This window comes from Paraglaciecola sp. MB-3u-78, from assembly GCF_002835935.1.
Taxonomy (GTDB): domain Bacteria; phylum Pseudomonadota; class Gammaproteobacteria; order Enterobacterales; family Alteromonadaceae; genus Paraglaciecola.
This window is the reverse complement of sequence record NZ_PJCF01000007.1, coordinates 115,344-173,014: the sequence shown is the minus strand read 5'-3', so window position 1 is coordinate 173,014 and position 57,671 is coordinate 115,344. Positions and strand designations below refer to the sequence as shown.

43 protein-coding genes, 1 tRNA gene and 4 pseudogenes (2 of these 48 cut by a window edge) are annotated in these 57,671 nt (G+C 41.9%); 27 read left to right on the top strand and 21 right to left on the bottom strand.

All coding sequences use genetic code 11. The annotated features are described in order from the left end of the window. Positions 1–213, bottom strand: the 5' end (the start) of a protein-coding gene (locus tag CXF95_RS19520; RefSeq protein ID WP_101200253.1) for a peptidylprolyl isomerase. The gene continues 282 nt to the left of window position 1, outside the view; only the first 213 of its 495 coding nucleotides appear in the window; its start codon is at positions 211–213; its stop codon lies beyond the left edge, outside the window. Between the two features lie 172 nt (positions 214–385). On the opposite strand from CXF95_RS19520, the gene cysS reads away from it, so the two are divergent. Then, the gene (gene cysS / locus CXF95_RS19515; protein ID WP_101200252.1) at positions 386–1,765 is read left to right on the top strand and encodes a cysteine--tRNA ligase; all 1,380 of its coding nucleotides are present in this window, start codon (positions 386–388) and stop codon (positions 1,763–1,765) included. 287 nt (positions 1,766–2,052) lie between these two features. Here the strand turns inward: cysS and CXF95_RS19510 are convergent, their stop codons facing one another. From CXF95_RS19510 to gloB, 4 genes are all read right to left on the bottom strand, one after another. Further along, positions 2,053–2,511 carry an isoprenylcysteine carboxylmethyltransferase family protein gene (locus CXF95_RS19510; protein WP_101200251.1) on the bottom strand — a complete coding sequence of 153 codons (459 nt, stop codon included), beginning with the start codon at positions 2,509–2,511 and terminating at the stop codon, positions 2,053–2,055. A gap of 13 nt (positions 2,512–2,524) precedes the next feature. Next, a complete protein-coding gene (locus tag CXF95_RS19505) occupies positions 2,525–3,532 on the bottom strand; it encodes a hypothetical protein (RefSeq protein ID WP_101200250.1) in 1,008 nt (335 codons plus the stop codon). Positions 3,533–3,555: 23 nt separating this feature from the next. Beyond that, positions 3,556–5,226 (bottom strand): LysM peptidoglycan-binding domain-containing protein, encoded by a 1,671-nt coding sequence (locus CXF95_RS19500; RefSeq protein ID WP_101200249.1) that lies wholly within the window; start codon positions 5,224–5,226, stop codon positions 3,556–3,558. 106 nt (positions 5,227–5,332) lie between these two features. Continuing rightward, entirely contained in the window at positions 5,333–6,103 is a 771-nt protein-coding gene (gloB, locus tag CXF95_RS19495; protein WP_101200248.1) for a hydroxyacylglutathione hydrolase, read from the bottom strand. 63 nt (positions 6,104–6,166) lie between these two features. Between gloB and CXF95_RS19490 the strand changes: the two genes are divergently transcribed. Then, positions 6,167–6,934 (top strand): methyltransferase domain-containing protein, encoded by a 768-nt coding sequence (locus tag CXF95_RS19490; protein WP_101200247.1) that lies wholly within the window; start codon positions 6,167–6,169, stop codon positions 6,932–6,934. Positions 6,935–7,150: 216 nt separating this feature from the next. Here CXF95_RS19490 and metG read toward each other — a convergent pair whose 3' ends face one another. Further along, a complete protein-coding gene (gene metG, locus CXF95_RS19485; RefSeq protein WP_101200246.1) occupies positions 7,151–9,193 on the bottom strand; it encodes a methionine--tRNA ligase in 2,043 nt (680 codons plus the stop codon). A 109-nt stretch (positions 9,194–9,302) separates the two neighbouring features. On the opposite strand from metG, the gene apbC reads away from it, so the two are divergent. The 4 genes from apbC to CXF95_RS19465 all read left to right on the top strand — a co-directional run bounded on the left by apbC (position 9,303) and on the right by CXF95_RS19465 (position 11,958). Next, complete coding sequence (gene apbC, locus CXF95_RS19480) at positions 9,303–10,343, top strand: iron-sulfur cluster carrier protein ApbC (RefSeq protein ID WP_101200245.1); 1,041 nt, start codon at positions 9,303–9,305, stop codon at positions 10,341–10,343. Positions 10,344–10,411: 68 nt separating this feature from the next. Beyond that, positions 10,412–11,002, top strand: a complete 591-nt coding sequence (gene dcd, locus CXF95_RS19475; protein WP_101200321.1) for a dCTP deaminase — start codon at positions 10,412–10,414, stop codon at positions 11,000–11,002. A 137-nt stretch (positions 11,003–11,139) separates the two neighbouring features. Continuing rightward, a complete protein-coding gene (locus CXF95_RS19470) occupies positions 11,140–11,760 on the top strand; it encodes a flavin reductase family protein (RefSeq protein ID WP_101200244.1) in 621 nt (206 codons plus the stop codon). Positions 11,761–11,881: 121 nt separating this feature from the next. After that, positions 11,882–11,958: transfer RNA gene (locus CXF95_RS19465), tRNA-Pro, on the top strand. A 1,419-nt stretch (positions 11,959–13,377) separates the two neighbouring features. On the opposite strand, the gene CXF95_RS19460 is transcribed toward CXF95_RS19465, so the two are convergent. The 7 genes and pseudogenes from CXF95_RS19460 to CXF95_RS19425 all read right to left on the bottom strand — a co-directional run bounded on the left by CXF95_RS19460 (position 13,378) and on the right by CXF95_RS19425 (position 21,768). Further along, the gene (locus tag CXF95_RS19460; RefSeq protein ID WP_101200243.1) at positions 13,378–15,252 is read right to left on the bottom strand and encodes a methyl-accepting chemotaxis protein; all 1,875 of its coding nucleotides are present in this window, start codon (positions 15,250–15,252) and stop codon (positions 13,378–13,380) included. 456 nt (positions 15,253–15,708) lie between these two features. Then, positions 15,709–16,290, bottom strand: coding sequence for a hypothetical protein (locus CXF95_RS19450; RefSeq protein ID WP_101200241.1), 582 nt, complete (start codon positions 16,288–16,290; stop codon positions 15,709–15,711). Between the two features lie 397 nt (positions 16,291–16,687). Continuing rightward, positions 16,688–17,812, bottom strand: a complete 1,125-nt coding sequence (locus CXF95_RS31175; RefSeq protein WP_255418942.1) for an efflux RND transporter permease subunit — start codon at positions 17,810–17,812, stop codon at positions 16,688–16,690. Then, positions 17,810–18,682 (bottom strand): annotated as a pseudogene (locus CXF95_RS31170) (efflux RND transporter permease subunit); the annotation flags it as partial. The gene CXF95_RS31175 and the pseudogene CXF95_RS31170, both read right to left, overlap by 3 nt. 167 nt (positions 18,683–18,849) lie before the next feature. Then, positions 18,850–19,569 carry an efflux RND transporter periplasmic adaptor subunit gene (locus CXF95_RS19440; protein WP_101200240.1) on the bottom strand — a complete coding sequence of 240 codons (720 nt, stop codon included), beginning with the start codon at positions 19,567–19,569 and terminating at the stop codon, positions 18,850–18,852. Positions 19,570–19,581: 12 nt separating this feature from the next. After that, on the bottom strand, positions 19,582–19,950 hold the full coding sequence (locus tag CXF95_RS19435) for a biotin/lipoyl-binding protein (RefSeq protein ID WP_101200239.1): 369 nt from the start codon (positions 19,948–19,950) through the stop codon (positions 19,582–19,584). A gap of 1,080 nt (positions 19,951–21,030) precedes the next feature. After that, positions 21,031–21,768 carry a c-type cytochrome gene (locus CXF95_RS19425; RefSeq protein ID WP_101200238.1) on the bottom strand — a complete coding sequence of 246 codons (738 nt, stop codon included), beginning with the start codon at positions 21,766–21,768 and terminating at the stop codon, positions 21,031–21,033. 277 nt (positions 21,769–22,045) lie between these two features. On the opposite strand from CXF95_RS19425, the pseudogene tnpA (CXF95_RS19420) reads away from it, so the two are divergent. Further along, positions 22,046–22,477, top strand: a pseudogene (gene tnpA, locus CXF95_RS19420) (IS200/IS605 family transposase). Between the two features lie 105 nt (positions 22,478–22,582). On the opposite strand, the gene CXF95_RS19415 reads toward tnpA (CXF95_RS19420), so the two are convergent. Then, entirely contained in the window at positions 22,583–26,422 is a 3,840-nt protein-coding gene (locus CXF95_RS19415; protein ID WP_101200237.1) for a putative Ig domain-containing protein, read from the bottom strand. A 426-nt stretch (positions 26,423–26,848) separates the two neighbouring features. Here CXF95_RS19415 and CXF95_RS19410 point away from each other — a divergent pair. Continuing rightward, positions 26,849–27,130: pseudogene (locus CXF95_RS19410) on the top strand (DNA topoisomerase); the annotation flags it as partial. A gap of 648 nt (positions 27,131–27,778) precedes the next feature. Here the strand turns inward: CXF95_RS19410 and CXF95_RS19405 are convergent. Beyond that, complete coding sequence (locus CXF95_RS19405) at positions 27,779–28,633, bottom strand: transcriptional regulator (RefSeq protein ID WP_101200236.1); 855 nt, start codon at positions 28,631–28,633, stop codon at positions 27,779–27,781. 5 nt (positions 28,634–28,638) lie between these two features. Further along, positions 28,639–29,790 (bottom strand): aromatic ring-hydroxylating dioxygenase subunit alpha, encoded by a 1,152-nt coding sequence (locus tag CXF95_RS19400; RefSeq protein ID WP_101200320.1) that lies wholly within the window; start codon positions 29,788–29,790, stop codon positions 28,639–28,641. A gap of 316 nt (positions 29,791–30,106) precedes the next feature. On the opposite strand from CXF95_RS19400, the gene CXF95_RS19395 reads away from it, so the two are divergent. From CXF95_RS19395 to CXF95_RS19355, 9 genes are all read left to right on the top strand, one after another. Then, positions 30,107–30,844, top strand: coding sequence for an isoprenylcysteine carboxylmethyltransferase family protein (locus CXF95_RS19395; protein WP_232787939.1), 738 nt, complete (start codon positions 30,107–30,109; stop codon positions 30,842–30,844). A gap of 144 nt (positions 30,845–30,988) precedes the next feature. Beyond that, the gene (locus tag CXF95_RS19390) at positions 30,989–32,380 is read left to right on the top strand and encodes an MFS transporter (RefSeq protein ID WP_101200235.1); all 1,392 of its coding nucleotides are present in this window, start codon (positions 30,989–30,991) and stop codon (positions 32,378–32,380) included. Between the two features lie 43 nt (positions 32,381–32,423). Continuing rightward, positions 32,424–32,819 carry a hypothetical protein gene (locus tag CXF95_RS19385; protein ID WP_101200234.1) on the top strand — a complete coding sequence of 132 codons (396 nt, stop codon included), beginning with the start codon at positions 32,424–32,426 and terminating at the stop codon, positions 32,817–32,819. 435 nt (positions 32,820–33,254) lie between these two features. Beyond that, on the top strand, positions 33,255–34,364 hold the full coding sequence (locus tag CXF95_RS19380; RefSeq protein WP_101200233.1) for a GGDEF domain-containing protein: 1,110 nt from the start codon (positions 33,255–33,257) through the stop codon (positions 34,362–34,364). A gap of 173 nt (positions 34,365–34,537) precedes the next feature. Further along, positions 34,538–35,245, top strand: coding sequence for an SOS response-associated peptidase family protein (locus CXF95_RS19375; RefSeq protein WP_101200232.1), 708 nt, complete (start codon positions 34,538–34,540; stop codon positions 35,243–35,245). A gap of 212 nt (positions 35,246–35,457) precedes the next feature. Further along, positions 35,458–35,709, top strand: a complete 252-nt coding sequence (locus tag CXF95_RS19370; RefSeq protein ID WP_101200231.1) for a YdcH family protein — start codon at positions 35,458–35,460, stop codon at positions 35,707–35,709. Between the two features lie 547 nt (positions 35,710–36,256). Further along, complete coding sequence (locus CXF95_RS19365; protein WP_101200230.1) at positions 36,257–37,123, top strand: MBL fold metallo-hydrolase; 867 nt, start codon at positions 36,257–36,259, stop codon at positions 37,121–37,123. Positions 37,124–37,133: 10 nt separating this feature from the next. Then, entirely contained in the window at positions 37,134–37,898 is a 765-nt protein-coding gene (locus CXF95_RS19360; protein WP_101200229.1) for a sulfite exporter TauE/SafE family protein, read from the top strand. A gap of 13 nt (positions 37,899–37,911) precedes the next feature. Continuing rightward, on the top strand, positions 37,912–38,355 hold the full coding sequence (locus tag CXF95_RS19355) for a beta-lactamase hydrolase domain-containing protein (RefSeq protein WP_101200228.1): 444 nt from the start codon (positions 37,912–37,914) through the stop codon (positions 38,353–38,355). Between the two features lie 167 nt (positions 38,356–38,522). Here the strand turns inward: CXF95_RS19355 and CXF95_RS19350 are convergent, their stop codons facing one another. Beyond that, positions 38,523–39,407 carry an IS1595 family transposase gene (locus CXF95_RS19350; RefSeq protein ID WP_101197018.1) on the bottom strand — a complete coding sequence of 295 codons (885 nt, stop codon included), beginning with the start codon at positions 39,405–39,407 and terminating at the stop codon, positions 38,523–38,525. 225 nt (positions 39,408–39,632) lie between these two features. Between CXF95_RS19350 and CXF95_RS19345 the strand changes: the two genes are divergently transcribed. From CXF95_RS19345 to CXF95_RS19315, 7 genes are all read left to right on the top strand, one after another. Continuing rightward, complete coding sequence (locus CXF95_RS19345; protein WP_101200227.1) at positions 39,633–40,853, top strand: alpha/beta hydrolase; 1,221 nt, start codon at positions 39,633–39,635, stop codon at positions 40,851–40,853. 69 nt (positions 40,854–40,922) lie between these two features. Further along, positions 40,923–41,462 carry a manganese efflux pump MntP family protein gene (locus tag CXF95_RS19340; protein ID WP_101200226.1) on the top strand — a complete coding sequence of 180 codons (540 nt, stop codon included), beginning with the start codon at positions 40,923–40,925 and terminating at the stop codon, positions 41,460–41,462. A 166-nt stretch (positions 41,463–41,628) separates the two neighbouring features. Beyond that, positions 41,629–43,173, top strand: a complete 1,545-nt coding sequence (locus tag CXF95_RS19335) for a M17 family metallopeptidase (RefSeq protein WP_101200225.1) — start codon at positions 41,629–41,631, stop codon at positions 43,171–43,173. A 149-nt stretch (positions 43,174–43,322) separates the two neighbouring features. After that, positions 43,323–44,243 carry a sulfate adenylyltransferase subunit CysD gene (gene cysD, locus CXF95_RS19330; RefSeq protein WP_101200224.1) on the top strand — a complete coding sequence of 307 codons (921 nt, stop codon included), beginning with the start codon at positions 43,323–43,325 and terminating at the stop codon, positions 44,241–44,243. A gap of 587 nt (positions 44,244–44,830) precedes the next feature. Further along, entirely contained in the window at positions 44,831–45,931 is a 1,101-nt protein-coding gene (locus CXF95_RS19325; RefSeq protein WP_101200223.1) for an efflux RND transporter periplasmic adaptor subunit, read from the top strand. Continuing rightward, a complete protein-coding gene (locus tag CXF95_RS19320; protein ID WP_101200222.1) occupies positions 45,924–49,061 on the top strand; it encodes an efflux RND transporter permease subunit in 3,138 nt (1,045 codons plus the stop codon). The genes CXF95_RS19325 and CXF95_RS19320 overlap by 8 nt, the downstream gene beginning before the upstream one ends. 429 nt (positions 49,062–49,490) lie before the next feature. Further along, positions 49,491–51,614 carry a CHAT domain-containing protein gene (locus CXF95_RS19315; RefSeq protein ID WP_101200221.1) on the top strand — a complete coding sequence of 708 codons (2,124 nt, stop codon included), beginning with the start codon at positions 49,491–49,493 and terminating at the stop codon, positions 51,612–51,614. Between the two features lie 168 nt (positions 51,615–51,782). Here the strand turns inward: CXF95_RS19315 and CXF95_RS19310 are convergent, their stop codons facing one another. The 3 genes from CXF95_RS19310 to CXF95_RS19300 form a co-directional block, all read right to left on the bottom strand. Beyond that, on the bottom strand, positions 51,783–53,381 hold the full coding sequence (locus CXF95_RS19310; RefSeq protein ID WP_101200220.1) for a tetratricopeptide repeat protein: 1,599 nt from the start codon (positions 53,379–53,381) through the stop codon (positions 51,783–51,785). Then, complete coding sequence (locus tag CXF95_RS19305; RefSeq protein ID WP_101197042.1) at positions 53,302–54,741, bottom strand: IS66 family transposase; 1,440 nt, start codon at positions 54,739–54,741, stop codon at positions 53,302–53,304. The genes CXF95_RS19310 and CXF95_RS19305 overlap by 80 nt, the downstream gene beginning before the upstream one ends. 103 nt (positions 54,742–54,844) lie before the next feature. Continuing rightward, entirely contained in the window at positions 54,845–55,306 is a 462-nt protein-coding gene (locus tag CXF95_RS19300) for a hypothetical protein (RefSeq protein ID WP_101200219.1), read from the bottom strand. Positions 55,307–55,513: 207 nt separating this feature from the next. Between CXF95_RS19300 and CXF95_RS29660 the strand changes: the two genes are divergently transcribed. The 3 genes and pseudogenes from CXF95_RS29660 to tnpA (CXF95_RS19290) all read left to right on the top strand — a co-directional run bounded on the left by CXF95_RS29660 (position 55,514) and on the right by tnpA (CXF95_RS19290) (position 56,855). Then, a complete protein-coding gene (locus CXF95_RS29660; protein WP_157828188.1) occupies positions 55,514–55,678 on the top strand; it encodes a hypothetical protein in 165 nt (54 codons plus the stop codon). A 349-nt stretch (positions 55,679–56,027) separates the two neighbouring features. After that, positions 56,028–56,309 carry a hypothetical protein gene (locus tag CXF95_RS19295; RefSeq protein ID WP_101200218.1) on the top strand — a complete coding sequence of 94 codons (282 nt, stop codon included), beginning with the start codon at positions 56,028–56,030 and terminating at the stop codon, positions 56,307–56,309. Between the two features lie 126 nt (positions 56,310–56,435). After that, positions 56,436–56,855, top strand: a pseudogene (tnpA, locus tag CXF95_RS19290) (IS200/IS605 family transposase). Positions 56,856–56,974: 119 nt separating this feature from the next. On the opposite strand, the gene CXF95_RS19285 reads toward tnpA (CXF95_RS19290), so the two are convergent. Beyond that, positions 56,975–57,671: the 3' end of a M1 family metallopeptidase gene (locus tag CXF95_RS19285; RefSeq protein ID WP_232787938.1), read on the bottom strand. The gene runs 1,100 nt beyond the window's last position; only the last 697 of its 1,797 coding nucleotides appear in the window; its start codon lies off the right edge, out of view — the gene reads right to left on this strand; its stop codon occupies positions 56,975–56,977.

The following is a 57,671-nucleotide window of genomic DNA, read 5'->3' as shown; positions in this document are numbered from 1 at the left end:
TTCGTTTTGGATCGTCGCTTTACTCTCTTTTTGAACCATACCCGGTTCAAACCCGCCGCCTTGGACCATAAAACCGTCAATCACTCGGTGAAAGATGGTGTTGTCATAAAAACCTTCTTTTACATAATCCAAAAAGTTGGCAACTGTAATAGGGGCTTTGTCAGCAAACAAAGTTAGGGTGATAACGCCATAATTCGTATGGATTTTAACCATGAAATAGATCCTTAATTTAACAATATAAAAATAATCAGTGCATTCTAGCTTAAATCTTAAGATTTTTTAAGGCTTTAAGAGCGATTGGCTGATGCAGCGTAGGTTTCTCGGTGATAGAATCCCGTTTTTAAATACTCTCCCTTACTATTACCCATCAGAGGATTTTGATTCGATGTTACATATATACAACACTTTAACCCGTCAGAAAGAGCAATTTCAACCATTGCAAGCAGGTAAGGTGGGTTTGTATGTATGTGGTATTACAGTGTATGACGTTTGTCATGTTGGACATGCCCGTACCTATTTGAGTTTTGATTTGATGGTGCGTTACATGCGATCTCGTGGACTTGAAGTGAACTATGTACGTAACATCACAGATGTAGACGATAAAATCATCTCAAGAGCAAATGATCAAGGTTTAACTCCAGAACAATTTACTGAGAAAACCATTGCCCGTATGCATGAAGACTTCGCGGCTATCGGTTTGATTGAGCCTGATATTGAACCACGGGTGACTACCCATATCCCTGAAATTGTTAACGTTATCCAACTTCTTATTGATAAAGGTTATGCTTATCAAGCACCCAGTGGCGATGTGTTGTTTGAAGTCAGTACCTATGCCGACTATGGAAAGTTGGGACGCCAAGACCTAGAGCAACTTAATTCTGGCGCCAGAGTTGAAGTGACCGCTGAAAAGCGCGATCCATTAGACTTTGTACTTTGGAAATCAGTTAAGCCAGGGGAACCTTTTTGGACATCACCTTGGGGCAATGGTCGTCCAGGTTGGCATATTGAGTGTTCTGCGATGAATCATAAACATTTAGGCAAACATTTTGATATTCATGGTGGTGGTTCTGATTTGATCTTTCCTCACCATGAAAACGAAGTGGCGCAATCCTGCTGTGCTTTTGATACACCTTATGTGAATTATTGGATGCACACCGGTATGGTGCAAGTAAACCAAGAAAAGATGTCTAAGTCTTTAGGCAACTTTTTCACTTTGCGTGATGTTTTGGAAGTCTATGATGCCGAAACCGTGCGTTATTTTTTAATGTCTGCCCAGTACCGCAGCCAGTTAAGTTATTCAGATAGTTTCATCCAGCAAGCCCGCGCTTCATTAGAACGTTTATACACTGCATTACGAGATGTCACGCCCAATATGGATGTGGATATCGCCATGGGTGATTATCAAACACGTTTTAATCAAGCTATGGACGATGATTTTAATACCCCCGAAGCTTTTGCTGTATTGTTCGATTTGGCCAAAGAAATCAATAAGTCTGATAAACAACAAGCTGCCGATTTAGCCGGTGTGATGATAAAACTGGCAGATATCTTAGGTATTTTACAGCAATCACCGAATGATTTTTTGCAAGGCGCTGCGGGCGGGGAACAGGATGACGTTGCTGAGATTGAATCCTTGATTAAGGCGCGGAACGATGCACGGGCTAGTAAAGATTGGGCTGCGGCTGATGCTGCACGCGATGCGCTAAACGCATTAAATGTGGTGCTTGAAGATTCAGCCGCTGGCACAACTTGGAGAAGGGGTTAAACCTAAACGTCTGGTTATGATGCTAACAACTTAACCGCAAGCGATGCTGCGAGTATTGTTGAAGCTTTTACTGATGCAGTAGACTATCTTGAAACCTTGTTTGACGATAAAGAGGATACTGCAATCGATAATACCAGTATTACCGCTCAGCTTGCCGAACGTTTTGGTTTATCAGAAGGTGAGTCCTTAATTAACATTACGGTTTAGTGTTGTTTGGTTAGTCGTAAAGGCAATGTGTGGTGTTCCATCGTTGCTTTTTTTATGGGTTTCTATTCAAAGCAATCAAGCTATAACCAGCGCCTAACCTTCTTTTTGTAGTGCAGATACTCGTCACCAAAAATTCTCTCGATAATACGTTCTTCAGGTTTAATTTGAAATTGTGTGATGTAAAGAATAAAAAAGGCAAGGGCGATAAAACCGTAGTAGCTGCCAAATTTAAAAATAGCCGCAATAATGATAAGTTGCATACCCAAATACATGGGGTTTCTAGTGACACGATAGATACCGCCTGACACCAAATAACTGGATTTTTCGGGTTTAGTGGGGTTAATCGTGGTTTTGGCTTTCCGAAACTCCCAGATACCCGCCAAGGCCACTAGTACCCCCATGGCAGCTATATACCAATATAGATCAGACAATATCAAGGGTAGGGCTAATAAAGGCAAGTAGTGGCTCAAGCCATAAGTTAGGCCAAGACAAAATAACAACACTATGGGTGGGTGGATTTTCAGTTCAAGTGCTTGCATCTTTAGAGGTTACCTAAGTGGTATATTTGCCATCAAATGAGTCTTTCCAACGTTGCTGCGACACATGTTGTTTAACCAACTCTAAACATTCATTTACTATCAACAACACTTCTTGGTCGAGCATCTGGTCTTCGCTAGAAAAACGGCCTATTCCATGCTCAACAAAATCATCTATTTTTTCTGGGGTGATGTCTTTCATTAGGTTAATAATCGATTGTGTGACGATATCGGTAACCGACTGCTCTAAGGTTTTTTCTATAGTGCTTCCCAATATAGGTACCAATTTCAAGGTGGACACTTGTGAGTTACCGCGTACCGCTTTACCTACACTTTTTTGTACATGGCTGCGAACAGATTCACCATGATCATTGTGTTCGATTGACTCGCCAATATGCACCATTACCGACGATATCCATTGGGTTAAAATGGGTAAACGACTAGCAAGGACTTGTTGGCTGATATCTTCTATTAAGGGGGAACCTGCAGAGATATCTTTTTGCGCATCAGATAACACCTTAACCACTATTCGATCACTGAGTTCTTCAACCAACACATCGTAATAAAAAATGATAAATCGATACACCGCTGTATTGCGTAAATCAATAATTTGATGTTTTTGAAGTCGATAAAAAATAGAAAAAATTCGCAAAAAACGGAATATTCTTGCGCCGCTCAAAGGAATGCAACCGATTAAATCGTACCAATGAATAAAAGGGAAAAAGTACCATCGCACATAGGTCTTACGGACTACTGATGCCAACCAACGCACACAAAACTCAGTCAGAAAAATAGCCACAAAGGCTAAGTCGTAAAGAACAAAGTTTTCATGAATTGGAGCATAACCCTTGACTATGTCTGGAGACATGGATGCTAAGATGGATTTAAATGCTTGGGTGGCAAATAACCCGTCAAACAATAGCCAAATTAAGTTGATGATGAGTAAAGCAAGCATCAATAAGTCGACTATTATCCAAGGTCCCTCGTGACTAGATTTAAGTTTGGAGTAGCTAAAGTTAAGCATTAATTAAACAGCCATCTTGTATATTAAGTGCGTGTTACATCAACAAAGATTTTCAATTTTTGCCCAGGCTGTAAGTATTTTGTAAGCTTAGCTTGATTCCATTTTTGTAAATCACTTATTTTGACGTTGAATTTTCCAGCAATACGGGCAAGGGAATCCCCATTGCGGACTGTGTAAGTGAGTGTGCGCATAACCGCATCCTCACTTTGTCCCTTGCTCACGTTATCGACCCAAACAACTAATGTTTTACCAGGGCGCAGCATATCTGCTGGTGCCATGCCATTCCACTTCGCCAGTTGCCGCAAATTAACTTTGTATTCTCGGCTTATATCCCAAAACGTATCGCCACTTTTTACCGTATGATTCAGTTTATACGCACCACTTTTTTTCGACTGGGTTTTGGCTAAGCGCTGTTCTTGAGACAAGGAGTAAGAATCTAATGATTTTAGCGCAACGGGAATAATCAGATAATTGCCTGCGATAATCAGATTACTTTTTAACTCGTTCACTTTGCTGATGATATCGGTATTGGTGTGATATTTGTTTGCTAATTGTAAAAGACTATCACCACTTTTGACTTTATGTCTGACCCAATTTAGTCGCTGTGAACTATCTGTTTTAGCTAGTTCAGTCGAGAATTTTTCGACCTTATCTATCGGCAATAATAACTTATAGGGTCCATTAGGATCTGTGGCCCAGCGATTGTAACCGGGGTTAAGTGCATGCAATTCTTTCACTGTAAGCCCGGCCATTTCTGCTCCTAAGGCTAAATCGATTTGTGAGCCAATGCTGACTTCTTGAGTCAACGGGATGTTGTTAATCTCAGGCCATTCAAAACTATACTGATCACTGTTATTCAAAATGTCGGCAAGCGCTAGGAGCTTAGGAACGTATGCACGGGTTTCTCTGGGTAAATCCAAGTTCCAAAAATCCGTATTCTTACCCATTCTTTTATTTTTTCTAATGGACCTTTGTACCCGTCCTTCACCGCTGTTATATGCGGCTAATGCATGTAACCAATTCCCATCAAACATCTTAACTAAGTAATTCAAATAATCGATGGCGCCTTGGGTCGACGCCATTACGTCACGGCGGCCGTCGTACCACCAGGTTTGTTTCATACCAAAACGTTGACCTGTAGACGGAATAAACTGCCACATGCCAGCCGCACGACCATGAGAATAAGCGAAGGGGTCAAAAGCACTCTCTACTATGGGTAACAGTACCAGCTCTAAAGGCATATTTTGCTGTTCCATTTTTTCGACTATTAAGTGCAAGAAAGGTTTGGCTCTCAAAGCCACACGTTTCATATAGCTGGGATGTTTTAGATACCAGTTACGCTGTGCTGCAATGCGTTTGTTATCTTCAAATTCAAACTTAAGCTGACTACGCACCCTTTGCCATACGTCTTTAATTTCAATTTCAGCGGCGGCCACAGCTATTTCTTCTGGTACCTCAACGGCCACTTCGATTGGCTCAACTGGATGGGTAATAGGTATAGTGCCTGATTCGGCTGATTCACAATCAAAATGGTCTTCTGCTTGCTTTTTAGATTGCCCACAGGAGACTACAATTTGCTCAGCAATTTGGTGTTCTTGTTCAAGTTGACTTGCTTGCTCATCACTTTGTGTGGTTGCATTACAAGCAGACAAAGTGCCAATTAAGACCAGAGATAGGAGAGTATGTGAACGCAATGTGTTTCCTTTTTATTATTTACTACTGTGATTTATTTCTATCGTAATCGCAGGTGTGGCATTTAAACGATACTTTAAGGGCAAAATATTTGGATTATTCTACTCATTAAAAATTATCTTTCCAACTTCTTAATGAAGCAAAAGTCGCCTGTTCAGATGCTAATGTTGCGGCCATATTCTGGCTTACATTTGTTACTAACTCTGGGCTATGACAACGTAAAAACGGATTCACCGCCAATTCACGTTGAATGTTTGATGGCAGAGTTGGAGCGTTTTTTTCTCGTTGTTTGTTCGCCCACTGTTTGTAATCAATCAATGCTTGATTATTAGGCTCTACAGTCTCAGCAAATGCAATGTTCGCCATAGTGTATTCGTGAGTACAGAAGACCGCAGTATCAGCAGGAAGTGCCGTTAACTTAGCTAAAGATTGGTACATTTGTTGTGGTGTACCCTCAAATAAGCGACCACAACCAGCTGAGAATAAGGTATCTCCACAAAACAGTCCTATATCACCATAATAAGCAATATGATCTAAAGTATGCCCAGGCACTTCTATTACGGAGAATTTGACGCCCAGTTGTGCCACTTCTATAGCATCACCTTGTGATAAACGAACTGTAATTTGTTCTATATTTTTATTTTGAGGACCATAGACTGGAATATTTGGAAAGGCGGCTAACAGCGCGTCAATGCCACCGGTATGATCCCAATGATGATGAGTGATGATAATGGCTGAAAGGATGAGTTGATTGTCTTGGCAATAGGCTAAAACAGGCGCAGCATCGCCAGGATCAACCACAGTACAATGGGTTTTGTTATGCAGACACCAAATATAATTATCATTAAATGCCTTGATGGGGAAAACGCTTACGGACATATTGTGTCTCCTTTCATAAACATTGGTATTAACAGTTTCATGCTTTTAGAGTAACATAAATTGATGAGACCAGCGTTAATCAAAAACCACCCAACCAAACCAGAGCTATGGCAGGATTTACCATTAGGTGATGAGCTTAGAGGTTTGATAGAAACCGAGATTGCCGAAGTGAGCCGCAAATTTTTTGGTTATCACTTAGTGCGTCTAGGGCATTTAAGCAGTCAAATTGAACTTGCTTCTTGCCCCATAAAACATCAAATCAATATTACATCTAATTCACAGACTTATACTAGCTTAGTCGCAAGGCCCGATGATTTACCTGTGAGTGAAAACAGTGTTGACGCATTTCTACTGGCTCACGAATTAGACTTCTCCAAAGATCCCCATCAAATATTAAGAGAAGTGGACAGAACGATTATGCCTAATGGTTATCTTGTTATTACCGGTTTTAATCCCCTTAGCCTTTGTGGCTTGTTTAAATATTTACCTATCAACAAAGGCAGCATACTGCACGAGGCTCGTTTCTTTAGCTGTGCTAGGGTAAAAGACTGGTTGCAATTATTAGGTTTTGAAATTGTTGACGTCAAACACTTATTATTTAACGAATTGTTTCTACAACGAAAACTTAGAGCATCCTCAAAGTGGAACCAATGGTGTTACCAATATCTACCTCTACTGACCACTATGTATGTGATAGTTGCCAGAAAACGGGAAATTCCGTTGTCGATGATCAAACCTAAGTGGAAAGCCAAAACGAAATTTTCCACTGTGGGTGCCAGCGTCAGAAACGGGGTAATGCAAGTTGAAGCACCTTGGAAACCAGAGAAATAAAAGCGTTTCAACCACAGGGAAAAAGGAGGACACAGAGGAAAAGATGAGAATTTTTTTTTGACCTAGAACAAATAGTCAATTAAACAAAGAATTATTATTTTTTATTCTTAAAAGCTGTTCCTCGGTTTAGCGAAGCGCTCTTTTTCCTCGGTGGTTCAAATGCTTTTAAGTTTTGCTGTGGTTAACGACGAGTCGCTAACCACAATAGCAGGATGATTACTTAACTTTCATACCCGGTTGCGCGCCTTCGTGTGGCTCCAATATCCAAATTTCTTCACCACCTGGGCCCGCTGCGAGCACCATGCCTTCGGACATGCCAAAACGCATTTTACGTGGGGCTAAGTTAGCGACCATGACTGTCAACTTACCTTCCAAGTCTTCTGGCTTATAGGCGGATTTAATACCAGCAAATACTTGGCGAGTTTCGCCACCTAAGTCCAACTCTAAACGTAATAATTTATCCGCTTTTTCAACATGTTCTGCTTTGACAATACGCGCGATACGCAAATCAATTTTGGCAAAGTCTTCAAAGCTGATTGTTTCTGCTATTGGATCTTTTGCTAATGGGCTTTTGGGATCAAGTTGCGTTTCTTTTTGATTAATGGCTTCTAAGTTTTCTTTTGAGTCTTCAATCATGGCGCTTAATTTATCCATATCTACCCTTTGCATTAAGGCTTTAAACTTGTTGATAGGGTGATCAGTTAATACACTTTGTGAACTTTCCCACGTAAGTTCATCATTTAAAAATGCTTCAGATTGACTGGCCAAAATCGGCACCACAGGTTTTAAATACACCACTAAAATACGGAATAAGTTAATACCCAGCGAACAGACATCGTGTGTAAATTGCTGTTTGGTTTCGTCTTTAATCGTCACCCAAGGGGCGTTGCTATCAATAAACTGGTTGGCTTTGTCGGCCAAGGCCATGATTTCCCGAATAGCTTTGTGATACTGACGTCTTTCAAAGGCCTGGGCGATGCTCGCTTCTGCTTGATGAAATTCTGCGACGAGTTCTGGTTCAAGCACATTACTGGATAACTTACCGTCAAAACGTTTGGTGATAAAGCTTGCACAGCGACTCGCTATGTTCACCACTTTACCCACTAGGTCTGAATTCACTTTTTGGGCGAAGTCTTCAAAATTAAGATCAATATCCGATACAGCATCACTGAGTTTAGACGCGAAGTAATAACGTAAGTATTCAGGGTTAAGATGATCTAAATAAGTGCGACCTTTAATGAAGGTACCTTTTGATTTAGACATTTTGGCACCGTTAACCGTCACAAAACCATGGACATTCACCGCAGTGGGTTTTCTAAATCCTGCACCTTCAAGCATGGCAGGCCAGAACAAACAGTGAAAATAGGTAATGTCTTTACCAATAAAATGGTAAAGCTCGGCATCTGAGTCTTTATTCCAATACTCGTCAAAGTCTAAGCCGTTGGTTTTATCGCACAGGTTTTTAAAGCTGGCCATATAACCAACTGGGGCATCCACCCACACATAAAAGAATTTGCCCGGTGCATTAGGGATTTCAAAGCCAAAATAAGGGGCGTCACGACTGATATCCCACTGTTTCATGCCTTCTTCAAACCATTCTTTAAGTTTGTTAGCAATCTCTGGTTGCACAGCGCCGCTTTGTAACCAGTCTTGCAACATGTCTTGAAACTGCGGCAAGTCGAAAAAGTAATGCTCAGAATCACGCAATACCGGCTCTGCACCTGATACCACTGAGCGGGGGTTTTTTAATTCAGTCGGGTCATAAGTGGCACTGCAGACATCACAGCTGTCGCCATTCTGATCGTGTGCATCACACTTTGGACAGGTGCCTTGTACAAAACGATCGGGTAAGAACATTTGTTTTTCAGGGTCGTACAACTGACTAATCACGCGTTTACTGATAAAACCAGCATCGTCTAAACGGTTGTACACCAACTCGCATAGTTCTTTGTTTTCGTCTGAGTGAGTGACATGGTAGTTGTCATAATTGACGCCAAAATCTATGAGATCTTGATGATGTTCGTCACGAGTTTGGGCCACCATTTCTTCAGGTGTAATGCCTAGCTGTTGGGCCCTAAGCATAACAGGGGTGCCATGGGAATCATCGGCACACACGCTGTAACAGCTATGGCCGCGCATTCGCTGAAATCTTGTCCATATATCGGTTTGAATATGCTCTAAAAGATGGCCTAAATGAATAGAGCCATTGGCATAGGGAAGGGCACTGGTAACAAGAATTTTGCGAATTTGTTCTGGCATGGTGAATTATGTTTAACTGAATTGTAAAAAATGGTCGCAAATAGTAGCGAAAATACGCCATCATTGCATTACGAAATTCCGTTTGAGTTATACAAAGTTAAGGCAAAACATGTTATTTGGCAGTAAGAGCAGTAAAAATATAGATGAGTTCAAAATTGCAGAGTGTATTAGCCGCTTTTTTGAACTACCCATTGCATCCGTTAAAAGTTGGATCCAAGTGAATAAAGGTGCTGTAAAAATCACATTGCCCTTTGCGTCTAAAAGTCTCCATGATGAACTTATCAAACAAATTTGTCTGTCAGCAGAAGACGCAACACTTACTATTTCTATCGATACCCAGATAACCTCGGTCCCAACCAAAATAGCTCAGATCCCTAATGTAAAAAATGTTATAGCCGTGGCGTCTGGTAAAGGGGGAGTGGGTAAGTCAACCACTAGTATTAATTTGGCTTTTGCACTGATGGCAGAAGGTGCAAAAGTGGGCTTATTAGACGCGGATATTTATGGCCCCTCTATTCCCATTATGCTGGGCAACCCAACGGCTAAACCTAGTAGTAAAGACAACAAAAAAGTCGAGCCCATATCTGCCCACGGAATAGTCGCCAGTTCTATCGGTTATTTTGTTCCCGCTGAAGATGCCACTGTTTGGCGCGGACCTATGGCAAGTAAGGCGCTGCATCAATTAATCAATGAAACGGCTTGGCCTGAACTCGATTATCTGATTGTGGATATGCCCCCCGGTACAGGTGATATTCAATTAACCATGGCGCAACAGGTACCTTTGAGTGGAGCCGTGGTAGTGACCACCCCACAAGACTTAGCATTAGCCGATGCTATTAAAGGTATTGCTATGTTTAATAAGGTCAATATTCCCGTTTTGGGATTAGTGGAAAATATGAGTTACCACCTATGTAGCCAATGTGGACACAAAGAAGCGATATTTTCTGAACTAGGAGGTGACAAACTGTCTGAAAAGTTCAATTTGCCCTTACTCGGAAAATTACCTCTTAGTATTGATATCCGTCAGCATGCCGACAGCGGAAAACCCATACAAGTCTCAAAACCAGAACATCCATTAAGTGAGGCTTATCGACAATTAGCCAGACAAACGGCAAAATATTGTTACTTAAAAAGCCTGCAAATAGCGTAAGCTCACGACATAAAATAAACACGGTCAACCGGCCTAAATATAAACCAGCAATAAATGAGCTAATTTTTATGCGATTGTGTGACAAAGACATCTACCAACATCTGCTAGATGGCAAAATAAAAATATCCCCACAGCCAGATTATGAAGAAATAAGTGGTGTCACCGTTGATATTAGGCTCGGCAATAAGTTCCGTGTGTTTGAAGATCATCACGCGCCTTATATAGATTTAAGTGGTCCTAAAGACCAAGTACAAGAAGCATTGAACAATGTGATGAGTGATGAAATCGTCATTGCCGATGACAAATCCTTTTTTCTACACCCTGGTGAGCTGGCGCTTGCCGTGACCCAAGAGTCGGTAACGCTGCCGGCCAATATTGTGGGTTGGTTAGACGGACGTTCTTCGTTAGCTAGATTGGGCTTAATGGTGCACGTTACGGCTCATAGAATTGATCCCGGTTGGTCAGGCAATATCGTATTAGAATTTTTCAACAGCGGTAAGTTGCCACTGGCCCTCAAACCTGGCATGAAAATCGGTGCAATCAGCTTTGAATTATTATCCGATTTTGCTGAAAAACCTTACAATTCCAGAGCCGACGCAAAGTATAAAGACCAGTCAGGTGCCACCGCTAGTCGTATTAGCGCAGATGATAAATCTTAAGTTACCCAGACCGCTTTACCAATGTAATGCTTAATCATCATCGCCCATAAAATTTATGGGCGGGCAGCTTATATTGCATAAAGCGTAACTTTTTCGAATAAAAACCTCTCATTTTTCATATATCAGTAGGAGAACTTGTGCCAGATAATGCGCATTTTTATCAACCAAAAGACGGTCATCAATTAGAGCATGACCCATTTAATTCAATTATTGCCCCGCGGCCAATTGGCTGGATATCCACCAAAAGTCCCAATGGTGAAGTGAATTTAGCGCCCTACAGCTTTTTTAACGCATTTAATTACCATCCACCTATTATTGGTTTTTCTAGTATTGGCTACAAAGACAGTGTGAAAAATGCAGTCGACACAGGGGAATTTTGTTGGAGTCTTGTTACACGCTCTCTCGCGGAATCGATGAATCAAACTAGCGCAGCTGTCGGCTGTGACGTTGACGAATTCGAACTTGCTAACCTAGCTAAAGGTCAATCAAAGATCATTGATGTGCCTCATGTGGCACTTAGTCCTGTGGTGATGGAATGTAAAACATCCCAAGTGATCCAATTACAATCTGCCAGCGGTGACAATTGTCAAACGTGGTTAGTCCTTGGAGAAGTAGTCGGTGTGCATATTTCTCAAATGGCACTAAAAAAAGGTGTCTATGACACAGCCGCTATGGAACCCGTTATGCGAGGTGGTGGACCAGGGGATTATTTCTCTGTGAGTGAACTACAAAAATTTCAATTGTTTCGGCCAAAGTAGGGATACAGCCCTAAATTTCACCTTAAAAAGCCAATCTTGGCTAAGGAATGCGCAACTAACACAAATTAGCTCGATTTAGCGTTGCAAACAAAATTAAATTCCGTAAACTGCGCAGCTCGGTCGGTGTGTAGCGCAGCTTGGTAGCGCACTTCGCTGGGGGTGAAGGGGTCGTAGGTTCGAATCCTATCACACCGACCAATTAATTAGATTAAAGCAAACTTGGTAGCGGCCTTCATTGGCTGGGGGTAAAGGGGTCGTAGGTTCGAATCCTATTACACCGACCAATTAATTAGATTAAAGCAAACTTGGTAGCGGCCTTCATTGGCTGGGGGTAAAGGGGTCGTAGGTTCGAATCCTATCACACCGACCAATTATAAAGGCCTACAGTGCCTATAGTAATTCCCTATAATAATTTATTTTAACGTATCCCCACTTGTGTCCCCCTGTTCTTGTGAAATTTCGCTTCCAAATAATCATTTGCAATACGATACTTTCCGCAACAAATAGAGCTTCCGTTGTCACATAAATGCATAACGTTTCGGTATCAACTTTAGTTCTTCGACTCCTTTATACTTTTCAGCTTTTCGATCATTTGTTAGCCCCGCAATGCTGAGTTGTGCCGCCGGTGGCATGTTGCAATCGTTCAACAGTTTAAGGGGGGAGGTGTCGCTGTTAGCACGGACTATTCTGTAAAGTGTTGCGCTACTCCACAATATTAAGATCTAGAAACCATTAATGTCAAAGGTGATAGTTTCTTTCGTACAGGAGCACTGATTGGCTCTCGGTGCACTACTATCCCAAACATCTTTAATTACCAATAGTTTATTTCCGATCGTTTCTGCAGAGTCGAAACAAGGTACATAACTACCGCTAAGTTTAGTCAATACCTTTACTGCTTTTTTCTCTGTCTTCGAGAAATCAAACTGGACATATTGCTCTCTTGGCAGCTATCAATAATTAGTGATTTAGCAATAATTCCATATTGAGAACTTTCCGATATCCCAGTCTGCAGAAGGTAGATGCACTTTGGATTAATGACTATCCCATCATGGATGAACCCCAAGAAGATATTCTTATCGGCACCATTTTTATCCCCCAGCCACAGCCAAACTCGACAGTACAATCATCATTAAAAAAAGCAATTTTCTCATTTCATCAACGCTCCTAAATTATTAAAAATAATCACATAGACATAATGATTCCCCACGATAAGGTGCTGATCTCTAATAATCGTGGATTAGCTGAAAGCCAGAGCCATAACAGTTGCGTTCAACAAACTAAAAGTAGATCAGCATGAATAAACATAACATACTTTTTATTGGCCTTGATACTCACAAAGCGGTTGTTGAAGTGGTCTACATCGAAGACTAGTGTTGCTGAAGTATCTGACCCTGAGGTATCTGAGGTATCTCAGGCTTGCGAGGTTTCGTAGACAAGCGTTTCAAATTGCTCTGCGACCAATTTGAAACTGCGGTGTTTAAACTCAGAACTATGATTGCTGGTAATTTTAATGCTTGAATATTCGTGGGGATCCCTCAGAATCTGACCCCAGATATTCAGATATTACGTTTAAAACTCGCTGAGTCGTCACTTCTTTATACTGATTGATATTATGTTTTATACCAGTCGAAAGAAGCTAACAACTTGTTGGAGCGTTAATGCCTGAGTTTGCATTTCTTCTGCTGTGGCGGCTAATTCTTCAGAGCTGGCGGCATTTTGTTGGGTAAGCTTATCAACTTGTTGAATTGCATGGGTGATTTGTCCTGATGCTATAGACTGTTCGTCTGAGGCGACACTAATTTCTTGCACAAGCTCTGCGGTTTTAACTATATCTGGTACCATTTTTTCAAGAAGCTCACCTGCTTGTTGGGCTACTTCAACACTACTCCCTGTTAACTGACCTATTTCTGATGCAGCAACTTGGCTTCGTTCTGCTAATTTACGAACTTCTGCCGCCACTACCGCAAAACCTTTACCATGCTCTCCTGCGCGCGCGGCTTCGATCGCCGCATTGAGTGCCAACATATTGGTTTGATAGGCGACATCTTCAATGATTGAAATTTTTTGTGCAATTTGCTTCATCGCATTGACTGTATTAGCGACTGCTCTGCCTCCCTCTCGTGCTGAAGATGCTGATGCTTCAGCAAAGGTATCTGTCTTTGTGGCATTATCGCTATTTTGACTAATGGATGCCCCAATTTGCTCCACGGCCTCACTCGTTTGTTCAACGCTAGTGGCCTGCTCACTCGTCGCTTCACTCAAAGAATTCGCGGAATCACTAACTTGTTGTGCTGCAGAGGCGATTTGATTTGAATTATTTTTAATCTGTTGTACAACATCAATTAGTTTTACCTCCATCAATTGTATTGCAGCATAAATACCGGTCGACTTTTTACGTGAGGTATTTCCTGAACCGTTTAATTCACCCGCTGCAATTGACTCGGCAATATCGAGAACAGCTGAAGGTTCGGCACCTAATTGTGTTAATACATTGCGAAGAATCATATAAAATAAAAGCAGGGTGATCAGGGTGATTATAGATGCTATAACAACACCAATTATTAATGTTTTTAGAGCTGCAGCACTAAGTTCTGCTGCAAATGCCTGGATCTCACTTCCAATGCCATCATCGATTTTTTTTAATAAACCTATCTTACCCGTTTGTTTACTAAACCAATCGACAGGATTGATACCAAAGTTCTGTTGACTACCGGATAACAATATGGCTCGTATATCATCGACATCTTTTACGATCCTACTATTCATCATTTCCTTGAAATTAGTGACCATCGTATCCGTCGCTAATGACATGAAAACCTGATTATAGGTATTTTGCTGGCCTACCAGATTGATAAATTTCAGGTACTGAGCGCTAGAGATACTATCTTGAGCAAAAATACCTGATACAACAGCACGTTCGATCCCCGCCCGCTCCTTACTCAACATAAAGTTAGTGTAAGCAACTGCCATTGTCGTTAATTCAGCATTAGAGCTAAATTTTGATAGACTATCACCCAGCGATAGAAGAACGGCATTGCTTTGTGTATAAAAACTAATGGCTTGTGCGGTTTCAATTGATTGATTAGTGACATTTGAACGTATTTTATTTAAATCTTTTAAGCGTATTAACGCTGTATTGATGATCTCATTTGTTTCTTTACCAAATTTCAATAAATTTAAGGTTGATATGTGATTTTTTAAGCTTTTTAGGCTTTCATCAACATCTTTACGCTGGGCAGTTAGTTTTTCAGCAAATTTTGTGCCTTTGGAGCTAAGAAATCCGGCAGTCATACCACGTTCTTTCTGTAACTCATGCACTAATTTGCTAGATTCAGCAATTAGCTGTGTCAGTTCATTTAGATCCTCTATTTCCCCATAGATAGTTGCGTTAATGCTTATCTGAAGACCTGAAAAAAACAACAAGCCCATTAAGGGCAAAACCGCAATTAAGAAAAGTTTGCTCTTAAGCTTTAGATTGTTAATGAAATTCAAAATATTTCCTTTAAGTAAATTAATATGTATTTATCGATTAGTTGACCATGGACTGGCAACTTAACTAATTGAATACAAATAATATTATTCAGATGGAGTTGCTCAGTCTAGGTTACGAATCAATGGAGATGAATCAGAAAATAATCTGGATTCCTTCTGTCCCTTGAGTCTGTAGTGGTTTTTTTATCTGGTTTTGTTCACCTAGATAAGGTCCGGTTAATGCTCTATTGAGCTTATGGTTAGGGGGGGGGTATCGAGTCAAAAATTTGCGGTATAAGATATAATTTTTAACGTAATGTAACATATTTGCGACACCTAAGCAGAAATAATTTACAGCTTTACAACAGGCAAGTTTGAAAGAACCTGCAGGGTCAGGTTCTATCGATTGCCATCGATTGGGCATTGAGCCCTTTTCCACCTCCACCTTTGTTATGCAAGCTGTGAAGCGTGTGCAGACTAAGAGGCTAGGGTATAAATATGCAAAGGGGACTCGGTTACTAATTCAACGGGGCAATTGCCACATTTTAGATAGAACTCCATGGCGTTATTTACCTGATCCACATAACCAAATTCCCCAAGCGCATGGCTGGGGGAATGCTTATAGGCATGGGAAAATGAAATCATTTCAAGGGATTGTGCCAACATCAGGTAATTTGGCTGTAACCAACTAAGTGCCCCTTTTAACCAGTGGTCACTATTGATAAACTCACTAAGGGTCTTGCAGTGCTGGGACTCTCCAAATACCTGCAGTTCGTCGCCTATTGGGTTCAGTCTAATCTCCAATTGCACATTAATACCAAGGCGCTGACAGAAACTGTTAATGCGTGCGTACACTTCTTTGGTTTCCTGCAACATATAGTCATCAACGTTTTCTAGCATCTTGTGCTGTTTAGTTGGCTTCAAGTGTTGAGAAAAAAGCTGCGGCAGCAAAAAATCCAGTACCTGAGAATTTGCCATAGTAGACCTAGCTAAAGGATGAGTCTGTTTGCCCTGCATGGCAGGCAATCTTATTTGCGCGGGGATCTCGAGTGCTGGCACGTTGTGGATCACTTATTGATTGATGAACATTATTCGGTGTGTCCAAGCAAAGCAGAGTTTATGCCAATGGTTATTATTTCATAATAATCAATGAGATATACTTTACTGTAAGCACAGTGCGCGGCACTGTCATTTTTATGACTGAGTCGTATGGCTTATCGATGCGCGCAAAGACCCAACAAAGGTAAAATGACAGTGCTGATGTAAGGCCGATCCCCTTTTTTCAAATGGGGCAGGATGCGCGTTAAAGTCAGCATGGATGAGGTTGAGGACATTGGCGCACTAGGTATTGCCTGAAAGGGTCGACGGTGTTTGCATCAACTATCATCCGCCGCGAGTCATATACGCCAGACCTTATAATAAAGGCCCGCATATGTGAACATTGGTCGGGAGGGTATTATTTTACAGCGGGTCTTACCCTAAATAGGCTGGCATACAGCACTGGGATCACCCCTAGGGTCAGTAGGGTGGAGAACAATAGTCCACCCATGATGGCAACCGACATGGGCTCCCACATCGGGCCGCCGCCCAGATACAGGGGGATAAGTCCCAGTACGGTGGTCGCGGTGGTTAATAAGATAGGTCTGGCCCTTTGCTGGGCTGCGGTAATGATAGCTTGGTGTTGTGTCAGGCCGGCATTCAGTTCAATCTGGATCCTCTCTAACAGCACTATGGCGTTATTGATCACGATCCCAGACAGTGACACGATCCCCAAAATGGTCATAAAACCCACGTAGGAGCGGGCTATTAACAGGCCTAGCACCACACCAATCAGGCCAAGAGGAATAGTGCTTAAGACAATGATTGACTTGCGTACGCTGTTAAACTGGGCCACCAAAAGGATCAAGATGATTAATCCTGCCAGGCCTAATTTTTCGGCAATGGACTGATTGGCCTTGGCCGAACTTTCGTGTTCACCACCAAAATTTACTTTGATCCCGGGGCCCCATTGTTTTTGCTGCCCATGCAAATAACGCCGCAGTTCGTTGACCACCTCGGCAGCATTCGCATCATCTACTAATTGGGCACCCAAGGTGAAGGTTCGCAGGCTATTACGGCGATATATTTTGGCCAGATCCCAAACCATATTCACATTGGCTACCTGACTCAGGGGAACTGAATTACCGGTAGATTGAGAGTAAACTGACAGAGATTCAACCTTACTAATTTCCCGACGGCCGGCCTCACTGGAACGCAGTAATACAGGAATGGTATCTTCACCTTCCCGATATTCTGTCAGCTCCATACCACTTAAACTCGACTGCAAGGAAATGGCGATGTCATGGCTGGTAACGCCGGAACTTTGGGCTCTGACCTGATCGATGTCGATCTGGAGTTTCTTGATCCTCTGTCCCCAGTCGTCGGTGACATTTTGTAAGGTGGGGGTGGCGAGCATCTCTTGCCTGATTTGCTCTACTGCATCGAACAGGGCATTGGGCTCGGTGCCCGAAATACGCAGCTCTATCGGATTTGAAACTGCGGGTCCATTTTCGATCAACCTGAGTTTAAGGGTAAGCAGCATTACTGCGGTGACCACCAGAACGGCCTGTAATAAATTGCCAACAAAATCAGAGACTTTTTTATCCACTTCGGCGGGTGAAAAGTTGATCAGGTCAAACTCCACGCCATGAGGGTAGGTTTGCAGAAACTCTGCCATGGCACGTTTTACCTGCACCCCGAGTTCGATATTGTTGCCGCCCTTGCGCATCGACACCGCTATAGCCAAGCCTCGCTTGCCAGAGGTATGAATAAGGGAAGTGGCAGGGTCGACATAACCTCTACTAATTTTGGTGATGTCCCTGAGCATGATCAGTCTATTGGTCTTAGGTGAACTGACAACTGTTTTACCTATGTCTTCAATGGACTCAAAATTTCCGCTTGGTTCCAAGGCAATTCGTTCATTATTTAGGTTGAATGCACCCCCAGAAATGACGATATTGCGAGCCGATAACATTTGCGATAGCTGGTAGGGTGAAATACCCAGTTCTGCTAGGCGGGCATTGTCGTATTCTACAAAAATACGTTCTTCTTGCTCACCTAAGATGTCAACTTTGGCCGCATCGGGAATACGCAGCAGTTCATCCTTCACTCTATCTGCTATCTGCTGCAGTTCTGCATAATTAAAACCTTCACCACTCAGGGTCATGACGACGCCGTAGACATCGCCAAACTCATCATTGATCACCGGGGTGCCGGCACCTTCGGGTAAATCACCGACCATGTCATCTATTTTGCGCCGAAAGTTATCCCAAATGGGACGCATATCTGTGTAACTTTCTTTAATATTGACTAATACTATGGATACCCCCGTGCGGGATTCACTTGTAACGAAATCCAGTTCAGGCATTTCTTTGACTGCATCTTCAATTTTTGACGATATTAACTGCTCTACTCGTTGGGGCTGGCGCCGGGAAAGTAGGTCAGTACCTGAGCCGTACGCACCACAAACCCAGGGTCATAGGCTCTTGGCATGTTGGCAAATGTCTGTAAACTGGCAATCAATATAATGGCCAGGCACCAGCGTGATACGATTATTTTCTATGGCAAGGCGGGTTATATTCATCGGTTCCACTGCTCGCTCAGGCGCACTGTCATACCATTAGACATCTTACTCATGCCCGCGATGATAAGGCGGTCCCCCTGTTGAAGACCCGTTAATACCTGCAGTCCCCGCTCGGTGATATGGCCGGTGGTAACCGTCTTACGTTTCACTGTACCAAGCTTTTCATTGATGTTTTCAACCACAAAGGCAAAGCGACCTTCGTTGGTTTCAATCAGGGCCTGAGCCGGCAAGATGACGCCCAAAGCCTGAGCGTCATCTTGGATAGGCAGGCTTCCTCTGACGGTTACAGACATGGCAGGCAGTATATTGAAAGATGCTACACTTGGCATCTTGAAGGTCACCGCAAAGGTTTTGGAGCCAGGGTCAGCCTGCGTCGCCACTTCTTGAAAGCTGAGGGGGAATTGTTGATTCGGGATTGAATCAAACATAGCAAACACATTGGGCCTGTCATTGGTATTTATCAAGATCATCAGCGTTTCGGGGATATTAACTTTGATATGAATGGACGACATATCTTGCAGGGTGAAAATCGGCTGTACCGCAGAGACATCTTCGAAGTTGTCCACATGACGCCGGGCGATAGTCCCAGCAAAAGGCGCTTTAAGATTAGTATATTCAACGTTTTGAATGGCTCCAGTCAGAGCAGCCAAAGATGAAGTATGTTGCGCCTCTAATTTATCATAATCAGACTTGGCAATAAGCTTTTGACTGAGCAGGGATTGTCCCCGCTAAAAGTCGGCAGTGACCTTATCAAAATCTGCCTGAGTGCTGCGCAGCTTGGTTTGATAGTCGGTATCATCCAACTTGGCCAGTAATTGGCCTTTATTGACATTGTCCCCTTCCCGCACAGAAACCTCGACCAACTTGGCCGATACCCTAAAACCCAGCTCAGCTGTTTGCGCGGCCTCTATTATGCCGGGAAATTCCCGCCAGTCGCTGCCAGACTTAGCGCTGACCAGTTGCGTTTTAACCAGCCGAGCTTGCAGGTCTTGCTGCTGCTGTGGCGCTGGACTGCAAGCAACCAGTAATCCACTACAGGACACAATGATAGCGCCTAGCACGGCAGCTAAATGGATGACGGGCTTTACCTGAAACATAAGAGCATTCCTTAAAATTTTGTAGCCCTAGTCTGATTTACCAGCGACATGTGTATAATTGATATTCATTTTTGAGCATTTATGCGCTTTAGATAGCGTATTTCAATTGAATATATTCAATATGTTTAACTCATTTATGTTAATTCGTTACGTCTCACTGTTCATTAACATGCCGAGTAAAACCCTAGGGTGAGTGGCACAGCTACGTCAGGGGGAGGTGTGCTCACCTAGGTCAGCTAAGGGGGTCGGCTAAGCAGTCATAGCTAAGGGGGCAAGTCATTTGATCATTAAAACTATTCAAAAATAATTAAAGGGATTGATGTGTTATTACTTCAACTCCGTGATTTTATCAGCCCTTTTAATTAGGACGCCAATTACAACATTTTAACAAAACCCGCATCGTAACTGAGAATTAGCATGAGTATATCTCTAATTCTTAACGTCTTATTAATCCAGCAATTTGGCCCCAAGCTTTTAGATATTGGTTTGCATTTCTTCTGGCAAATACTGAATTGCGTTAATCCTCTTTACCTGAGTGGCTAATCGCTTTACTGGCAACGGAATATGAGAACTCTTGCCCAATCAAATGTCTCAATGCTTTTTGTTTAAGTTTTGCATCTACGATAGGGGATCCACCGAATTTTTTGCATTAAGGTGTTTGATGTGTAATCTCCATATTTGCCAATCAACCACAAGAAATAACCTTTCACTCGTTCGTATGTTATCTCCTTAGGCTTTGCATCTTGCTTTTTTTTAAACATGTTTTAGATCTTCTAAATTAAAATATCTTTTCCAGAGTCAATTTAAACTCCCAAAATATTGATTTTTATCAGTATTTTAACAAGGCACCCATCGTAATTTAGCCAAATATATAGAGTTATTTGACAATTATTACAATGAGTGACTTTGTCATTATTGCTTAGTAGCGGCCTTTATAGCTTGTAGGAGAAGGGATTGTAGGTTCGAATTCAATCACACAGACCAACTAATAAAACCTTATGCGTTAGCGTACGTTAACGAAAATATAAAAACTATTCGGTGTGGTATATATATAGCAAGTTGACTCTTCTCCCAGTTTTATCATTGAATATCTTGCAAAAATTGTTCAGATTGGAAGTATGTAAACAATGCCATTAATTCGTCATCTGAAAAAAGAGAGAACCGCTCTTTACTGCTGATACTCATTAGTCCTAAATCACGGCCGCCTAATCCGATTCCTGTGGACATCAGCAGTTTAAAATCTAACTTTTGATAAGCAAGTGTTGTGACTAAACTCGGTGAAAACCCCTTATAGCCTTTTAAATCAGGAGCATGACATTCGGAACAAACCGAGTAAGTTAAATATCTACCAAAATTTTCAGCATCGTTTTTGGGTGCTTCTGCGGGGGGAGTTTGGGAATGAATAGCGTTTACAACAGGCTGATGCCCACCTTTAATAATACCCAATCGATAGCGAAAATTAGGTGAAAATCCAATCGAAGTCTCTGTAATCGGATTGAGAGACCGCAAATAAACAACAATATGGCTCAAATCTATATCAGACAAATGTTGATAGGCATCAGAGGTCATTGAATACACGCTTGTTCCATCAGGACGGATTGCTTGTCGTATAGAACGCTCTAAATCATTATCGGAGTATTGTTTGGCTACGACTCCTAAATTTGGTGCGTGGAGTCCATGAAAATCCCCGCCAGCAGCATCTTTGCCGTGACAATCAGTACACCCATGGATAGCAGCAAGTCGCCTTCCTTCTTTAATATCAGATCCAGGGGACACAACAAATGCTCTGTCTTGTGGAATATATTTTTCCTGCATCATCCAACTGCTTAAACCATAAACACAGGTAAATAATAATGCAAGGCATAGGCCAGTTATGCTTAATCTTATTAAGAACGTTTTCATTAGATACTCAAACTAACTGTTAAGTGGTCATGTAATAGCTGCTTTAAAGTACCAGCTTATCGACAATACTACTAAGCGAATAATTAATACAAGGTAAACCCCCGGCTCTGCCGGGGAGACTCGCATAGGTTTTACCGTTACCGTGGTGCAGGTATCTTTCGTATCTCGACCAAAAGAACGAAGGAAATAATCTATTCGAAATTATAAAAGTTTGGCCCATACAAGGTGGGATTGTAAATACCATATCGTATTTATTCCCAAGAAAAGGCGAAAGATTATATTTGGAACGTTAAGAAAATATCTGGGAGAAATATTTCACGAATTGGCGCAGCAAAAAGGAGTAGTGATAGAAGAGGAGCACTTAATGAAGGATCACATCCATATGTGTTTGAGCATACCTCCAAAGTTAGCGGTTTAAAATGTAGTAGGTTACCTGAAAGGAAAAAGTGCAATATCAATAGCTCGAAATTTTAAAGGTAAACAAAAGAATTTCGCAGGGGAAGCCTTTTGGGCTAGAGGGTATTTTGTATCTACAGTAGGACTTGACGAAGAAATGGTTAGGGAATATATCCGAAATCAGGAAAAGAATGACGTTGACAGAGATCAGCTAAAATTCGGTATTTAACGCGCCTTTGGCGCTTACTTTAGCCTTTTTAGGGCGTCATCTAATAAGCCCCCGGCTCTGCCGGTGGTACTTTAACTAACATACCTTTTTCACTGCGCTATAAGCTTACTCATCTATTAAGGTATATCTAAAATACACAGTATTGTCACCGTCATTGTCCGCTGACCAAATCCACTTTGCCGGTGAGCCATTAGTTAACCCAGACACTCCGGAGCGCCAGGGCGACACTCCATAACTGCCGTATTCGGTGGCATTAGTCCAACTACTGTCATCAAAATCAGGGGCTTCCCAGCCTGGTTGATAGACAGTAGACACCTTCCAACTGCTGTCACTATAAAAGGTTTCACCGTCGACTTGTAATTCAGCGATAAGGGCTGCTACGCCGTCTACATCAATGCCTTTGACTGCTATAACATTGTCACCATCATTCAGCTCAACGGTGTAACTTGAGGCTGTATTCCAAGAATTTGAATTACCCAAGTAACTGCCGTTGACATAGACCTCTTCGCCGTTGTCACCGGAAATAATGAGATCCATGGTGATGGGTTTAGCGTCGCGCTCAGCAGCAATGTTGATGGTAAAATCAGCAGTGATTGAATCAATGGCTGAGTCTTCTAAGGTGATAGTGAAGTTACTATCACCTTCGGTTGTGGGTGTACCTGTGATAGCGCCGGTGTCACTGTTGAGTGCTAACCCATCGGGTAGGGTGCCTGTTGTTACGGACCATAAGTATGAATCTGTACCACCACTGCCAACTAAGGTTGCACTGTAGAGTTGATTCACTTCACCATCTGCTAATGCTAGGGTGTCAATACTGACAGGGTCAAGGGGACTATTGCTTTCTACTGATACTGTGTATCTAAAATACACGGTATTGTCACCGTCATTGTCCGCTGACCAAATCCACTTTGCCGGTGAGCCACTAGTGAACCCAGACACTCTGGAGCGCCAGGGCGACACTCCATAACTGCCGTATTTGGTGGCATTAGTCCAACTACTGTCATCAAAATCAGGGGCTTCCCAGCCTGGTTGATAGACAGTAGACACCTTCCAACTGCTGTCACTATAAAAGGTTTCACCGTCAACTTGTAATTCAGCGATAAGGGCTGCTACGCCGTCTACATCAATGCCTTTGACTGCTATAACATTGTCACCATCATTCAGCTCAACGGTGTAACTTGAGGCTGTATTCCAAGAATTTGAATTGCCCAAGTAACTGCCGTTGACATAGACCTCTTCGCCGTTGTCACCGGAAATAATGAGATCCATGGTGATGGGTTTAGCGTCGCGCTCAGCAGCAATGTTGATGGTAAAATCAGCAGTGATTGAATCACTGGCTGAGTCTTCGAAGGTGATAGTGAAGTTACTATCACCTTCGGTTGTGGGTGTACCTGTGATAGCGCCGGTGTCACTGTTGAGTGCTAACCCATCGGGTAAGGTGCCTGTTGTTACGGACCATAAGTATGACTCTGTACCACCACTGCCAACTAAGGTTGCACTGTAGAGTTGATTCACTTCACCATCGGCTAACGAAGGGGTATCGATGCTGAGGGGGACATCTATGACTTCTTGTGGCGCAATATTGATATTAAAATCAGCAGTGATTGAATCACTGGCTGAATCTTCTAAGGTGATAGTGAAGTTACTATCACCTTCGGTTGTGGGTGTACCTGTGATAGCGCCGGTGTCAATGTTGAGTGCTAACCCATCGGGTAAGGTGCCTGTTGTTACGGACCATAAGTATGACTCTGAGCCACCACTGCCTATTAATGTTGCTGTGTAGGGCTGATTCACTTCACCATCGGCTAACGAAGGGGTATCGATGCTGAGGGGTACATCTATGACTTCTTGTGGCGCAATATTGATATTAAAATCAGCAGTGATTGAATCAATGGCTGAGTCTTCGAAGGTGATAGTGAAGTTACTATCACCTTCGGTTGTGGGTGTACCTGTGATAGCGCCGGTGTCACTGTTGAGTGCTAACCCATCGGGTAAGGTGCCTGTTGTTACGGACCATAAGTATGACTCTATGCCACCACTGCCTATTAATGTTGCTGTGTAGGGCTGATTCACTTCACCATCTGCTAATGCTAGGGTGTCAATACTGACAGGGTCAAGGGGACTATTGCTTTCTACTGATACTGTGTATCTAAAATACACGGTATTGTCACCGTCATTGTCCGCTGACCAAATCCACTTTGCCGGTGAGCCACTAGTGAACCCAGACACTCTGGAGCGCCAGGGCGACACTCCATAACTGCCGTATTTGGTGGCATTAGTCCAACTACTGTCATCAAAATCAGGGGCTTCCCAGCCTGGTTGATAGACAGTAGACACCTTCCAACTGCTGTCACTATAAAAGGTTTCACCGTCAACTTGTAATTCAGCGATAAGGGCTGCTACGCCGTCTACATCAATGCCTTTGACTGCTATAACATTGTCACCATCATTCAGCTCAACGGTGTAACTTGAGGCTGTATTCCAAGAATTTGAATTGCCCAAGTAACTGCCGTTGACATAGACCTCTTCGCCGTTGTCACCGGAAATAATGAGATCCATGGTGATGGTATCCGTTGGGTTATTATTATCTGATAATAAATCTAGAGCATCGTCGAGTTGAATACGGGGATAAGTTGTTGCTCCTTTTGTAATGCCTTTGGCTGAATTAGTTAGTACTGACAATATCTCATTTAAGCTAGGTAGGTTTTCGTGGGCAGCTAAGACAGCAATGGCACCAGCCACATGCGGTGCAGCCATAGATGTTCCACTTAATTGTGCATAATTGTCGTTTAAAACTGAGGAGTTTATAGCTACACCCGGAGCCAAGTATGACAAAAATGGCGCCAAGTTTGAAAAGGATGCAATTTCATCATTGTTATTGCTTGCACCCACGCTAATGGCTCCAGTCACACAAGCTGGGACACTAATTTGATTGCCTTTGCTATCATTTCCCGAGGAAATAACCACTGCTACACCTGCATCCGTTAGATTAGTGATCGCAGACAAATAGCCACCATTATTTGCATCACATTCGACTTGAGTTGAAAAGCCAGGACCGCCAAGGCTCAGATTCACAGCGGGAATGTTATAGTCGTTAATGAGCTCGTAGACTCTCTCTAAACCTTGGATTACGTTGGAATCAAAGGCTCCAAGACAGGGATTAGTATTACCACAAAACTCTTCTGAATAAACGGTGGAAAAGACTTGAATGGAAATAATGTCAGCATCTTTTGCGATACCAGAAAAGTTGACACCTACTCCGGTTGCAATGCCAGCCACATGAGTGCCATGATAGCAGCCATCTATATTACAATTAATTCCAGATCCAACCAATTCGTCAACGTCGTTTCCGGAAGGGCATAGTGAGGTAGTGATGCTTGTAGTTGTGGAGTAACAGGCTTCGGAAACTACCTTATTGGCGATAAAGTCATGGGTTTTATCAATCCCAGAATCTATTATTGCAATAGTGGTGCCTGCACCACTATATCCTTGGCTCCAAGCATTGTCGGCACCAATGAGAGGTATGCTTTCTGATAAAAATGGTTTACGTAGGTTGTCGACCTGGATACTGACTAACTCATCCAAACTTTCTAATAGTGTTAAGGTGTTTTCATCGATAACGTAGACTAGGAATGGAATGTAGTTAAATTCAAGTTTTAGTTGTGCATTAGTCGAACTAAGTTTTGTTTTGATTCTATCTTGTAAGTTTTGTAGCGATGGATTTAGATTACGCTTTCCACTCTTTACAGGAAAAGATTCGATGTCATTCGTCTGTTTGTTACCCCGTAACTCAATAATCACCCTTACCGAACCGTTATCATGGATACGGCTAACTAAGTTGTGTCGATCAGCTAAACTGAGTTTGTCGGCGGCGGAGACACTAACTGAAATACAACACAAAATAGAAACTTTCAAGAATAAACGAAAAGAAGTTAATAGATCCATGACTTTCCTCAGAAAAAAATTACTAAATAATGAGTTTTTACTTATAAAAATTATCGGCTGTGTTCATAGCGAAATAATACACATAAGATGAGCTTTGAAAAAATATTATAACCTTAAATACCAAGTTGATTAGTAAAAATATGAGGATCGAAGCTCAATAGTGGCTTTGGAATGTAAATCAACATTTAAATTACCGTAATCTACTAATAGTTACGAAGAAACTCGTCGGAATAAAATACATAGCAAATGGTGCTGCTATTCGAATGCAACAAAAAAGAGGCGGGAAACGAGTAAAATGGGGTCAAGCATTATTTTAAATTTATTCAAAAAATACTAACTTGAGAAGGTATATTGAAATATCTGAAGTGATAACAAGCATTGACAACCAGTTTATTCTGCTATGCCACCACTTTTTGAGCAGTTACTGAATCTAGTCCTTCCCAAAGTAAACCTTTGGTGCCTTTCATCACCTCGACTTTACAACAAGCCGCAAGTACTCGTTTAGGCTTTGGTGTCAAGAAAACCATGATGATGGCACAGCGGTTATACGAAGCCGGTCATATTACTTATATGCGTACCGATTCTACCCATTAAGGTAAAGAAGCAGTGGATAGCTGCCGCAATTATATTAACGATACTTTCGGTAATAATTATTTACCAGATGACCCGACTAAATATGGTAGTAAAGAAGGCGCACAAGAAGCTCACTGGTGGGCTAATAACAATAGTTTATGCTTAACAGCAAAAAGATAGTAACCAAAAACCATATGGACCTCCTCGTTATTGCAAGTCTAATATTTAGATAATGGAGTTTGTTTGCGCTAATGTTTTCGGAGTCTTATTTGGGGGCTCCCGTGTCCCGGTTCACGATGAGATCCGCGTTGGATTATCCTCAAAATACCACAGTCTCTAAGACTGCTTTCTGGTACAAGTTCCTAATCCAGAGGTTCTGCCGTTTTCGTCATAAACATTATCATTGCAAATTGGTGTGTAAACTTTTCTAGTTAAAAGGCTGTTTTGTCATCATGACCGCCCAAGCGATGCGCACCATTTTGTTTGCCTGCCTAAAATCTATCTGATAAAGGGTGAGGCGGACCATCTTAATGCCATTCGCTTCTAAAATTCTTAACTGCCGACAATGGCTTATTCTTGGGTAACCTAACTAATACAAGTTAACCCCCCCCGGCTCTGCCGGTGGTACTTTAACTTCATAGCCATTAAAAGCAAAAATCTGACCCCCGTTTTACCCATTTTAAAATGCGTTTTTTAGGTGTTTTTCTTTAGGCGCTTCCAATACCACCGCCATGGGGACAGAAAAAATAATAGTTTAAAGGGTGGTGTTACACTCAGTTATGCTCAGCCATGATTGACAAATTCATGCCATATCGGATGACATATTCTATCGTATTCAATCATGGTGTTGAGTAAGGTTTGCCTTGCCGATACATCCACCATCTCTTCCGGTAATAATGGATCTTGATTGATGAGACGTATGACGTGTTCGCCAATCAGAAAGGACTCTCTGGTAGCCTGATTGACATCAAAATCGGTAAGTCTTTGTGCACTTTTTTCCATGAGTGTTACGAGTAGTCCATAAGTCTTTTCCAATTGTTGTGGTGACCATAGAGACACAGGACTTGTCGCCAAATCATGATTAAAATGTTCGACTTTCATTAAAATCGCGTTTTCTTCGAGCCCAATATCGACCATTCTGGCAAATGTTGCATCTGCTGTTTCCATCAGGTTATCTGGGCGACACCAAAGATTTTTCTCGAGAGCTTTAAATCCAGTTAGTCTGAAAGCACGTTCACGAATTCGGATGCTTTGTTTACATGTGCGCCCAAGATGTGCGGTATACACACTTAACCAACCGCCATTCCATTGAGCCACTTTACCTAATGAATGGCGCCATGTTGCGGCGAGCTGATTAATGGATTTTTCCGTTGTGCCCAGGGTGTAATGTCCACGTTGTTGCGCTACTAAAAATCCTTGTTTGACTAATCGCCCTGCAGCCACGCGGATTGTTGCGGGCTCATGTTCAAATAACGCTCCCCAAGCGATCAGTTGTTTAATTGACATCTGATTTAGGTTCGGTTGGCTAAATAGCGAAAGCAGTAATCGATTTGACGTGGGATAATCAGCTAATATTTTAGTGTGATAATCATTATCCAGTGATGTATCCATAAAAGAGCTTAGGGGAGTAGGGGGCATAAATTTCACTTACCGCAAGTTTTATCTAATCGTGCCATTTCTCTTGCAAGGTGGACATGCAGGCGAACAATGGCGGTCTCAAACAGGCCAAATTCTAAAAACTCGTTGGCCCCACTTAACAGTCCTCGTTGCGCCGATTGGACTATCTGCAAGTCTTCAATGGCGCCTTTGGCTGCGAATTTTTGCCCTTCAAAAACCGAATCCAGCAATGCTGTTTGGTTCTCGTCAATGTCGCTGACAAGATAACTATGTTGCCGGGTGGTTGATTCATCAATTGGCTCAAGCACTACCACTTGCATACATCCGGGAAAAGTTGAAATCACTACATTGGGAAACAAATGATAGACGTAGGTCAGTCGTCCATCAACACTGATGTCAGTCTGATTTTTATGTCTTAATCCTTCGATTGATTGGTAGGGAAAGGCCACACGACTATTTTCTCCAAAAGCTTCAACCACAGTGAGGTTGTCGTATTGCACTGGGAAGAAAGTGTTTTTATGGGTTTGCCGAATATGGTAACCCTCGAGAGAACTTTCGAGATGTAATTTCCAGTTTGCTTTGACTATCTGGCTGTTTAAATTTAACAATCGATAACCGTCAGGTATTAGTTTTGGTAAAGATGAAACATCGTGCTCTATATTCTCTTCGGAATTTTGGTTGATAAACACTAAACCATTGCTCTGCAAACACGCCACAGCAACCAGTCCTCGTGTGGCCTTATCAAGATCAGGAAAGCCATTTTCGTGAGGAATACTTTTGAGACTTCCATCAAGGCCATAAGCCCATCCATGATAGGGGCAAACTAACGCGCGGGCGCAACCGTGGCCATTGGCAAGTTGAACTCCCCTATGACGGCAGGCATTCCTAAAAGCTCGCACTTCCCCGTCTAATCCGCGCACGGCAATCAAAGGTATGCCAGCTACGTCACGGGCAACATAATCACCAGGTTTGGCAAGGGCACTCGAAGGACAAAAAACGATAGTTCGGCTTTGCAGTATTTTTAGCTCGGCTTCTAAACGTGCTTTCGAGCGGTAGTTGTCGACGGGCTCCTTCCAGCTTTGGTTGCCCTTATCTGTTGTGGCATTGTCAATATGATCGAAAATCCTCTGCACCACTTCGGTGTCGCTCAATAGTTGTTTTTCGTTATTGGTATTCATTGCCATCTCGCAGGTTAGATAAAGAAAATCGGCACACTTTTTGAAAACCTATTTTATAACATAAAAATTTATTAGATGTTAAATCAAGTTATAAATCGAGTTTGGTTTTTAAGTCTAGCTTTTCATCATATTGCTTTGTTATTAAAATCTAAGGCTGTAAGAAAAATTTATTATTGAAAGCTAATGAGAAGATTACTGGGGATTTTTTTAGGTTCACAGCAGGGTAGTGTCAACTTACAGACCTTAAAATCTGCTATAACTATCAATACACAATTTAATGTCACTCAGCTAAAACAACATTTTTAAAGGTATGGTTATGAGTTCAATCAAAAAAACAGGATGTTTCATTTATTCATTGATATGTTATGGCACTGGAGTTGCCTCACTCATTTACTTTCTCTTGTTTGTAAACAATCTTTGGATGCCACAAACCGTCAATAGCATAGTGCCGTCTGTTTCCTTAGTGACTGTTATTGTTATCAATACTTTTGCTCTTTTGCTGTTTGGCCTGCAGCATAGCGTGATGGCAAGGCCTTCTTTTAAACGCTGGTTTACTCGTTTTATTGATCCCAGTATTGAACGTTCAACTTATGTGCTTGCAACTGCTGTGGCCATTGGAGGCATGTGTTATTTATGGATACCTTTTGGTACAGTTATCTGGCAAGTAGAGTCTGAAATGGGCGTATATGTGATCCGAGGTATCGCCGTTTTTGGATGGTTATTTCTATTTTTAGCGACATTTATGATCAATCATTTTGAATTATTTGGATTACGACAAACCTTTGACCCTATGCAAGGTAAGTCCGCGCCTGTTGCTACATTTAAAATATCAGGGTTTTATAAGATAGTCCGCCATCCAATTCAGACAGGTGTGCTGATTGGCGTGTGGGCCGTACCCATATCAACTACCAGTCATTTAGTTTTTGCAGCCGGTATTAGTGCCTACATATTTATCGGTTTGTATTTTGAAGAAAAAGACCTGATTAAAGAATTTGGTGAAACTTACCTAAATTACATGCAGCGGGTTAAAAGGGTGATCCCTTTTATTGTATAGAGGTAAATAGAGCTCATAGTGAAACAGTCATATAGGCATCGATTCACTTTATTGATATGCAAAGCAAACGAATTAATACCTGTACTTGACCTATCTCTTGGGTATGATCGTAATTTAGCTTAGTCATAAGGATTTCTCCCCGTTTTGCCAGAAACTTCCACTGAAAACGCCGCAGTCGCCAAATTTGCTTTATTAATTGTGTGTCTAGGTTCAATTATTGGGCCACTGGGAATGGCTTCTGTGAATATTGCTATCCCAGACTTGGCCGCTGATTTACAGGCCAATGCTAAGATGGTGTCGTGGCTACCCACACTGTTTATATTAAGCAGTGTGATTTTCATGCTGCCAGCTAGCAAATTGGCAGATAACTACGGAAGAAAGCGGATCTATGCCTATGGTCTGGCTTTAAATGCGTTTTCTTCTTTTATGTGTGGACTTGGCACCAGTATCGAATGGGTGCTGTTTTGGCGATTTGTACAAGGTGCTGCCTCGGCAATGATTTTTGGTCCGGGAGTGGCGATCATTACCTCGGTCACGCCTTCCCATAAAAGAGGTGCGGCTTTAGGCATCACTGCGGCATGTGTGTATGTTGGATTAACCGTTGCACCAGCAGTTGGGGGTTGGTTAACTGAATTATGGGGCTGGCGATCGGTATTTTTGTTTCAGGTGCCTATCGTTATTGCACTTTTATTGTTGATTAAAATGCGTTTGTCAGGTGAATGGATGAATGATGAAAAAACCCGATATGACTGGTGGGGAACATTTATTTTTGCCGTGTTTTCGTCATCCTTGGTATATGGGTTAAGCATTATACCCAACATTTTAGGCGGGGTGATGCTTGGACTCTCGGCTATCAGCTTGGCACTATTTATTTTACATCAGAGTCGCAGTCGCCGACCGCTTATTCGAGTACAAATGTTCCGCGACAGTCGAGTGTTTTCTATGTCATTAACCACATCACTGTTGATGTATGCCAGTAATTTTCCACTGATCTTTTTGATGAGTTTATATTTACAATATGTAAAAGGTCTCAGTCCTTCTCATGCCGGACAGGTTATCTTGGTTCAGGCATTGTCGATGGCGATAATGGCACCATTATCTGGCAGGCTGGCCGATAGATTTCAGGCTCGGGTTGTGGCAACCATTGGTTGTGTGATTGTTGCTTGCGGGCTGTTTGTGTTGAGCAACATGGATACCCAAACCAGTGTGACTTATATTACCAGTTCTTTTCTACTGATTGGGGTAGGCTTTGGCTTGTTTTCTACTCCCAATAATAACGCCATCATGGGCGCTGCTCAGAATCACGAGGTGGGTGCGGCTTCAGCATCGATGAACCTTGCGCGCACCATAGGAAATCTTTTAGGAATGAGCCTAGTGAATCTTATGGTACATTTCTATTTGGGTAATGCACTGTTTACACCAGAGCAGAACCCAGCACTTATAAAGACGGTTGAGATGGCATTAAATATGTCTCTCGCATTTGTTGTTGTAGCCTGCGTAATATCGGTTTTCCGTGGTAAATTAAGATCTGGTTAACTAATTTTGATCTACTAATGGGTTACTGTGCGTATTATATTTTATGAAAAATCGTGAATTTATCAAACAGCACCTCTCAAAGCTCAATATACAAGAACTTCTAAGGTATCGACTATTGTTTTGCTCTGGTGAAGCAAACGAAGATCTAGAATTGGATATCTGCGACTTATTTAAGTATCCAATGCGACTGGAAATCAGCTATTTTGATAATTGGCAAAAGGATGTGCTAAAGGTTTTATTTCGTCATCTTGAAGGAGAGTGTGGATCATCCTGTGAAGTGGATGAAAAAATAGCTAATTTATTATCAAATCGGGGGTTTTCAGAAAAAGATAATCGTATATTGAGGTTGTTTGAATGTTTTATGACCAGCTTGCAAAGCAATAATGTTGTATTGCTGTATTCTTCACTGCATCGTAGATTGGACAGCTTAACTTTTTAGTCTACACCATATAACCCTGCTCTTTATTCGCAATAAAGGCGCTTCCAATTAGATGCTGATGAACAACTTTGATGATAGTCAGGTTTTGAAAGGGATTTTATTTAATCAAAATGGTCGCTGTTAAACCAGTTGAGCAGTTATTCCAACCTCATACCGCCAGTAGTTAACTATCAAATACACACATTTGAGTAGAGTTGAGCTGGGATCTCGTTTATTTCTCAACGATGGCCAGCGTTACTGTTTACTTCTGACGTTCAGCTTATTATGTCGCCTAAAGGAAACATATTGACTTTACTACTCATGATTTGTTTATACTTCGCACCTTGTATTTATGAACGTGTTAAAACGAACCTGATACTTAAAAGAACTTATTTATTGTTTAGTTAGACTGTCAGTATTGTTGATAACAACACGACTGCATAAAGGGAAACACTATTGATTGATAAAGATCCCAAAATTCAGCGCCGCATAGATATGGACCTATTGAGCCGATCTATGACAGGGGTCGTGGTCTATGGATTTATGCTGCCTGTGGTTTTTTGGCCATTTGATTTTTATATTTTACAACCCTTGTTAAGCAAAGTATTCGCCTTAAGTATGCTTTTTATCAGTATTCTGAGGGGGTTCCATTATGTGTTAACAAAGCCGATTTACCAATATTCTGTGAAGTTATGGCGTAGTTCATTTTTCTTTTTGTCCCTGTGCCATGCCAGTATTTTAAGCACTTTTTTTGTTTTTTCCATATTCGATGAGCGATTTACTGGCATCCTACACGTCACCATGCTGGCTATAGGTGGCATCTCCAGTGGTGCAGTTGTGGCACTTGTTCCTAGGATTAAATTTGCGTTAGTCAATCTAAGCGTATTGCTTATTCCATCAATAGTACTTGGAATTATAACCAGCGAAAAATTTCCCTTTGCAGTTATGATTGCCGTGTTTTTTGGATATATTGCAATGATTGGAGTGCGTTCATCTAAAGAATATAATCGTTCGTTTGAAATAGAGTTGATGCTCGATCAACAGAAAAATGAATTAGAAAGACTCAGTAAAATTGATGCTCTAACCAATATTTATAATCGAGGGTATTTTAATCTTGAGTTTGAAAAACAATGGGAATACGCCAGCCGTTTGAAACTTAGATTATCGCTATTACTTGTGGATGTTGATCATTTTAAGGCCTTTAATGACAATTATGGTCATTTACTTGGCGATGCCTGTTTAATGCATGTTGCTAAGATTATTAATCAAGTAGGTAAAAGGGAAACCGATTTAGCTGCTAGGTTCGGTGGAGAAGAATTTGTCTTACTGATTCTCGAAAATGAGGGGAAGGAAGCGGTAAAAGTAGCTGAGGTGTTACGACAAAAAATTGAAAAAAGCCCCTTTAAAGTAGACGGTAGATCGTTTCCCGTTACTGTGAGTATTGGAGTCGCCAGTATTCAACCTAGTCATAAAATTGACTCAAGACAACTCATAGAACAAGCTGATTCAGCCTTATACAAAGCAAAACACCAGGGAAGAAATCTTGTCATAGTTCATTCAAATTAATGTTTGAGTGGCTACTTTTTTGAGCTTTTAACGGATCTTTTAACCCAACTAAATTACTGAACTGAAACTAGATTTTTCTATTCTTTTCTCGTCCTTTAAACACACTTTTTTTATTTCTGGGTGTAAACCTGTAAAGTGACTCAGCCTAGTTGTGTCTTAATAAGAGTTAAATTATGTGCGGATACATTGAAGTTAATGGAAAACAACAGTCAACCATGGCGTTTCCAAAGCGTGAAATTGTCAATCAATTTACGTCAAGACTTTTCAAACGTTATTACCCTGCTTTTGGTCAAGACCCCAATAAAACTATCGATATAATCATTCAGGAAAACGGAGAACTTAAACAGGTTGCTGCGACGTGGTGGTTTGATTGTTTAGACTCTTATGAGGGTCTACATTTAGGTAAACGCACCACGTTTAACGCTCGCAATCTAGAAAGTCCCTATTGGCAATATGCATTGCAATATAATCGGGCTATTGTTTTAGGTACAGGGATAGGTGAGTCTAAAGTTGTGGGGAAAACCAAACACCAATACTATATGCAAAGTGATGAGGTGTTTGTGCTTGGCGCGCTATATCGCAAGTATAGCGAGGGCCGATATAGCTGTGCCGTCATCACCAGAGATGCACATCCCAAAATGGAGCCTTATCACCATAAAGCTTTCCCATGCTTTTTACCCATTGATGACCCATTTTTAAAACGTTGGCTGAGTCAGTCAGTGCAACAACATCCAGAAATAAATAAGGTGCTTAACTTCCCAACTTTATATCCAACCCTTAAGGTACAGCGCGTAAAAACCTATAAAGATAAAGTACCTTATCAATCATTTTCTCCGGTAATACTTCACTCTGACTTACTAATTAACCAGAGCTCAGGTTAATTAAACGTCCGGCGTTATGGAACAGTTGAGATCCCTAGTGATCAGTATGTACTTGATACTAATAGGTTTTTATCTAGGCTCGAATTGAATTCGAGCCTCTCGGATATTGCGCAATTAGCCATATGTTCAAAAAGTGATTTGGATCAATATCTATAAAATTTCACACAATACAATGGTATTTCTTAAGAAAAATTACCTAGAAGGTTTATCCCATGCAATTAGACAAACATACTTTAGTCAACGATTTTCCCGATCACCAACACACCATCCGCCACCTGAAGATGAACGACAACCACTTTGCAAAATTATTTGACGCTTATCATGAATTAGAGAGTGAAGTTCATCATATTGAGAAAAATGATGAGCCTGTAGCGGACGAGTATTTGGACTCTCTAAAAACGCGACGGGTCCACCTGAAAGATCAGTTGTTTAACTTAGTGATTAAAGCAGAAAAAGCACTGTAGTGAGGTGTTTTTGAACTGTGTGTTTCGGGTTTATTCTATATCAATGGGATTAATTAGTATGGGTTGAGACTATGATCCATAAGGCTTAGGTCAGTTAAACCTTATGGATTTTTATCAATGTTGTAGCTGAGCAGTTTGCTGATTTTCCACACATGTATGCCAGAAATCCTAGGAACAAGCACACTAAAATAGCTTTAAGTCAAACCTCTGTAACTTACGATAAAGGGTACGAGTACTCTCATTAAGGAGTTATGCGAGTTCATCCTTAGTGCCAGTATGTACCTTACCTAGCTTAGTTAGATGACTCGGGGATCAAATTTCAGGGTGACAGGTAAAGAGTGTCACCTTCCCACGTTATGTTGTTGCGAGCCTTCAATTAGTGGTGTTAGATGAACCTTTCAATGATCTAGATGCATTAATGGCTGGAAGAATATGGTACAACTTATTTAGCTGGATAAATCAGCGCTATGTGGTTTTACTCAGCCACGATCGACTAGCTTTTTGCAATTTCTATTAGACATTCCCAACGGCGAACTGGATTAGATTTATGAATAAAATCGATATTACTGCGTTTTTCCATGAAGATACTAATACGATCAGCTATTTAGTCGTCGATGTTGCAACATCTTGCTGTGCCATTATCGATCCGGTACTGGATTATGATCCTGCATCAGGGCGCACCAGCACTCTATCAGCTGACATAATTGTCAGTCAGATTGTAAAAAATGGCTATACGTTAGAATGGATATTAGAAACCCATGCTCATGCTGACCATTTATCTGCCGCGCATTATGTAAAAGGCGTATTGGGAGGTAGTATTGGCATTGGAGAGCACATATGCCGTGTTCAAGAAACGTTTAAACCTCTCTTTAATTTAGAAAAAGAGTTTAAAACCGATGGTAGTCAGTTTGATCATCTGTTTGCGGATGAAGAGATCATTAAATTAGGTCACGTCAATATCACAGTGATACATACTCCAGGCCATACACCTGCTTGTGTGTCTTACTTGATCGAAGATTCAGTTTTTGTTGGTGATACCTTGTTTATGCCAGATTATGGCACCGCGAGAACTGATTTCCCCCTAGGCAGCGCAAAGGTACTGTATCAGTCAATTCAACGAATACTGTCATTACCAGCTTTAACAACAATGTTTGTGGGGCATGACTATAAGGCGCCTGCAAGGGATGTGTTTGCATGGGAAACATCGGTGATTGAACAGCAGCGCAATAATGTGCACGTTAAAGCCGGTGTGACGTTAGAAGAATTTGTCAAAATGCGTGAAGCAAGAGATGTGACCTTGAATGTGCCCCGTTTGTTGTTACCAGCGATTCAGATAAATATTAGGGCAGGGGCTATGCCGCCTAAAGAGTCGAATGGGCATGCTTATTTAAAAATCCCTTTAAACACATTGTAGAGTCATCGTATTGAATATTTTTATTGTTTTAGGCGCGGTTTTAATCGGGCTGAGTTTAGGTTTGTTAGGATCGGGTGGTTCAATTATTACCGTACCGCTGCTCATTTATGTCGCAGATGAACCTGCGAAACTTGCCATTGCTGAGTCACTTTTTATCGTAGGGTGTATATCTGCTTTTGGCAGTATGTCTTATATCAAGCGCGGCTTAGTCAACTGGAAGTTTGTGATGTTGTTTGGTTTGCCGAGTATGCTCGGTACATACTTTGGGGCGTGGACTTCACAGTTTGTTTCTGGCGAAGCTCAGTTACTCACATTTTCTATTGTTATGCTCATTGCAAGTCGGTCAATGTTCTCACCGGTCACGTCAACTAACAGCGCTGTGCCAGTGCCACGAAATCTGTTGGTGATCAGTGCTGGTATTTTAGTGGGTGCCATTGCAGGCTTTGTTGGTGTAGGTGGTGGATTTTTGATTGTACCGGCCTTATTTTTACTCGGGAAATTGGCCTTTAAACAAGCTATTGGCAGCAGTTTAATCATCATCACGATGCAATCGTTTATCGGTTATCTGAAATACCAACATGTACTTGAACAATTTGCTTTGACGATGAACTGGAAAATCGTTTCGGTGATCGTTTTTATGGGGATTTTAGGCTCAATCATAGGTGTGCGCATCGCCGATAAAATCCCACAACAACAGATAAGAAAGCTGTTTGCCATAGTATTGGTTGTTCTGGGCATATATATATTTGGCACAACAATCTACGACATTTTCTAAATAGGAGTTAAGCATGAAAAAAGTATCAAGTAACTTTTCTATATCCGGCCCCATCGATGATGAGGCTTTAGAAGCGCTCAAAGCGCAAGGTGTCACCAAAATTGTCAATGTTAGACTGGATGATGAAGAGCCAGGGCAAGAAAACGCAGAACAGTTGGCTATTAAGGTGCGCTCCCATGGTATCGAATATGTGCACATACCGGTAAAAGCAAACAGTTATTCACAGAAGGATATAGCGGAGTTTTTCAAACAACTGGCCACAGGGGATGACAAAGTACATGCGTTTTGCCGCACCGGTAATCGTGCCATTCATCTTTGGGCGTTGGCTAACTCTCATTCTGAAACATTGAAATATATCGAAAACCAGTGTGAGAAAAGTAATTGTAATATCAGCGCTGTAAAAGAGCTAATGCAAGACATAGAGCGTGAAAAGGTCTGGCTTGGTGCCAATATTTGATAATAGCTACAACACCTGTTTTTTTATGATGTTTTGCGATTTGGCCTAACATGACTTGCAGCCTATTTTAAGAAATTCCCGTTTTGGCTTAGGTAACCTGAAATTGAAACTTAACCTCTAGTTACTACGGCCATACAAATAAACCTTTACATGCTTCTCCATTTAACTCAGGTTGATTTTAAAGGAGTATGAATAATTGCCAAGTTTAACAATCGATTAGGTATTTGTTTTTCCACAAAACGGCGATTATACCGATAACAAAACTCATTCAAGTATTCTTGTAAGTAATTACCCGTAACGCCATGAAACGTGCCCAACAAAAACGTTTTCAAATTACCTATCGCGATATGAACCCAAGGCAACCATTCGTCTACCTTTTCACTTGGCGTGACTCTTGGCTCATGTTGCTGTGTTTTATCTATAATATTTAACGCAGGATAAGCATCCGTTCTGACATGCTGATTAGCTAAAAGGTGATGTGATACAAATTCTTTTACTGTTTTAAAATTCACATTTTTAACCGCTTTCATTGCGATAAACCCTGCCTTTTTATGCTTGTTTTCACATGCTATGATAATGGGGGTTTTCCCTTCTGCTCCACGACCACGCTTGCCTTTGTGCTTACCGCCAACAAAGGCATCATCTAACTCTATTGTGCCCGACAATCGGTAGAGGCTATCCCTGTGTCCCATAGCCGCTCTCACTTTCGTTAACATAAGCCGAGCAGTCTTCCAATTCACTTCAATAAGCTTGCTTAGCCTTAACGCTGAAATACTGCCTTTGTCTGAGCCTATAAAATACAGTGCCCAAAACCATTTGAGTAACGGTAGATGACTACCATGAAATAAAGTACCTGACATCACCGATGTTTGCTTATGACAATGGCTGCATTCGGTTAATTCTCGGCAGTGAAGGTCAATCCCATTGTCGTGACCACATTGAGGACACATAAACCCATTAGGCCACTTCATTTCCTTCAGATACTGGAGACAATCTTTATTCGTTCTGAATTGCTGTTGCCACGTTAAAAAACTGGCTTCTGGCGTGTTCATGTTCGAACTCCCTTAAACTGTTTATTTTCATATACAGTTTAGTTCATGCCTGAGCAAAGTGGAGAAGCATGAACCTTTATTTGGGATTTGCTTTTGTAAATAACGGATTCAAGGAGCCACATTTTCTCTTAGTGCAGAGTCCATTTGCCTTTGAAGTTGTTCGACTGCAGTTCAACAGATCATGTTATGATCAGGTCCCCTTATTGTGCATCCAGATTGATATCTATGAACGATAGTCCCAAAGATAAAAGCCAAAATAGTCCCCAGCAAGCCGCCAATTCCAAAATACATGGTGTGGGTCGTTTAACTATTGACGCAGTATTAACCGTCACTGACATAGTTGAATCACTACATAAACGCATAAGTCCGCTTTCTGGGTTACATAAAAAATCTGAAGAAGAACAGCTTTCAGGTATCGGTGGCTTGGTGTATCGCAATATACGTAATGTGACAGCGTTGGTAGGTAAAAGTATTGATGCACCACTAGCGGCTATAAGTAAAACCCTAGCCTCTCAACCAGATTCAGCCTCTGCTCAGGCCTTACTCGCCGCGCTGAACGGGGTGTTGGGTGATCATCTTGTTCTTAGCGAGAACCCTTTGGCCATTCCAATGCACTTTCGAAGAGATGGCCAAACCCTCACTGATGAACAACTCTTAGACGTCATAAAGCAAAGTAATGGCAAACTGCTGATCATGGCTCATGGTTTGTGTATGAATGACTTGCAGTGGTGCCGAGAAGGTCATGACCATGGCGCTGAGTTGGCAAAAGAGTCGAGTATGGGAGCCTTATACCTACACTATAATTCTGGGAAGCATATTTCTGACAACGGTAAACAGTTTGCTGCTTTGTTGGAGTCTTTGGTGAACCTAACAGATAAAAACTTAGATATTAATATTTTAGCCCACAGCATGGGAGGACTGGTATCACGCAGTGCTTTTCATGTGGCAGAAAATAGTGGTCACAAGTGGCCTGAACGACTCAATAAATTAGTGTTTTTAGGTACGCCACATCATGGGGCGGCTCTTGAAAAAGCCGGGAACTGGATTGATTTAATTTTAGGTGTGCATTCATACACGGTTCCGTTTGCACGCTTAGTGAAAGTGCGCAGTGCTGGGATCACAGACTTACGTTATGGCAATGTACAGGAATCGGATTGGCATACTACCGAGCGTTTTGAGTTTAGTGGCGACCAACGGGGTCCTTTGCCTTTGCCTGATTCAGTGCGCTGTTTTGCAGTAGCAACTAGTGCTAAAGAAAGTATTAATTACCCTCTAGGTGATGGACTGGTCAGGATAAAAAGTGCCTTGGGAGAGCACCCAAATCCAGCGTTCAATTTGCAGTTTCCTGAGACCCATAAATGGGTAGGTACTCACATCAATCATATGCAGCTGCTAAACGATCCTGAGGTGTACCAAGTATTGAAAGGGTGGTTTGAGATAAAGTAATTAGTCAGATTTTTAATAATTATCTGACATTCCGTTTGAAAAATATTGTATCGAATAGAGGTTTTAAGAGTGATCGAAGTCGTAATTCTTGCGTTAGCTTTAAGTATGGATGCATTTGCAGTTTCAATCGGATTGGGAGCGAAGCATACTCACAAAACCCCATCCCTTGCCATTATGGCGGGACTATACTTTGGTTTTTTCCAAGGGCTAATGCCATTGATTGGTTACATAGGTGGCAAAGAAGTGTTTGGTTGGGTTGGAGCATATGCCCCATGGATAGCGTTTGTGCTGCTTCTTTTAATTGGTAGCAAAATGATTTATGAGTCTTTTTCAGAAGGCATTGAAAAAGACATAGTAAAAATAACCCATAAAGTGATGCTCGTTCTTGCTATAGCAACAAGTATCGATGCTTTAGCCGCAGGTTTTTCACTCACCCTACTTGATGTCAATTCATTTGTTGCCTGTGCCATCATAGGATTGATAACCCTGGTTTTTAGTGGGATTGGCGTGTTTGTTGGTGCTAAAAGTGGTACCTGGCTTGAAAGTAAAGCTGAGCTATTCGGTGGCATAGTGTTGGTCTTGATAGGTTGTAAATTACTTTTTGCTTGAGTGATAGGTATTACCCTGTGCTAGGACCGCATTCCGAGTTTTTTTAACGTTTAAGTTTCATAAAACATCGTAAAATACGATGTTTTATGAAACTTAAACAGTATTTTTATTGCAATTGTAAACCTTTATAATTATGCTAATTTTGATAATTAGGATAAAAAACAATATGAAATTAAAAGCTTTAGTGGTGTTTTCTCTTGGGGTGCTCGGTTTCTCAAATCCCCTTCTATCAAAGGCTTCCTTCGAATTTACTACATCAGTCCCCACAGATAAAACATTCCATGTGGTATTTATTGACGACGTGAATAACTTGAATGGCATGTCTCACGTTTTAGACCAAAAATCGGATGGTCAATTAAGTAAATTGATACAACTCAATAAATTTACACCAGAAAAAGGCAACACCCTGCATTTGCAGATGATTGGCGAAGTAGAATCTCTATTGTTAATTGGATCTCAAAACAAAGACGGATTAAGTGCGCCTGAGCTTCAAGATTTAGGAGGCAAAATAGCCAGCTCGCTAAGTTCAACTAAAGACGATCTCAATTTAGCAATACATGTGGAAAATTTGAAAACGTCTGAAGCACTGCCAAGTGCTCATATAGCCTACGGTTATCACTTGCGTCATTACAGCTTTGACCGCTACAAAACAAAAAAGAGTAGCGGTGAATCTGACGTTACCCTAGTGACCAATAATGCAGATAACGCCACAAAATTGTATCACACTGATTTGGCATACATAGCTCAAGGTGTGCACTTGACCCGAGATTTGGCAACCGAACCGGGCAACAATATGTATCCCCAAGCTTTTGTTGATTTAGTGAAAGCAAAATTTAAAGGGATCAAAAATGTGGATATCGACGTGCTTGATATGCGCGACATTAAAAAGTTAAAAATGGGCGCTTTAGAAGGGGTCGGGCAAGGCTCTATTAATGATCCTCGTTTGTTAGTTATCAATTATCGTGGTTCAGAAAAAACGAATGCTCCTATAGCGCTGGTTGGCAAAGGGATTACATTTGATACAGGTGGCATTAGCTTAAAGCAGAATACTGGAATGTGGGCCATGAAGTCAGATTTGTCAGGCGCTGCAGCGGTTGCCGGAACACTTTATGCTAGCGCTCAACGCGGTGAAAACATCAACTTAATTGGCTTTATGCCACTGGCAGAAAATATGCCAAGTCAAGACGCAATTCGTCCTGGAGATGTGTTAGAAACCATGAAGGGAGTGAGTATTGAAGTCATCAGTACCGACGCAGAAGGTCGTTTGATATTAGCTGACGCTGTTTATTATGCTCAGCAAACATATAAACCTAAAATGTTATTGAATATAGCCACATTGACAGGCTCTGCTGGCCGAGCATTGAGTGATGAGTATGCCGCTGTGATTACCAGAGATTTTGAATTATCTCAAAAAATGATGGATGTAGGTAAGCGCTCAGGAGAAAACGTATGGCCCTTACCTCTTCATCCTAACCATTTTAAACAAATAGAATCCCCTATTGCTGATATTAAAAATTCAGGTGCTGGCAATCCTGGTGCAAGTATCGGCGCTGCAGTTGTTGCTACTTTTATCGACGAAGATTTGCCGTGGATCCACTTAGATATCGCTGGCGTAGATTGGTTGGAAGCTGATATTGATGTTGCACCCAAAGGCAGCCAAGGTTGGGGCGTGCGGTTTATGGACCAGTTAGTTCGAGATCATTCTAAATAAAAGATAGTTCAAACACAGACTCGATGACCACGGTTTTTGGGGCGTCGTTTCTGTCACCAATAGTCGCGAATATTAGGTGCCCTTGGTATCGGTGTTCCATCATTTTTACTTATAAAAATGATACAAACTAAATCCCTTTAAGGTAATAGATGTTTAATTTAACGCACTTACAAAAATTAGAAGCTGAGGCCATTCATATATTAAGAGAGGTAGCAGCGAGTTTTGAACAGCCTTGTATGTTTTATTCAATTGGCAAAGATTCTACCGTGATGCTGCATTTAGCACGTAAGGCTTTTGCGCCTAGCAAAGTACCTTTTACCTTGTTGCACATTGATACTACTTGGGAGTTTCATGAAATGGGTACTTTTAGAGACAATTTACAGGAAAAGTTAGGCTTTGAACTTATAGTACATACTAATCAAGAAGCCTTAGATGCCGGTATACACCCCATTGAGTCTGGATCAGTTAAATATAACGATCACATGAAAACGTCTGCCCTCAAACAAGCCGTAGACTATCATAAATTTGATGCAGCATTAGGGGGTGCCAGACGGGATGAAGAAAAATCCAGAGCAAAAGAACGAGTGTTTTCGGTGCGTAATGAACACCACCAATGGGATCCAAAAAATCAGCGCCCCGAGCTTTGGTCAATTTATAATACGCAAATAAATAAAGGTGAAACGGTAAGAGCATTCCCTTTGTCAAATTGGACTGAATTGGATATCTGGCTTTACATTTTAAAAGAACAAATTGATATAGTGCCTCTATATTTTGCAGCTCCTCGCATGAGTTGGCTTGATGAAGACAGTGGGCAAATACTCGCACTAGATGACGACAGAATGCTGACATATTTATCAGAAAAAGAACAAGCTAGCCTAAAAGTTCGAAAAATCCGTTTTAGAACGCTAGGTTGTTACCCGCAAACAGGTGGAATAATCAGTGATGCCGATACATTGGAAGGTATTGTTACTGAAATGATTGCCAGCAAAAATAGTGAGCGGGAAGGTAGGCTGCTAGACAAAGATCAAACAGGCTCAATGGAGAAGAAAAAACGGGAAGGTTATTTTTAGAGGGGCGAGTAGTCTAACGTTGTCTTTTAGCAAAAAGGATTTTGCTAAAACCTGTTGAATTTTGTAGCCTTAACGTAGTTTTTTTAAAAAAAAACTCGATTTTGAGGCTTTTGCTTTTAAAATGTAGTCTCTGTTTTTAGTCTTTAGGCTCTTATGTAATAGCAATCAGTATAAAGAAGTGACCACTGAGAGAGTGAATTTTTATACGGGTTGGTATAAGTGATCCCATCAAATATTTCATTAGTTATTACCTCACAACGGTCGCAATCAATACCAATATGAGACCTAATCCTAATGTGCTTAGGTTGCACTGTGTCAGAATAAGCCATACGTAATTGAGTAAAATTCACTGAGCGGAAAATGACTTTACTCAGTTTAATTTTGTCTGCTAATTAGTTGTTAGTTTCCTATTTTCTGTGCACAGATAAGTGTTTTTGCGCTCTGATCAACCGATGTTTTGCATCAAGTGATGCTAGTTGTATAGTTAATGTGACTAAAAATGTATTATCTCAATATCTATAGAACTAAAAGCCTTACATGGCCGTAATCTTAGTTTACATTCTTTTTTATTATCGATAGGAACCGCTATGCACTTTTGGCGTTGGGTATGGACATTTTTATTTTGTTTGATTGTGGTGAGTGTGTTGGGTTTTGTGAAGTTTAATCAGATAAAAGCAGCTATTGCTTTTGGTGAGTCTTTTCCCGAACCTAGTGAAACTGTGCATAGTATTGTAACTGAGCAGAGCCAGTGGCAACCTAATTTAAGTGTTATGGGGGAAGTGGTTGCTACTCGAAGCCTAGACCTGCGTAATGAATTAGCTGGCGTCATAACCAAGGTTGGATTTGTTTCAGGTGGTAACGTGGGCAAAGGTTCGCTGTTATTGCAATTCGATGTGGAAAATGAAGAAGCACAATTAGCGGCGCTAACGGCACAAGTCAGTATAGCGCAGTTGGAGGTAAATCGATTTGCAGAGTTGATCAAGAGTAACGCCTCTAGCCGCGATCAACTTGACAGAGCTAAGGCCCAATTAGCTGTCGCTAAAGCCAATGTCCGTGCTCTGCAGTCTACTATTACCAAAAAGACACTTCTCGCGCCTTTTGATGCAATGGTCGGGTTACATCAACTTGAAGTCGGTAGTTATTTGTCAGCCAATACTTTAATCACGCGTTTGGTAAGTGTGAGTGACGCTGTTTGGTTGGACTTTTTAATTCCTCAAGAGTACGCTAATTTGGCCGAGGGAGATGTTGTTCAGATTCATTCAGACAGTTTGTTAACTGCTGTGTTTACCGCTAAGGTTATTGCGCTAAGTCAGGAAATCGACATAGCTTCGAGAAACTTACGTGCAAGAGCTCTGTGGCTTAATCCCCCTAAACAGATTAAACCTGGCGCTTTAATTGAAGTGAAGCTGTCAATTGGAAACAATCTCAACATAGTCAGAATACCCAGTGTAGCTGTGCGTTATGATGCGTTTGGCACATATGTATTTATCTTGAATAAAGATAAAAATGGAGCTTGGCGCGCAACACGTCGAAGTATAGAAGTGCAGGCTAAAGATAACAAAACGGCCATTGTGACTGCTGGCCTTTCCATTGGTCAGAATATTGCTTCTATAGGGTCATCTAAACTCAGAGAGGGCATATTAGTTAACGTAGCTTCCCCTGATGAAGGGCATGCCGTTAATGAATAAGACCCAAGGCGAGTTGCTTATTAGCGAGGAAGATACCCAACCTTCAATTATGGATGTGTTCTGTAGGCGTCCAGTGGTGGCTATTGTTTTATCTTTGGTCTTAGTGCTGGTGGGTATTCGTGCATCAATCGACTTACCTGTTTTACAGTTTCCTAAAATCGCTAGCGCTTCATTACAAATTACCACCCCTTACATCGGTGCATCCGCTGATGTAGTGCAAGGTTTTATTACCGAACCTATCGAACGAGCCGCTGCGTCGGTGCCCGGCGTAGATTATATCGACTCGAATACTACCCTAGGTTTAAGCACAGTTAACGTCTGGTTGAAGCTGAATGAAGACAGCACTGATGCACTGGCCGAGCTGTCTGCACGACTGGATCAAATTCGCTTCGAGTTGCCACAGGGGGCTGAAGATCCTTCTGTACAAGTTGTCAGAGCAGACAGGCCCTTTGCGGTGTTTTATCTAAACGTTGAATACGATGAAGAAAACGCCGGTATGTCGCGATTAGAAGTGACCGATTATTTATCTAGGCGTGTTGTGCCAAATTTATCCACTATTATCGGTGTGCAAAGAGTCGGACTTGAAGGCAGTCGTTCACCTGCTATGCGAATATGGCTAGATACTAAAAAAATGGCAGCGTTTAATGTGGCTGCTGATGATGTGGCCAATGCACTGCGTAATAACAACTTAATTGCGACCATAGGTGCCAGTGAGAACAATCAACAACGTATCGCCTTAATGACTGACAGTTCTTTGACCAATGTTGAGGCGTTTAACCAGCTTATTGTCCGTGAAGCGAATGGCGCGCAAATTCGTATTAGTGATATCGCTAAAGTAGAACTAGGCGAAGTAGAAGGCCAAGTGACTGCACGTTTAGACAAACAAACCTCAATTTTTTTATCTGTCTGGCCACTGCCCGGTGCAAACGAGATTGATATCGGCGATAGGTTGTATAAAAAACTCGATAGTATCAATCTAACATTACCCAAAGGTCTGTCTATTACCAGCGGTTTTGATGGCACCTTATATATGCGTAACGCGCTGCAGGAAATTTTTATCACCCTAGCCGAAACCATTGTTTTGGTCGGTATTGTGGTGGTGATCATGATGGGCTCTTTTCGTACCGCTCTTGTACCACTTATTACTATCCCTATCTCAATTTTGGGCGCAGTTGCGGCTATGACCCTCATGGGGTTTACGCTTAACTTATTAACCGTCTTAGCCATAGTGTTATCGGTGGGGCTGGTGGTAGATGATGCCATAGTGGTGGTGGAAAATGTTGCACGTTATATGCGCAGTGGCATGAGCAGAATGCAAGCTGCGCTAATCAGTTCAAGGCAATTATTAGCCCCGATTATTAGTATGACTATCACCTTGGCAGCTGTTTATGCACCAATAGGTTTGTTGTCTGGCTTAACAGGCGCCTTGTTCAAAGAATTTGCTTTTACTCTAGCGATTGCCGTCTTGATTTCAGGGTTTGTGGCGGTGACTCTGTCGCCCATCATGAGTGCTTATGCTTGCCCTGAAGGGGGGAAAGAAGGCAAGTTCACCCTGAAAATCAATGCTGGTTTTGCACGTTTGCAAGTGTGGTACGGTAAGTTGTTGTTACGAACAATAGATTTTAAAGCACAAGTATTAACTGGGGCGGTGTTTTTGGCTTTGTTAAGTGTGCCTTTTTATTTATTGTCCCTCAAAGAACTTGCACCCACTGAAGACCAGTCAAGTATTACCGTTATTATCGAAGCCGCTCCAGAGTCATCTTTGCAATATACCACTCAACACATGGACGATGTGGTAGACGTGATGAAACAACTCGATGGTGGTAAGTTTATGTGGCAAATTATCAATCCTGTTGGTGCTTTTGGTGGTGTTGAATTTGTGCCATTAAAAGACCGTAGCGAAGGTGTACAAGATATATTTTGGAAGGCCTTTGGCGCACTGTCATCGGTGCCCGGTTTAAAGGCTTTTCCGGTATTGGATTCTGCTTTACCCACGTCCGGTAATTTCTCTGTTGAAATGGCGGTATTAAGTACTGACCCATACGCAGATATGAAAGTTTACGCTGACAAAATGGTGGCCGCTGCTATGGCCAGTGGTAAATTTTTATTTGCTGAAACAGATTTAAAAATTGATTTACCACAAGCGCGATTTTTATTAGATCGTCAACGAATAGCGGATTTAGGCATGGATCTGGCGAGTGTCAGCCGCCAGTTAGATGTTATGTTATCAGGCAATTTCGTGAATCGATTTAACAAAGATGGTCGCGCCTATCGCGTTATCCCCATGGTGGATGAGGACCAAAGAGTGAATCCCGATGCCATATTAGACTTGCAAATACGTACACCAAGTGGCGCCCTTGTCGCGATCCGCTCTATCGCTAAACTTGAAACCGAAGTGGCACCAAGAGTGTTAGTTAAGTTTCAACAGAAAAATGCTTTTCGTGTCTATGGCGAAGTTATTCCTGGCACAACTAAAGAGCAAGGACTCAGTGCCCTAGAACAGGCCGCGGCTGAACTATTACCTGCAGATTACAATATCGACTATGCGGGTGAATCACGGCAAATTCGCTTAGAAGGCAACTCTCTGGAAGGTGTGCTTCTGGTGGCATTAGTGTTTGTGTTTTTAGTCTTGGCTATCCAGTTTAATAGTTTTCGGGACCCCCTTGTGGTGTTACTTGGCTCAGTGCCTTTGGCACTTGCAGGAGCGATGATGTTCACGTTTCTTGATTTCACCACTATCAATATTTACTCCCAAGTGGGCTTTATCACATTGGTCGGTCTGATAGCTAAAAATGGCATTCTGATTGTGGAATTTGCTAATCATATGCAGATGCAAGGGTACGCTAAAATTGAAGCTATTCAGCTAGCAGCACAAACAAGATTACGTCCAGTACTGATGACAACCGCCGCCACAGTGCTAGGACATTTCCCTTTGGTCTTAGTGACAGGTGCAGGGGCTGAGGCCAGAAATAGCATCGGCATCATTTTGGTCGCAGGCATGTTAGTTGGCACCATGTTTACCCTTTTAGTACTACCAAGCGTGTATATGGTTTTAGCATCTAATCACTCTAAAGTTAAGAACATTGAAGGCACTGGTGCGGCAGGGATTGCAGCAGTAAAAAGCACATGATATTGGGTTTGCCAAGCACTTAGTTTCACATTTAGTTGCACGAGTCTGCACTTAACTTTACATGTATTTGATATAAGTGACAGACTCAAATGTGCCAAAGTGAGCTTGAGACAAAGTATCTTCGACTGTTGACAAAGGACTAAAATCATCTAAACAATATAAGGTTACTTATGTCGCGTTATGCTCAAAATCCCCTCTAATAACTTTTTCCAATCGACGTTAATACGACCATAGCCTTAGCTAAAATCGTCGGTCAACATGGCTCAACAATCAGTTTAATTATCTAAATATCAGCAAAATTAATGCATATTGCATAGATTTGGTAAGTGTTCTATTCTTTTTACTCTCAAGGACAATAGAGACTAAAACAATTGATGGACGCAGAATCTACACCTACCAGTCGTAATCAACCGAGTTTGAGGTGCACCTATGCATTATAAAGATTTCATTATCAAAATTGAATCCAAGCAAGGTGAGGATTACATCATCAGTATCCAATCACCCGCGGGTGAAGGTAGTTCCAAATTACGTCTACCATTTGAACTGGATGACGCTGCTGGCATGATGCAAAAGCTGGCCGGGACCTTTCGGGGTGCATCATCTCCAGATATAGACGCTGACGCAACTCGCGAGATGTCGATGTCAAGAGCCGATATGCCACAGTCCCACGAACTGCCCAAAGCTCTCTTTGAGAGCCTTTTTATCGGCGCCACCAAAACGCTTTTTGATCAAAGTATTGGAATGGTCAGCGGCGACGACAGTGGTCTTCGTATCAAATTACAGATTGATCCCACAGATTCTGATGTGGCTGCACTGGCCAGTTTGCCGTGGGAGTTATTGTATCGCGAAGAAACTCGCGACTACTTGAATCTATCGCGCAACACGCCACTTGTGCGTTACTTAAATGTACAGCGTCCCTTCGCACCTCAAGCTTTTGAATTGCCCTTGCGAATTCTGGTTGTTATGTCCAGTCCCGAAGGCGTAACGCCATTAAATTTAGAGCAGGAACGTCAACTGATTGAGCGTTCATGGGCACGGCAAAGTGGAGTTGAAGTGGACTTTTTGGAACGACCGGCCACCACTCAACGACTCAGTAACAAGTTATCTGAGAAAGACTATCACGTGTTGCATTACATGGGGCACGGCGACTTTGACCGTGCGACAGGCCACGGTGTACTCCTGCTTGAGGACGAAAATAGTCAGCCCTTAGCACTTGACGGCCAAACATTAGGTGGCGTTATTTTACAAGACGTCAAGTCGTTGCGCTTGGTGTTTTTAAATGCCTGTGACACAGCCAAGGCCACTAAGCAAAAAGGTCAGGATCCTTTTGCTGGAGTAGCCACGGCCATGATTATGGCCGGGATTCCGGCTGTTGTGGCAATGCAGTTCCCGATTACTGATAAGGCCGCAGTGAGTTTTGCCGGTACTTTTTATCCCCGCATCGTTTCTGGCTATCCTGTGGATGCAGCCGTTGCTGAAGGTCGCAAAGCGATCAAGCTTGCAGACTCTTCTACCATGGAATGGGCGACACCGGTGCTGTTCATGCGTTCACCTGATGGTGTGTTGTTCGACATTGAAAAACCAATCCCAGCAGCTCCACCATTGCCCAAACCACCGTCAAATGCCACTGCAAATGCAGCACCAAAGCAGAATATCCAAGCTCCTGTTATCCAAAAACCTGGCATATCTAAGACTATAAAAGGATTGATTGCTGCCGCAGTTGTGATGGTTCTAATCGCGACGGGGAATTTTATGTGGTCGTCTGAGAAAATCATTCCCGATATAAGCAAAGAGGCTTACAACGTAAAGCAGGCAACCAGCGTCATTAAAAAAGCAGGATTATTAGTAGCACCTGACACTGTCGGCATACCCAGCAGCGAGAAAAAAGGCACAGTATTGCGTACTGATCCACCGGCATTAAGCAGTTTTGATGTCGACAAGGAAGTTAAACTCGTCGTCTCTAACGGTACCATTAAGCTGGAAAATCTACAGGGTAAGAACGAGGAGCAGATAAGGAGTCTGTTGAAAAACCTGCCAGTGACTATCGAAACAGTTGAACGAGTTGTTGCTCTTCCAGAGGAAGGTATAACAGAAGGTACCTTTGTTAGAAGCGAGCCCGAGGTAGGCACTATTATCCCTCACGATACCGGGCTTACGCTGTATATGGCTGCTCCAGGGATCCCGCTACCGGATCTGGTTTCATTGGGTCTGCAGCAGGCTATTGAAAAACTTGATGCTTTGGGTTTGTCACACAAGAGCCTATACGAACTCAATCTTGACGGCAACGCCGGACAAATTTTTAAGACTGAGCCATTGGCAGACACTCCTTGGATTGCTAACCAACCGGTTACACTCCACATATCGGCGCGGGGAGGTTGGGTCTATCTAAACAAAATAGTATCCGATTCTTATACAAACAATTCCGCCAAGACAATGCGGGCCGATGATGACAATTCAGGTAAGGATATTGGCACATTGAAGGCGCGCGAGACCGTAAAAGTTATCGAATCAAAACGCAACGGCTGGACTTTAGTGCAGGCGATTGAACAATAGTGAATTGATGATGTTCGCGTATATTCTTAGGTAACTTCGCAAATGTTATGTTTGTTTAGGTTCATTGGATTGATTTTTGCTATGTGTGATATTAGCTAGGTGTGCTAACGAACTTGAGCCAATAACCTAAAACAATGGTTATTCAAAAACTGTTTAATGCTCTTATTGTTACAGTTCGGCAGCAGGCATCAAAGAAATAAACCGAGGATCGTCTTGCAAGCGTTTTAAATCGGGATCCAAAGCTATGAATTGCTGATAATATCGCTCAAGGACTATGGCCTCTTGTAGCAGTGTAATAGCTTGCTCCGCATCGTCTTCTTGGAGTAAAGCCAAAGCTTTAAAATAGAGAATTTCAGGATTCCGTTGCGATTTTTCAATCGCTGCTTCGAGCAAATTCATTCCTTCTGCTTGTTCACCTAAATGAACCAAATATAAGCCTAATATCGCTCGGGTATGCCAATCCTCTTTATTAATTTGCAGATTATCACGAGCTAGTTCAGCTGCACGTTTATAAGCATACTGTGACTCCGATTCTTGCGCAGGAATAAATCGATAACTCTCGGCCAATCGCCCCCAAACTCTGTGGTCCGTTTCTGCAAATTCTAATGCTTTCAACTGCATACCTACTGCCTGTTCAAATTGGCCCGCGTAGTAGTAAAACATGCCTAAATTGGTGTAGGCTTGTCGAGAAGGATTTAATTCTAGTGAGCGTTCATATGCTTGGAGTGCTTGTTTAGTATCACCAAGCATCCAATACGCTGAGCCTTTACCAAGATACCCTTTTGAAGAATCTGGCGTAAGGCGCGCAACAATTTCATAAGTGTTGGCGGAATCACTATACTGTTCTTTAGTGTAATAAAAGTTAGCTAAGGCTTCATACGCTTTCCAATAGTTGCGCTTTAAATCTATTGCCCGTAAAAAAGACGCCTCAGCATTATCAAATTTCTTTTGGGCTGAATATATTTCGCCAAGCTCGATATATGCATCAACCTCGGTAGGGGAAATTGCGATGGCTTTGAGCAAGATATTTTCCGCTTTTTGATATAAACCACGAACGCGATATAAACGGCCCAAGGCTATCTTAACCTCACTATTGCTATCAATATTGAGGTTTTGGGCTTTTTCGCAGGCTATTTCAGCATTGGTAAATTCGTCAACATTATTAGTGATTTCATACAGTGCTAAGTTAGCTTCGCATATTCCCGCATAAGCGCGGGCAAAAGTAGGGTCTATGTTCAGTGCCTGATTAAAGAGTTCGTTAGCTGTGCTGATACGCTCTGCATGTTGTGAACTGCGCAGTTTTTCTAATCCTTGCAGATAAAAAATGTAAGCATCAATATTTTCTGATTGTGTTTGCTGTAATCGATTTTGAGAATCAACCGACAGAGCTATCTTTAATTCATTTACAACCGCAAATGCTATTTCTCTTTGGATTGCAAAAACATCATCAAGGTTGCGATCGTAAGATTTACTCCAAGCGTTAAATCCTTCTTTACCATCTATCAATTGAGCGCTAATGCGAATGCGATTGCCCTCTCGCCTAACACTGCCCTCGAGTACATGCCCGACATTTAATAATTGTGCAACCTCACGAACATCGACCCGTTCACCGCGAAACCTGAATGAAGAGGATCGGGCAGCAACATTAAGTTCTCGGATCCCTGATAAATGGTTTAATATTTCGTAACTATTCAGGTCGCGCAGATGAAAAGATGTCAGGAAGCCTGCCCTTGAACAATAGTCGCAACGCCTCACTTGCTGAAACATCTTGCTTGCGACAACTGGATATGTAACTGCGAAGCAAACAAAACATATCCGCACCGTTTTGACTTCTGAAACATCCCGATATTTTTTGATGTACTTTTGTCATTCGAATATCGTTTTCCCCTTGATTGTTAGTAAAGGGGACATCTTTTATTTCGATAAATCTAAGCGCATCATTTTCAAATTCTCTGAGCCGTTCAAGCAAGGCGCGCGCTTTGGTTCGTTTTAAACGACCCCGTTGTCCTGCTGGTCGGTCCTCCTCATTTGGTGGCGGACACTCCTTATCACCCTCAAAGAGTATTTCACGGTACTGTTCTCTGGCGACGCGGGCAGACTCTGGCGTTAACTTACCGTCATTATCCTTCACGTCCTGACAAAGCTTGGTCAGCAGTGCACGCATTTCATTGGCCCATTTCTGCTTGTCTTGCTCCCACGCTCTTTCCAATTCTCTCAAATGATGGGCATTGCACAGAGAATGTTCACATAGGATATATTTGTAGTAAGGTTTCCAGTGGTCATGGCACAGAATGCCCGTAAAGCATGGCAGTATCTCGGCCGCATCCATGGCCTCTTTCCCACGTTTATCGTGGGCATGGAAATACGTCCAGGTAAGTGATGAGGCACAATGTAACCAACGCCGCTTGCCGTTAATGTTGACGCCTGTTTCATCAACATGCAGCACGGGTGATGCTCGTAGTGCGGCTTTGATCCGATCCGCGGCACCTGTTTGCTCAATTAAATCTGACGCTTTTTGATTGAAGTTAAACAAGGTTCCCGCACTGATCGGAATATTGAGTTGATCGGAAAAATACTCTTCAATACGTTTATAAGGCAGCAATTGATATTGTGACAGGTAAACCGCGTGCGCTTTAATGCCATCGCCATATTGGATAGCACTGTTAACACCTTGTGGAAACTCAGCTGTGAATTTCTTGCCTGTTTCGTTGAGCAGTATTTGCGCTCTGTATTCGGTGACCATGCGTGATATTTCTATGTCAACCACTTGACGACACTGGACGCCAGCATCACGATACTTCCCAGGAGGCAATAGCGCCCTGTTTACGGGAATATCCTTGACTACATCGGGCTCTTCGAACGGGCTCAGCGTTTTACCCTCCCGCCCTTTCTGGCCGCCGGCCGGATTGTCAGATTTAGTCCTTGAATTCTTCTTTCTATCAAAATCTGTGGAGGGTGGTTTACTGCTGTTTTGGCTATTTAGTCCTAATCGATTAGCAAGCAAAGACACAACCAGCATGATCAATTCAATTGCCGCTCTTAAGGCCGGCGAAATTGATTTATCCTCTGTAAGCAACTTTTTTGTTGAATCGATCACACTGTCGATTTCAATGCCGTCAATCTTCATTGGTTAATAACTAAAGTGATATTAAGGCAAGTCTGACATCCTAGCGGGATCAGTCAATACGATCGCTGGGATCGTCAAAATATATTTTCATGAGGCTGAATAGTTACAATATTTCTTCAGCTAGTCCATCAGCAAAGTAGTTAGATTCAGGTTGTCCGTCAAAATTTTCAAAGGCTAAGACAGCAATTGAATTGGCAGGGAAATCCGTTTCTACTGCATCTAATTTAGGCTCAAATTGAGATTGAAGTGTTGTCACTTCGACTTCTGCAGGCTGGATCCTATTATCCAAAATTATCACTAAGCCCCAAGTCCCCACAATGACCAATAAACACAATAAGAGTGCCAAAGGTCTACTCGCTTTTTTCTGTTGCCGAGTTACCGCGCCTTCAACTTGCCATAAGGGCAAGTCGAACATGACTCCTTGGGACTTCAAATCGAGTATCCAAGCTAAAAAAATCACCGCTGGGAATCCAGCAATAGATATAATAATGAGCAAGCGTATGCCACCCTTTGGCAGTCCTAAGGGGTCAAAAGTCAGCTCCGCTACTTGCAGCACTAACCACATAACTACGGCGTAGGTTATTACAACAGGAATAACCTCTCGCCGACGAATTTCGGAAATAAACTGGCTGAAAAAGCGGGATAAAATAAGCGTTACTCCCTGTTATTATTGGCTGAAATATTCATAGAAGAAGTTCAAAACACAATATAGTTTTTCCTCTAATCTGAGTCTATACTCATTTCTCAGTATAATCACAAAGTGAGATGGGTAATGTCAAAATCAGAGCAAAGCAACGAAAATGAGTCCACAAATAGTCATCAGAAAGAGAGCCAAGCTGAAAAAACTGAGCAGTCAGTTACGCGTCCAGGCAGGCCCGATACGCGTCCAGGTAGACCAGATACCCGTCCCGGTAGACCCGATACGCGTATAGATTGATCGGATACTTATCGCTCAGGTCAAAATGACTCTATTCGAAGTAGACACGCGTTGATATCTATTGTCTACTTTTTAGTGCGGCATTTGTGTTTCTTTAGATACAAATTTTAAGTCGCCCATGTTCAGTACTCGTCTCAATGCCACTGAGTGTTAATTTTCTTAGTTATCAAACTGCCATAACAATCAATTCATTCACCCAAATTTCAATGAAATCAATGCTTTTTGCATATATAAAAATTATGGTCTATTTTACTTATACTCCCATTTGTTCGATGAATTTAACTTGTCACAAGGGTATCTGAATGATCTCTAAGTCCATCGAAAGCCGCTTCCGCCGCAGCGCCTCAGTATGCTGCTCAATGACCAGCTTCCCAATGAACTCGGCCCCCATGAGGCTTTCGTTAGCGCCGTCAACCGGCACCCTTCGGGCACGGTCGCTGTTGCCACAGGTAATGGAACGATCCAGGTTTACAATGCTGCCGGAGAATCAATACGCACTTTCTACGCAGGGGATTGGCCAGTTCAACTGTGGTTTTCGGTGGTCGGACAGGTATTGTTTGCAAGGGTTCGTGGCGACGTGATCCACCAGTGGAGTCTGTCCTACAAAAGCGAACTGAAGACGTACCAGTGAATAGATGGGATATCCGACGTCGACTGGGAGCAACTTACCCAGTGAATTATTTAGTGACTCGCTCTCACATTGGCTAAATGGGAATCAACTTAAAGGCATCTATGGGAGCTCCAGCCAAATCACAGTGTGACTTTAATTAATACAAGGTGGGATTGTAAATACCATATCGTCTTTATTCCCAAGAAAAGGCGAAAGATTATATTTGGAACGTTAAGAAAATATCTGGGAGAAATATTTCACGAATTGGCGCAGCAAAAAGGAGTAGTGATAGAAGAGGGGCACTTAATGAAGGATCACGTCCATATGTGTTTGAGCATACCTCCAAAGTTAGCGGTTTAAAATGTAGTAGGTTACCTGAAAGTAAAAAGTGCAATATCAATAGCTCGAAATTTTAAAGGTAAACAAAAGAATTTCGCAGGGGAAGCCTTTTGGGCTAGAGGGTATTTTGTATCTACAGTAGGACTTGACGAAGAAATGGTTAGGGAATATATCCGAAATCAAGAAAAGAATGACGTTGACAGAGAGCAGCTAAAATTCGGTATTTAACGCGCCTTTGGCGCTTACTTTAGCCTTTTTAGGGCGTCATCTAATAAGCCCCCGGCTCTGCCGGTGGTACTTTAACTAACCTGATGTGAGGGGCTGCTCCAGCTCAGGTTGATGTTAACTTATGAACGTTTATTATTGCTAAGGTATTGATTTTCCTCACATAAACCTATGATAGGTAAATAATGTAGTACTTTCATTTGTGGGTCGATAATAATGTGATCTTGTAGACTTACATCCAATGTTATTTGGTCATCTATTGTGGTGTAGATGGCACTTTTACCATTGATTGAGATGGTAATTGGCATCGGGAACGCTAGGTTGTCAGGTGTTTGCCATTTAAGAATTAACTTATTATCTGTTCGAGTCTGCTGTAGTTCTGGTAAAGCAGCTCTTTTTAAATACACCTCAAATAGCCAAGTGTAATCTTCGCCAGTTACTGTGTTAACGATATCGATGAAATCTTGAGTATTCCTATATCTAGGCGTAATAGGGAAGGGCAAGTTGTGAGTATCATCTGTGGCATACAACAATTTGCGATTGGCTTGCCAAAAAAGTTCATCTCCTATCAGCCATTTTAGCGTATGTAAGGTCCAGCCTCCTTTACCGTAGATATCAGAATTAAAGGCTTGGTCTGACGTTATGACCCCTTCCTTAACCAAAGGCTGACAATTAACCAGTCCTAAGTAGGATTGATACATGGCATGGGAATAAGCGGCTTCACCAAATTTGTATAGGCTGTAAATGGGCTGCATGTAAAAACCAAACCCTTCGTGTAACCAAGCATCGTTTAGTTGTTCGTGGGTAATGAGATTCCCA

Excerpts from the sequence above, each read along its gene's own strand:
- CXF95_RS19305 (WP_101197042.1), bottom strand. The coding sequence starts at position 54,741 with ATGAAGATTGACGGCATTGAAATCGACAGTGTGATCGATTCAACAAAA.
- gloB (WP_101200248.1), bottom strand. The coding sequence starts at position 6,103 with ATGTCCGTAAGCGTTTTCCCCATCAAGGCATTTAATGATAATTATATT.
- apbC (WP_101200245.1), top strand. The coding sequence starts at position 9,303 with ATGTTATTTGGCAGTAAGAGCAGTAAAAATATAGATGAGTTCAAAATT.
- CXF95_RS19400 (WP_101200320.1), bottom strand. The coding sequence starts at position 29,790 with ATGAATACCAATAACGAAAAACAACTATTGAGCGACACCGAAGTGGTG.
- CXF95_RS19310 (WP_101200220.1), bottom strand. The coding sequence starts at position 53,381 with ATGTTTCAGCAAGTGAGGCGTTGCGACTATTGTTCAAGGGCAGGCTTC.
- CXF95_RS19315 (WP_101200221.1), top strand. The coding sequence starts at position 49,491 with ATGCATTATAAAGATTTCATTATCAAAATTGAATCCAAGCAAGGTGAG.
- CXF95_RS19415 (WP_101200237.1), bottom strand. The coding sequence starts at position 26,422 with ATGGATCTATTAACTTCTTTTCGTTTATTCTTGAAAGTTTCTATTTTG.
- CXF95_RS19510 (WP_101200251.1), bottom strand. The coding sequence starts at position 2,511 with ATGCAAGCACTTGAACTGAAAATCCACCCACCCATAGTGTTGTTATTT.
- CXF95_RS19355 (WP_101200228.1), top strand. The coding sequence starts at position 37,912 with ATGAAAAAAGTATCAAGTAACTTTTCTATATCCGGCCCCATCGATGAT.
- cysD (WP_101200224.1), top strand. The coding sequence starts at position 43,323 with ATGTTTAATTTAACGCACTTACAAAAATTAGAAGCTGAGGCCATTCAT.
- CXF95_RS19490 (WP_101200247.1), top strand. The coding sequence starts at position 6,167 with ATGAGACCAGCGTTAATCAAAAACCACCCAACCAAACCAGAGCTATGG.
- CXF95_RS19350 (WP_101197018.1), bottom strand. The coding sequence starts at position 39,407 with ATGAACACGCCAGAAGCCAGTTTTTTAACGTGGCAACAGCAATTCAGA.
- CXF95_RS19365 (WP_101200230.1), top strand. The coding sequence starts at position 36,257 with ATGAATAAAATCGATATTACTGCGTTTTTCCATGAAGATACTAATACG.
- CXF95_RS19435 (WP_101200239.1), bottom strand. The coding sequence starts at position 19,950 with ATGTTTCAGGTAAAGCCCGTCATCCATTTAGCTGCCGTGCTAGGCGCT.
- CXF95_RS19370 (WP_101200231.1), top strand. The coding sequence starts at position 35,458 with ATGCAATTAGACAAACATACTTTAGTCAACGATTTTCCCGATCACCAA.
- CXF95_RS19425 (WP_101200238.1), bottom strand. The coding sequence starts at position 21,768 with ATGATGCAGGAAAAATATATTCCACAAGACAGAGCATTTGTTGTGTCC.
- dcd (WP_101200321.1), top strand. The coding sequence starts at position 10,412 with ATGCGATTGTGTGACAAAGACATCTACCAACATCTGCTAGATGGCAAA.
- metG (WP_101200246.1), bottom strand. The coding sequence starts at position 9,193 with ATGCCAGAACAAATTCGCAAAATTCTTGTTACCAGTGCCCTTCCCTAT.
- CXF95_RS19405 (WP_101200236.1), bottom strand. The coding sequence starts at position 28,633 with ATGCCCCCTACTCCCCTAAGCTCTTTTATGGATACATCACTGGATAAT.
- CXF95_RS31175 (WP_255418942.1), bottom strand. The coding sequence starts at position 17,812 with ATGCTGCTTACCCTTAAACTCAGGTTGATCGAAAATGGACCCGCAGTT.
- CXF95_RS19300 (WP_101200219.1), bottom strand. The coding sequence starts at position 55,306 with ATGTGGTTAGTGCTGCAAGTAGCGGAGCTGACTTTTGACCCCTTAGGA.
- CXF95_RS19505 (WP_101200250.1), bottom strand. The coding sequence starts at position 3,532 with ATGCTTAACTTTAGCTACTCCAAACTTAAATCTAGTCACGAGGGACCT.
- cysS (WP_101200252.1), top strand. The coding sequence starts at position 386 with ATGTTACATATATACAACACTTTAACCCGTCAGAAAGAGCAATTTCAA.
- CXF95_RS19395 (WP_232787939.1), top strand. The coding sequence starts at position 30,107 with ATGAGTTCAATCAAAAAAACAGGATGTTTCATTTATTCATTGATATGT.
- CXF95_RS19385 (WP_101200234.1), top strand. The coding sequence starts at position 32,424 with ATGAAAAATCGTGAATTTATCAAACAGCACCTCTCAAAGCTCAATATA.
- CXF95_RS19295 (WP_101200218.1), top strand. The coding sequence starts at position 56,028 with ATGCTGCTCAATGACCAGCTTCCCAATGAACTCGGCCCCCATGAGGCT.
- CXF95_RS19375 (WP_101200232.1), top strand. The coding sequence starts at position 34,538 with ATGTGCGGATACATTGAAGTTAATGGAAAACAACAGTCAACCATGGCG.
- CXF95_RS19320 (WP_101200222.1), top strand. The coding sequence starts at position 45,924 with ATGAATAAGACCCAAGGCGAGTTGCTTATTAGCGAGGAAGATACCCAA.
- CXF95_RS19325 (WP_101200223.1), top strand. The coding sequence starts at position 44,831 with ATGCACTTTTGGCGTTGGGTATGGACATTTTTATTTTGTTTGATTGTG.
- CXF95_RS19345 (WP_101200227.1), top strand. The coding sequence starts at position 39,633 with ATGAACGATAGTCCCAAAGATAAAAGCCAAAATAGTCCCCAGCAAGCC.
- CXF95_RS19335 (WP_101200225.1), top strand. The coding sequence starts at position 41,629 with ATGAAATTAAAAGCTTTAGTGGTGTTTTCTCTTGGGGTGCTCGGTTTC.
- CXF95_RS29660 (WP_157828188.1), top strand. The coding sequence starts at position 55,514 with ATGTCAAAATCAGAGCAAAGCAACGAAAATGAGTCCACAAATAGTCAT.